This is a genomic window from Nevskia ramosa DSM 11499 (genome assembly GCF_000420645.1).
GTDB classification, from domain to species: Bacteria; Pseudomonadota; Gammaproteobacteria; order Nevskiales; family Nevskiaceae; genus Nevskia; species Nevskia ramosa.
This window is the reverse complement of sequence record NZ_ATVI01000008.1, coordinates 287,682-345,352: the sequence shown is the minus strand read 5'-3', so window position 1 is coordinate 345,352 and position 57,671 is coordinate 287,682. Positions and strand designations below refer to the sequence as shown.

51 protein-coding genes (2 of these 51 cut by a window edge) are annotated in these 57,671 nt (G+C 65.4%); 26 read left to right on the top strand and 25 right to left on the bottom strand.

Translation table 11 applies throughout. The features are described 5' to 3' along the window. A protein-coding gene (locus G513_RS0115125) for a lipoprotein-releasing ABC transporter permease subunit (RefSeq protein ID WP_022977697.1) crosses the window boundary here: on the bottom strand, positions 1-704 show its 5' portion. Its footprint begins 556 nt before the window's first position; 704 of the gene's 1,260 nt are visible here — the first part of the coding sequence; its start codon is at positions 702-704; its stop codon lies beyond the left edge, outside the window. 131 nt (positions 705-835) lie between these two features. Between G513_RS0115125 and G513_RS23330 the strand changes: the two genes are divergently transcribed. Beyond that, on the top strand, positions 836-2,341 hold the full coding sequence (locus G513_RS23330; RefSeq protein WP_022977696.1) for a glycosyltransferase family 39 protein: 1,506 nt from the start codon (positions 836-838) through the stop codon (positions 2,339-2,341). Positions 2,342-2,344: 3 nt separating this feature from the next. Here G513_RS23330 and G513_RS0115115 read toward each other — a convergent pair whose 3' ends face one another. Beyond that, complete coding sequence (locus G513_RS0115115; protein WP_022977695.1) at positions 2,345-3,658, bottom strand: ABC transporter ATP-binding protein; 1,314 nt, start codon at positions 3,656-3,658, stop codon at positions 2,345-2,347. A gap of 9 nt (positions 3,659-3,667) precedes the next feature. Then, positions 3,668-5,398, bottom strand: coding sequence for an ABC transporter permease (locus tag G513_RS0115110; protein WP_028475600.1), 1,731 nt, complete (start codon positions 5,396-5,398; stop codon positions 3,668-3,670). Between the two features lie 275 nt (positions 5,399-5,673). Here G513_RS0115110 and pdhA point away from each other — a divergent pair, with 275 nt between their 5' ends. From pdhA to G513_RS23325, 5 genes are all read left to right on the top strand, one after another. Further along, on the top strand, positions 5,674-6,786 hold the full coding sequence (pdhA, locus tag G513_RS0115105) for a pyruvate dehydrogenase (acetyl-transferring) E1 component subunit alpha (protein ID WP_022977693.1): 1,113 nt from the start codon (positions 5,674-5,676) through the stop codon (positions 6,784-6,786). Then, entirely contained in the window at positions 6,786-7,772 is a 987-nt protein-coding gene (locus G513_RS0115100; RefSeq protein WP_022977692.1) for an alpha-ketoacid dehydrogenase subunit beta, read from the top strand. The genes pdhA and G513_RS0115100 overlap by 1 nt, the downstream gene beginning before the upstream one ends. A 22-nt stretch (positions 7,773-7,794) precedes the next feature. Beyond that, positions 7,795-8,982: a dihydrolipoamide acetyltransferase family protein gene (locus G513_RS0115095; RefSeq protein WP_022977691.1), complete on the top strand. Its 1,188-nt coding sequence runs from the start codon at positions 7,795-7,797 to the stop codon at positions 8,980-8,982. Between the two features lie 110 nt (positions 8,983-9,092). After that, positions 9,093-9,662, top strand: coding sequence for an ANTAR domain-containing response regulator (locus G513_RS0115090; protein WP_022977690.1), 570 nt, complete (start codon positions 9,093-9,095; stop codon positions 9,660-9,662). After that, positions 9,659-10,714, top strand: a complete 1,056-nt coding sequence (locus G513_RS23325) for a CmpA/NrtA family ABC transporter substrate-binding protein (RefSeq protein WP_022977689.1) — start codon at positions 9,659-9,661, stop codon at positions 10,712-10,714. The genes G513_RS0115090 and G513_RS23325 overlap by 4 nt, the downstream gene beginning before the upstream one ends. Positions 10,715-10,733: 19 nt before the next feature. Here G513_RS23325 and G513_RS0115080 read toward each other — a convergent pair whose 3' ends face one another. The 16 genes from G513_RS0115080 to G513_RS0115010 form a co-directional block, all read right to left on the bottom strand. Next, positions 10,734-11,780, bottom strand: a complete 1,047-nt coding sequence (locus G513_RS0115080; RefSeq protein WP_084711567.1) for an FAD:protein FMN transferase — start codon at positions 11,778-11,780, stop codon at positions 10,734-10,736. Positions 11,781-11,784: 4 nt separating this feature from the next. Continuing rightward, positions 11,785-12,669: a PepSY-associated TM helix domain-containing protein gene (locus tag G513_RS0115075; RefSeq protein ID WP_022977687.1), complete on the bottom strand. Its 885-nt coding sequence runs from the start codon at positions 12,667-12,669 to the stop codon at positions 11,785-11,787. A 4-nt stretch (positions 12,670-12,673) separates the two neighbouring features. After that, positions 12,674-13,162, bottom strand: coding sequence for an FMN-binding protein (locus G513_RS23320; RefSeq protein ID WP_245563130.1), 489 nt, complete (start codon positions 13,160-13,162; stop codon positions 12,674-12,676). A gap of 294 nt (positions 13,163-13,456) precedes the next feature. Next, on the bottom strand, positions 13,457-13,936 hold the full coding sequence (locus G513_RS0115065; RefSeq protein WP_022977685.1) for a group I truncated hemoglobin: 480 nt from the start codon (positions 13,934-13,936) through the stop codon (positions 13,457-13,459). A 59-nt stretch (positions 13,937-13,995) separates the two neighbouring features. Next, positions 13,996-15,066 (bottom strand): DUF3034 family protein, encoded by a 1,071-nt coding sequence (locus G513_RS0115060; protein WP_051144446.1) that lies wholly within the window; start codon positions 15,064-15,066, stop codon positions 13,996-13,998. Between the two features lie 314 nt (positions 15,067-15,380). Continuing rightward, positions 15,381-16,631: a CmpA/NrtA family ABC transporter substrate-binding protein gene (locus G513_RS23315; protein ID WP_022977683.1), complete on the bottom strand. Its 1,251-nt coding sequence runs from the start codon at positions 16,629-16,631 to the stop codon at positions 15,381-15,383. Positions 16,632-16,648: 17 nt separating this feature from the next. Further along, positions 16,649-17,326 (bottom strand): ANTAR domain-containing response regulator, encoded by a 678-nt coding sequence (locus tag G513_RS0115050; protein WP_022977682.1) that lies wholly within the window; start codon positions 17,324-17,326, stop codon positions 16,649-16,651. 127 nt (positions 17,327-17,453) lie between these two features. After that, positions 17,454-18,797, bottom strand: coding sequence for an OmpA family protein (locus tag G513_RS25060; protein WP_245563129.1), 1,344 nt, complete (start codon positions 18,795-18,797; stop codon positions 17,454-17,456). 234 nt (positions 18,798-19,031) lie between these two features. After that, entirely contained in the window at positions 19,032-20,000 is a 969-nt protein-coding gene (locus G513_RS0115040) for a hypothetical protein (RefSeq protein ID WP_022977680.1), read from the bottom strand. Next, positions 19,997-20,482, bottom strand: a complete 486-nt coding sequence (locus tag G513_RS23305; RefSeq protein WP_022977679.1) for an ExbD/TolR family protein — start codon at positions 20,480-20,482, stop codon at positions 19,997-19,999. The genes G513_RS0115040 and G513_RS23305 overlap by 4 nt, the downstream gene beginning before the upstream one ends. Then, entirely contained in the window at positions 20,479-21,045 is a 567-nt protein-coding gene (locus tag G513_RS0115030) for an ExbD/TolR family protein (RefSeq protein ID WP_022977678.1), read from the bottom strand. Before G513_RS0115030 ends, G513_RS23305 begins: the two co-directional genes overlap by 4 nt. 11 nt (positions 21,046-21,056) lie before the next feature. Further along, a complete protein-coding gene (locus G513_RS23300) occupies positions 21,057-21,713 on the bottom strand; it encodes a MotA/TolQ/ExbB proton channel family protein (protein WP_022977677.1) in 657 nt (218 codons plus the stop codon). 50 nt (positions 21,714-21,763) lie between these two features. Then, positions 21,764-22,060, bottom strand: coding sequence for a hypothetical protein (locus tag G513_RS23295; protein ID WP_022977676.1), 297 nt, complete (start codon positions 22,058-22,060; stop codon positions 21,764-21,766). Continuing rightward, a complete protein-coding gene (locus tag G513_RS23290) occupies positions 22,057-22,707 on the bottom strand; it encodes a tetratricopeptide repeat protein (RefSeq protein ID WP_022977675.1) in 651 nt (216 codons plus the stop codon). The genes G513_RS23295 and G513_RS23290 overlap by 4 nt, the downstream gene beginning before the upstream one ends. Then, positions 22,691-25,564 (bottom strand): tetratricopeptide repeat protein, encoded by a 2,874-nt coding sequence (locus tag G513_RS23285; RefSeq protein ID WP_022977674.1) that lies wholly within the window; start codon positions 25,562-25,564, stop codon positions 22,691-22,693. The genes G513_RS23290 and G513_RS23285 overlap by 17 nt, the downstream gene beginning before the upstream one ends. Beyond that, positions 25,561-27,300, bottom strand: coding sequence for a hypothetical protein (locus G513_RS0115010; protein WP_022977673.1), 1,740 nt, complete (start codon positions 27,298-27,300; stop codon positions 25,561-25,563). The genes G513_RS23285 and G513_RS0115010 overlap by 4 nt, the downstream gene beginning before the upstream one ends. Before the next feature lie 808 nt (positions 27,301-28,108). On the opposite strand from G513_RS0115010, the gene G513_RS23280 reads away from it, so the two are divergent. The 12 genes from G513_RS23280 to G513_RS0114945 all read left to right on the top strand — a co-directional run bounded on the left by G513_RS23280 (position 28,109) and on the right by G513_RS0114945 (position 42,963). Continuing rightward, positions 28,109-29,407 carry an alginate export family protein gene (locus tag G513_RS23280; RefSeq protein WP_084711553.1) on the top strand — a complete coding sequence of 433 codons (1,299 nt, stop codon included), beginning with the start codon at positions 28,109-28,111 and terminating at the stop codon, positions 29,405-29,407. A gap of 257 nt (positions 29,408-29,664) precedes the next feature. Further along, positions 29,665-31,035, top strand: coding sequence for an MFS transporter (locus G513_RS0114995; RefSeq protein ID WP_022977670.1), 1,371 nt, complete (start codon positions 29,665-29,667; stop codon positions 31,033-31,035). A 68-nt stretch (positions 31,036-31,103) separates the two neighbouring features. After that, positions 31,104-33,638 carry a nitrite reductase large subunit NirB gene (nirB, locus tag G513_RS0114990; RefSeq protein WP_022977669.1) on the top strand — a complete coding sequence of 845 codons (2,535 nt, stop codon included), beginning with the start codon at positions 31,104-31,106 and terminating at the stop codon, positions 33,636-33,638. Beyond that, the gene (gene nirD, locus G513_RS0114985; protein ID WP_022977668.1) at positions 33,635-34,000 is read left to right on the top strand and encodes a nitrite reductase small subunit NirD; all 366 of its coding nucleotides are present in this window, start codon (positions 33,635-33,637) and stop codon (positions 33,998-34,000) included. The genes nirB and nirD overlap by 4 nt, the downstream gene beginning before the upstream one ends. 56 nt (positions 34,001-34,056) lie before the next feature. Continuing rightward, positions 34,057-35,244: an NAD(P)/FAD-dependent oxidoreductase gene (locus G513_RS23275; RefSeq protein WP_156891714.1), complete on the top strand. Its 1,188-nt coding sequence runs from the start codon at positions 34,057-34,059 to the stop codon at positions 35,242-35,244. A 136-nt stretch (positions 35,245-35,380) separates the two neighbouring features. Then, positions 35,381-38,089 carry a nitrate reductase gene (locus G513_RS0114975; RefSeq protein ID WP_156891700.1) on the top strand — a complete coding sequence of 903 codons (2,709 nt, stop codon included), beginning with the start codon at positions 35,381-35,383 and terminating at the stop codon, positions 38,087-38,089. A gap of 297 nt (positions 38,090-38,386) precedes the next feature. Continuing rightward, positions 38,387-38,722 carry a hypothetical protein gene (locus tag G513_RS0114970; RefSeq protein WP_022977665.1) on the top strand — a complete coding sequence of 112 codons (336 nt, stop codon included), beginning with the start codon at positions 38,387-38,389 and terminating at the stop codon, positions 38,720-38,722. Positions 38,723-38,786: 64 nt separating this feature from the next. After that, complete coding sequence (locus tag G513_RS0114965) at positions 38,787-39,821, top strand: agmatine deiminase family protein (protein ID WP_022977664.1); 1,035 nt, start codon at positions 38,787-38,789, stop codon at positions 39,819-39,821. A 4-nt stretch (positions 39,822-39,825) separates the two neighbouring features. Next, a complete protein-coding gene (locus G513_RS0114960) occupies positions 39,826-40,716 on the top strand; it encodes a carbon-nitrogen hydrolase (protein WP_022977663.1) in 891 nt (296 codons plus the stop codon). A 109-nt stretch (positions 40,717-40,825) separates the two neighbouring features. Continuing rightward, on the top strand, positions 40,826-41,071 hold the full coding sequence (locus tag G513_RS0114955) for a hypothetical protein (RefSeq protein ID WP_022977662.1): 246 nt from the start codon (positions 40,826-40,828) through the stop codon (positions 41,069-41,071). Positions 41,072-41,077: 6 nt separating this feature from the next. Beyond that, positions 41,078-42,325, top strand: a complete 1,248-nt coding sequence (locus G513_RS0114950) for a sensor histidine kinase (RefSeq protein ID WP_051144443.1) — start codon at positions 41,078-41,080, stop codon at positions 42,323-42,325. Then, on the top strand, positions 42,322-42,963 hold the full coding sequence (locus G513_RS0114945; protein ID WP_022977660.1) for a response regulator transcription factor: 642 nt from the start codon (positions 42,322-42,324) through the stop codon (positions 42,961-42,963). Before G513_RS0114950 ends, G513_RS0114945 begins: the two co-directional genes overlap by 4 nt. A gap of 12 nt (positions 42,964-42,975) precedes the next feature. Here the strand turns inward: G513_RS0114945 and G513_RS23270 are convergent, their stop codons facing one another. The 4 genes from G513_RS23270 to waaF form a co-directional block, all read right to left on the bottom strand. After that, positions 42,976-43,926, bottom strand: a complete 951-nt coding sequence (locus G513_RS23270; RefSeq protein ID WP_022977659.1) for a CE1 family esterase — start codon at positions 43,924-43,926, stop codon at positions 42,976-42,978. 29 nt (positions 43,927-43,955) lie between these two features. Continuing rightward, a complete protein-coding gene (hldE, locus tag G513_RS0114935) occupies positions 43,956-45,404 on the bottom strand; it encodes a bifunctional D-glycero-beta-D-manno-heptose-7-phosphate kinase/D-glycero-beta-D-manno-heptose 1-phosphate adenylyltransferase HldE (protein WP_245563127.1) in 1,449 nt (482 codons plus the stop codon). A gap of 5 nt (positions 45,405-45,409) precedes the next feature. Next, on the bottom strand, positions 45,410-46,357 hold the full coding sequence (locus G513_RS0114930; protein WP_022977657.1) for a branched-chain amino acid transaminase: 948 nt from the start codon (positions 46,355-46,357) through the stop codon (positions 45,410-45,412). 82 nt (positions 46,358-46,439) lie between these two features. Beyond that, on the bottom strand, positions 46,440-47,465 hold the full coding sequence (waaF, locus tag G513_RS0114925) for a lipopolysaccharide heptosyltransferase II (RefSeq protein ID WP_022977656.1): 1,026 nt from the start codon (positions 47,463-47,465) through the stop codon (positions 46,440-46,442). 133 nt (positions 47,466-47,598) lie between these two features. Here waaF and G513_RS0114920 point away from each other — a divergent pair, with 133 nt between their 5' ends. Both G513_RS0114920 and G513_RS0114915 read left to right on the top strand, forming a co-directional pair. Further along, positions 47,599-48,498 carry a DMT family transporter gene (locus G513_RS0114920; protein WP_051144442.1) on the top strand — a complete coding sequence of 300 codons (900 nt, stop codon included), beginning with the start codon at positions 47,599-47,601 and terminating at the stop codon, positions 48,496-48,498. 422 nt (positions 48,499-48,920) lie between these two features. Then, on the top strand, positions 48,921-50,900 hold the full coding sequence (locus G513_RS0114915; RefSeq protein WP_169560665.1) for a DUF1302 family protein: 1,980 nt from the start codon (positions 48,921-48,923) through the stop codon (positions 50,898-50,900). A gap of 57 nt (positions 50,901-50,957) precedes the next feature. On the opposite strand, the gene G513_RS0114910 is transcribed toward G513_RS0114915, so the two are convergent. Beyond that, the gene (locus tag G513_RS0114910; protein WP_022977653.1) at positions 50,958-51,557 is read right to left on the bottom strand and encodes a peptidylprolyl isomerase; all 600 of its coding nucleotides are present in this window, start codon (positions 51,555-51,557) and stop codon (positions 50,958-50,960) included. Between the two features lie 147 nt (positions 51,558-51,704). On the opposite strand from G513_RS0114910, the gene djlA reads away from it, so the two are divergent. The 6 genes from djlA to G513_RS0114875 all read left to right on the top strand — a co-directional run bounded on the left by djlA (position 51,705) and on the right by G513_RS0114875 (position 56,995). Then, the gene (gene djlA / locus G513_RS0114905) at positions 51,705-52,517 is read left to right on the top strand and encodes a co-chaperone DjlA (protein WP_022977652.1); all 813 of its coding nucleotides are present in this window, start codon (positions 51,705-51,707) and stop codon (positions 52,515-52,517) included. A 36-nt stretch (positions 52,518-52,553) separates the two neighbouring features. Continuing rightward, the gene (locus G513_RS23265; protein ID WP_022977651.1) at positions 52,554-53,540 is read left to right on the top strand and encodes an alpha/beta fold hydrolase; all 987 of its coding nucleotides are present in this window, start codon (positions 52,554-52,556) and stop codon (positions 53,538-53,540) included. A gap of 39 nt (positions 53,541-53,579) precedes the next feature. After that, positions 53,580-54,983 carry a WS/DGAT/MGAT family O-acyltransferase gene (locus G513_RS0114890; RefSeq protein ID WP_022977650.1) on the top strand — a complete coding sequence of 468 codons (1,404 nt, stop codon included), beginning with the start codon at positions 53,580-53,582 and terminating at the stop codon, positions 54,981-54,983. Positions 54,984-55,045: 62 nt separating this feature from the next. Continuing rightward, complete coding sequence (locus G513_RS0114885) at positions 55,046-55,456, top strand: MAPEG family protein (RefSeq protein WP_022977649.1); 411 nt, start codon at positions 55,046-55,048, stop codon at positions 55,454-55,456. 5 nt (positions 55,457-55,461) lie between these two features. Continuing rightward, positions 55,462-55,662, top strand: a complete 201-nt coding sequence (locus G513_RS0114880; RefSeq protein ID WP_022977648.1) for a DUF4169 family protein — start codon at positions 55,462-55,464, stop codon at positions 55,660-55,662. 10 nt (positions 55,663-55,672) lie between these two features. Further along, on the top strand, positions 55,673-56,995 hold the full coding sequence (locus G513_RS0114875) for a glycosyltransferase family 39 protein (RefSeq protein ID WP_022977647.1): 1,323 nt from the start codon (positions 55,673-55,675) through the stop codon (positions 56,993-56,995). Here G513_RS0114875 and G513_RS23260 read toward each other — a convergent pair whose 3' ends face one another. Further along, positions 56,996-57,671: the 3' portion of a DUF3014 domain-containing protein gene (locus G513_RS23260; RefSeq protein ID WP_084711551.1), read on the bottom strand. It continues 128 nt past the right edge of the window; the window shows 676 of its 804 coding nt (coding positions 129-804); its start codon lies beyond the right edge, outside the window — the gene reads right to left on this strand; it ends in the stop codon at positions 56,996-56,998. It lies immediately after the preceding gene.

Genomic DNA, 57,671 nt, shown 5'->3' with positions numbered 1-57,671 from the left:
TCGTTCAGCTTCAGGCGCACGCCGGTGACGTTGCTGCCCATCCGGTAGAGCGCGGCGGCATCGTCGAGATGGACCAGCACCAGGCCGCGATCGAACTCGTACATGCCTATGCGGAACACGCCGACGACATTGAAGCGCCGGAAGCGCGGCAGCACGCCGGCCGGAGTGACGCTGAGCTGCGGAATCATCAGGTCGACCTTGTCGCCGACCGCCACATTGAGCTGCTGCGCCAGTTCGTAGCCGAGCACGATGTTGTAGTCGCCGCCCTTCAGATCGTCGAGCGCGCCGCTGGCCATGTGCTTGCCGATCTCGGAGACCTTGGCTTCCTCACCGGGCAGCACGCCGCGGATCACCGTGCCGGAGATTTCGCTGCCGACCTTCACCAGCGCCTCGCCTTCGATGTATGGCGCGGTGGCCGCGACATCCGGGTTCTGCGAGGCCATCGCGGCCACACCACTCCAGTCCGGCAGGCCTTCACTGTTACCGGAAATCGTCGCGTGCGAAGCCATGCCGAGAATGCGGCTGCGCAGCTCGCTCTCGAAGCCGTTCATCACCGACAGCACCACGATCAGCGTCGCCACGCCGAGGCCGATGCCGAGCATCGAGGCCAGCGAGATGAAGGAGATGAAGTGGTTGCGGCGCTTGGCGCGGGTGTAGCGCAGGCCAAGCAGCAGTTCGTAGCGGTCACCGATCACGATGGCCATCCAGCGTTGATGGCGGGTACGGCAGACGTGGCGGCCTTTGGCTGCCAAACAAGGTCAATCAGGGTCATGGCGCGAATTAGACCACAGCGCCTCGCTAGAATGCCCCGCACTTCATCTGAGCCGAACCCGCCTTGGCCGCTTCCCCGATCCCGCTGCCCGCCCGTCCCGACGACCGCAGCGGCCTGCTGCCCTTGTTCGCGATCATCGCCCTGCTGACCGCCTGGCGCGCGCTGGCGATCGCCGCCAGCGGCCTCGATCTGTATGTCGATGAAGCGCAGTACTGGACCTGGTCGCAGGCGCTGGCCTGGGGTTATTTCTCGAAGCCGCCGATGATCGCGGCGGTGATCGCGGCGACCACGTCGGTCTGCGGTGACGGCGAACTCTGCGTGAAGTCCGGCGCGCTGCTGCTGTACCCATTCACCACCGTGCTGATCTGGGCGATCACCCGGCGGCTGTTCGATGCCCGTACCGCGTTCTGGGCGGCAATCGTCTTCATCACCCTGCCCGGCGTGGCGCTGTCGAGCGTCATCATCTCCACCGACGTGCCGCTGTTCCTGTGCTGGGCGGCAGCACTCATGGCCTATCTGAAAGCGCTCGACAGCGATGCCTGGGGCTGGTGGCTGGTCGCCGGCATCGCCAGCGGCCTCGGTCTGCTGACCAAGTACACGATGGCGATCTTCGCCATCTCAGTGCTGCTGCATCTGGCGATCACGCCAGGGCTGCGCCGGTATTTCCGCAGCCCCAAGCTCTACGTCACCGCAGCGCTCGCCGCGCTGGTATTCGCGCCGAACCTGATCTGGAACGCGCAGAACGGCTGGCCGACCTTGGGGCACACGGCGCAGATTTCCGGCCTCGAAGGCGGCGGGCAGCACGGCCTGAACTGGAAATCCTTCGGCGACTTCATCGCCGGCCAGCTCGGCATTCTCGGCCCGGTGCTGTTCATCGCCTGGCTGGTGCAGCTCGCGGCGGTGCGCGGCTGGATACGGGACGAGCGCTATCGCCTGCTCGCCTGCTTCGCGTTGCCGTTTCTCGGCGCGATCACCGCGCAATCGCTGATCGGCCGCGCCAATGCCAACTGGGCGGCGATGGCCTATGTCGGTGGCACCATCTTCGTCGTTGCCAGGCTGGTCGAGACGCAGCGGATGAAGCTGCTGATCGCGGCACTGGCGCTGAACCTGATCGTCACCGTCATCGCTTATCACTTCGATGCGCTGGCGCAGGTCGCCGGCATCGAACTGAATCGGAAGAACGACGTGCTGAACAAGCGCGTCCGTGGGTGGCGCGAGTACGGCGAAGCGCTGGCCGCACGGCAGGCGGCAGTTCCGGGCAGCATCCTGCTCGGCGATGCTCGCGATCTGATTGCCGAAGCGCGCTACTACGCCGGCCCGGCAGGCGCCGCGGTGCTCAAGTGGAACCCGGCGCACAAGGCCGACGACTACTACGCGATGTCGACAACGATGACCGGGCTCGAAGGCCGCGACTTCGTCTTCGTGTCACGCGAAGCGGCACTGCCCGACAACACCGCCGGCCGCTTCGAAGAGATCACCGAGATCGAGCCGATCCACATCCAGATTCATAGCGACTACGCGCTCGATTTTCACGTCTGGCGGCTGCGCGGCTGGCGCGGCGAAAAGTGACCGCTAGGTCGTCACCGACTCCAGCGCAAACATCTCGGTCTGCTCGTCGTAGTCGAAGAGGTTGGCGTAGCGCGCCCAGCCGATGACCGCTTTCAGGGTGGTATCGGCAAACTTGGCCGACATGTAGTCCTGCAGCTCTTCCTGAAAGCGCAGCGCCGGCGCGACATGGCTGGGCCGATCGTCGAGCACGCGATGGATATGTGCGGCCAGCGCGACGTAGCTGATCAGATGCTCCCTGAACAACTGCTGCCGCACCTGCGGATCGCCGACCGCGAAGCGCTGGCCGCGCTCGCTGAGCGCGATGTCGCCTTCGGCCAGCTCGGCGAAGCGCAGCAGTTGCAGGGTTTCGGCAATCGGCAGCAATTCATCGGAGGGCATCTGCAGCGCTTCGGCGAGCGCCGGCAGATCCGCACGACCGCTGTACGGCGCCGCCGCCAGTGCCTCGATGAAGCCTGACAGCAGGTTGGTGGAAATCTGCGGCAGCACGGTGCCGATGCCGGTGCCCGGGAACAGTTCGCTGCGGGTGTTGCTGCGGGCATCGCTGCGCGCGGTCATCCGCGTGTAGATGTCGTCGACCAGGCGACGGAAGCTCGGGTCCTGGCGGCTGCGCGGCTGCGGCAGCGACACGGTGATCTCGCCGATGACCCGGCCGGGGTTGGACGAGAAGATCAGGATGCGATCGCACATCAGCACCGCTTCCTCGATGTTGTGGGTGACCATCAGGATCGACTTGATCGGCAGCTGGCCCTCGCCCCAGAGATCGAGCAGATCGGTGCGCAGGGTTTCGGCGGTCAGCACGTCGAGTGCCGAGAACGGCTCGTCCATCAGCAGGATCTGCGGATGGACGACCAGCGCCCGGGCAAAGCCGACCCGCTGGCGCATGCCGCCGGACAGTTCGCGCGGATAGGCCGATTCGAAGCCGCGCAAGCCGATCAGCTGAATCGCCGCGAGGCTGCGCTTGTGGCGCGCGGCCGGATCGATGCCCAGCGCTTCCAGCCCCAGCTCGACGTTCTCGAGCACGGTGAGCCACGGAAACAGCGCGAAGCTCTGGAACACCATCGCAACTTCGCTGACCGGCCCGGTGATCGGCCGGCCATTGCATTGCACGCGGCCGCTGCTCGGACGGATCAGGCCCGCCGCGATCCGCAGCAGGGTCGATTTGCCGGAGCCGGAACGGCCGAGCAAGCCGACGATCTCGCCGCGCCGCAGGCGCAGATCGACCTTGTCGAGCACCACCAGCGCGGTGTCGCGGCCCTTCTCGTAGTGCTGGCAGACGTCGCTCAGGTCGAGCAGGATTGAGTCGGCAGACAGGTTCATGAGTCGGTCCTAATCGATCCGCAGACGCTGTTCGGCGTAGCGGTACAGCGGGCGCCAGAGCAGGCGATTGCAGAGAATCACGAACATCGACATGGTGGTGACGCCGAGCACGATGCGCGGAAAATCACCGGCTTCGGTGGCCTTGGCGATGTAGGCGCCCAGGCCATGGGCGGTCAGTTGGGTATTCCCCCAGCTGACGTACTCGGCAACGATGCTGGCGTTCCACGAACCGCCGGTGGCAGTCACCGCACCGGTGAGATAGGCCGGGAAGATCGCCGGCAGGATGAACTTGCGCCACCACAGCCAGCGGCTCAGGCGCAGATTGGCCGCGGCTTCGAGCAGATCGTTGGGAATGGCGCGCGCGCCGGCAATGACGTTGAACAGGATGTACCACTGGGTGCCGAGCACCATCAGCGGGCTGAGCCAGATATCCGGATGGGCATTGAAGTGGACGATGCCGACCACCGCCACCGGAAACATCAGATTGGCCGGGAACGCCGCCAGGAACTGGGCCACCGGTTGCACACGATCGGCCCAGCGCGGATGCAGGCCGATCCACACACCGATCGGTACCCAGACCAGGCTGGTCAGCGCCACCAGCAGCAGCACTCTCGCGAAGGTGATGAAGCCGAACCCGAGTGCGGTGAAGGCATCGCCCAGCGCCAGGGTCATCGAGGCATAGGCGACGATCGCCCACAGCGAATACAGCGCCCCGGCGATCACCGCGGCCAGCCACAGCCGGTCGATCCAGCGGTTGGTCTTCACGGAGATAGTCGGCAGCGGCAACCGCTCGCTGCGAACATCGAGCCGCCGCGTCCGCAGCCAGAGCCAGCCCCTGCGCAGCGGGCTCAGCAGGCTGGCGACGGCGCGGGTGCGGCGCATCCATTCCAGCAGCCAGCTGCGCGGGCTGTGCTGGCCGGCGGTCTGGTCGAGGCGGAACTTGTCCGCCCAGGCGACGATCGGCCGGAACAGCAGCTGGTCATAGGCGACGATCACCAGCAGCATCGCCAGCAGTGCCCAGGCGATCGCGCTCAGGTCTTTCTGGACGATGGCGGCCGCCACGTAGGAGCCGATGCCGGGCAAGGTCAGCGTCTGGTTGCCGACGGTGATCGCTTCGGCCGCCACCACGAAGAACCAGCCGCCGGACATCGACATCATCATGTTCCAGACCAGGCTCGGCGTGGCATACGGCACTTCCAGCCGCCAGAAGCGCTGCCAGGCCGACAGCTGGAAACCCTTCGACACTTCGATCAGATCGCGCGGCACGCCGCGCAGCGACTGATAGAAGCTGAAAGTCATGTTCCAGGCCTGGCTGGTGAAGATCGCGAAGATCGCCGCGCATTCCGCACCTAGTGCACTGCCCGGAAACAGCGCCAGAAAGCCGGCCACCGTGAACGACAGGAAGCCGAGGATCGGCACCGACTGCAGGATGTCCAGCGTCGGCACCAGCAGCAGCTCGGCGCGCCGGCTCTTGGCGGCGAGCGTGCCGTAGATCAAGGTGAACAGCAGCGACAGCGCCAGCGCGATCAGCATCCGCAAGGTGGTGCGCAGCGCGTACTCGGGCAGCTGCCAGGGATCGAGAGACAGCGGCGCCTGCTCCAGTTGCGCCAGCGATTCGTGAATGGCCTCGCGAGCGCCATCGGCCAGCGCCACCAGCACGCCGACGGCGATCAGCAGCACCAGCAAGTCCCAGATGTTGGGAAGCAGGCGGCGATGGATCGATGCGGTGGGCTGGTTCATGCCATCGACTCGGGACATCAGACGAAAATCCGCACCATGCGGCGGGATGGGTGACGCCTAGACAGCCGGCTGTAACAGGCGTTCCGTATCCGGCATCAATCCGGAATCTGTTCGTGCCGGGCCGTCCGTTCACCAAAAAAAAGCGCAGCCTGTATCCGTCAGGATTGCTGCGCTGCGCGAATTCAAGTCGCCAAATTCGCGTGCTACCGTCGGGCATCGTTGAGTCGCGGTCCTGTCTTCAGGGCCGCGCTCGCACCCCCAACGCGGTGAAGCCCTTGAACCAAGACAGCAAGGCGACAACCCGGATCGCCACCTACGAGATTTTCCGAACCCAATACCTGAACCCCGATGGCAGCCTGATCGCCGATCCACCCGCTTTCGCCAAGGATCGCGAGCAGGCGCGGGCGATGTACGCGCTGATGCTACGCACCCGATTGTTCGACAAGAAGGCCGTGGCGCTGCAGCGCACCGGCCAGCTCGGCACCTATGCGGCCGTGCTCGGCCAGGAAGCGATCGGTGTCGCGATCGGCCATACCCTGGCCGACGACGATGTCTTCATCCCCGGCTACCGCGAGTACGCCGCGCAGTTCGCGCGCGGCGTGCCGATGCGCAGCATCCTGCAGTACTGGGGTGGCGACGAACGCGGCATGGATTATCCGGCCGGCACGCCGGCCCATCACGACTTTCCGCTGTCGGTACCGATCGCCACCCAGGTGCCGCATGCGATCGGTGTCGCCTACGCAATGAAGCTGCGCGGCGAGAAGCGCGTGGTGCTCGCCTCCTGCGGCGACGGCGCCACTTCCAAGGGCGATTTCTACGAGGCGGTCAGCTCGGCGAAAGTCTGGAATCTGCCGATCGTGTTTCTGATCAGCAACAACGGCTGGGCGATCTCGATGCCCAGCCACCGCCAGACCGGCGCCCAGACCTTCGCCCAGAAGGGCCTGGCCGGCGGCATCAACGGCGAACAGGTCGACGGCAACGATGTGATCGCGACGCGCGCGGTGCTGTCCGCCGCGATCGAACGGGCCCGCAACGGCGAAGGGCCAAGCCTGGTCGAGGCGCTGACCTATCGCCTGCACGATCACACCACCGCCGATGACGCCCGCCGCTATCGCCCCGAAGCCGAGGTCACAGCGGCCTGGGAACGCTGCCCGGTGAAGCGCTTCAAGGCCTACATCGAGGCCCAGGGTTTCTGGAATCAGGCGGATGAAGACGCCCTGGTCGCCGAAGGCACCGCGGCTGCGGAAGCGGCGTCACAGGAATTCCTGAAGCTGAAGCCGGCGGCGCCGGAATCGATGTTCGATCATCTGTACGCGAGCTTGCCCAAGGCCTTGGAGTGGCAGCGGGATGAGGTGGCTGCGCGTGGTCCCGTGCACGGAGCCCACTAATGCCTAACATCACTTTGATTGAAGCCGTGAATCTCGCAATGGCCAGCGAGATGCGTCGGGACCCGGATGTGGTCGTGCTGGGCGAGGACATCGGCCGCAACGGCGGCGTGTTTCGCGCCACTCTGGGCCTGCTCGACGAATTCGGCGAAGGTCGGGTCATCGACACGCCGCTGGCCGAAACCCTGGTCGCGGCGATGGCGATCGGCCTGAGCACGCAGGGCATCAAGGCAGTGGCCGAAATCCAGTTCTCCGGCTTCCTCTATCCCTGCGTCGACCAGGTAGTGAACCACGCGGCGCGCTACCGAAATCGCACCCGCGGCCGGCTGTCCTGCCCGCTGGTGATCCGCGCGCCGAACAGCGGCGGCATCCATGCGCCGGAGCATCATTCGGAATCGCTGGAAACCACCTTCGCGCAGATGCCCGGCCTGAGAGTGGTCTGCCCGTCGAGCCCGGCCCGTGCCTACGGCCTGCTGCTGGCGGCGATCCGCGATCCGGACCCGGTGATCTTTCTCGAACCGACGCGGCTCTATCGGCTGTTCAAGCAGCCGGTCGAGGACGATGGCGAAGCGCTGCCGCTGGACAGCTGCTTCATCGACCGCGAAGGCAGCGATCTGACCCTGGTCAGCTGGGGCGCGATGATGCACGACACCCGGCTGGTCGCCGATCAGCTCGCCGAGGAAGGCATCAGCGCCGAAGTGATCGACATCGCCACGCTGAAGCCGCTCGATATCGACACCATCCTCGACAGTGTCGCCAAGACCGGCCGCTGCGTGATCGTGTCGGAGTCGCCACGGGCCGGCGGCTGGGCTTCGGAAGTGGCGGCGAATCTCGCCGAGCACGGTCTGCTGAGCCTGTTTGCGCCGGTGATGCGGGTGGCCGGCTACGACACCGTGATGCCGCTGGCGCAGCTGGAGCGCAGCTACATCCCCGATACCGATCGCATCCTGCGCGAAGTGCGCAAGTTGTTCGAGATGGCGCCCAAGTAGGCGCCCAAAGGAGTTCCAATCAATGAGTATTTTCAAGCTGCCCGACCTCGGCGAAGGCCTGCAGGAAGCGGATATCCGCGAGTGGCACGTCAAGGTGGGCGACAAGGTGGCGGTCGATCAGCCGCTGGTTGCGGTCGAAACCGCCAAGGCGGTGGTCGAGGTGCCGAGCCCGCAGACCGGTGTGATCAAGAAGCTGTACGGCGCGGTCGGCGACACGATGGATGTCGGCAAGCCGCTGGTCGAGTTCGAGGGCGGCGAAACCCCGGCCACCCAGACCGCGCCAGCCACCGACACGCCGGTGGCGACACCAGCCCCCGACACCGGCGGCGCCCGCAGCGGCGCGATCACCGATACCGGCACCGTGGTCGGTGCGATGCGCAGCAGCAATGACGTGGTCGCCGAGAAAGCGACGACGGTCGGCACTGCCGCCGGCCTCAAGGTGACGCCGGCGGTGCGTGCCCTCGCCCATCGCCTGAATGTCGATCTGACCATCATCACACCGACCGGCCCGGACGGCATGGTCACCGCGGCGGACGTGCAGCGGGTGCACAAGATCCTGACCGAGGTCGGGCCGATGGAGAAGCTGCGCGGCGCCCGCAAGGCGATGGCGCAGAGCATGGCCCAGAGCCGCGACGAAGTGATGCCGGCAACGGTCACCGATGACGCGGTGCTGCACGCCTGGCCGGCTGCCACCAAGCAGGACCTGACCATTCGCCTGATCCGCGCCATCGTCGCCGGCGTCAAGGCCGAGCCGGCGCTGAACGCCTGGTACGACCAGGCCGAGATCGGCCGGCGCCTGCTCGCGAAGATCCATGTCGGCGTTGCCGTCGATACGCCGGACGGCCTGTTCGTGGCGGTGCTGCAGGACGTTGCCTCGCGCTCCGAAGAATCCCTGCGCAGCGGCCTGCAGAAGATGAAGGAAGCCACCCGCAACCGCAGCCTGCCGCCCGAGGAACTGCGCGGCTACACGATCACGCTGTCGAACTTCGGCCGCTTCGGCGGCAAGTACGCGACCCCTGTGATCGTGCCGCCGACGGTGGCGATCGTCGCCGCCGGTTCGCTGCGCGATGCCGTGGTGCCGGTCAACGGCCGGATCGTGATCGCCAAGATCCTGCCGCTGTCGATCAGCTTCGATCACCGCTGTGTCACCGGCGGCGAAGCGACCCGTTTCCTGGCCGGCCTGATCGCCGATCTGGAACTGGCGGAGTAAACGACCAGCCGGCAAACCTCAGCGAAAACGTCCAGAATCCGCGCCCGCACCGCTCACGGCGCGGATTTTGCTCACAGCCCTTTTACTGACGGTCATGCGGGTTTTCTGACGTGCGAGTGGTTCTGGTCGACGATGATGGCGGGCGTCTCGCCCTGCTGGACGAGGCCATGCGTGCGGCTGGACATCAGGTGGTGGGCCGGCTGGCGGCAGATGGTGACCTGGTTGCCGCGGTCGACCTGCTGCAGCCGGACATCGTGCTGATCGACGTCGACAGCCCCAGCCGCGACACCCTCGAATCACTCGGCCAGATCAGCCGCGACCGGCCCCGCCCGATCGTGCTTTTCGCCCAGCATTCCGATGCCGAAACCATCCGCCGGGCGATGAAGGCCGGCGTCTCCGCGTATGTCGTCGATGGCCTAAGCGCCGCACGGCTGGCGCCGGTGATCGAAGTGGCGATCGCCCGCTTCCAGGAATACCAGACGCTGCGCGAGGAGCTGAGCTCGACCAAGCTCAAGCTCGCCGATCGCCGCGATGTCGAAAAAGCCAAGGGCCTGCTGATGAAGCGCAAGGGAATCGACGAGAACGCCGCCTACGAAGCGCTGCGGCGCATGGCGATGGATCGCAATCTGCGGCTTGGCGACATCGCCCGCTCGCTGATCGCGGCGGCAGAGTTGCTGTGAGCTGCCCGACCCCCATCAAGCTGGGTCTGCTGCCGCTGGCCGATGCGGCGCCGCTGTTCGTGGCCCGCGAATGTGGCTATTTCGCCGGCCAGGGACTGGACGTCAGCTTGAGCGTCGAAGCCTCCTGGGCCGGCCTGCGCGACAAGCTCGCCGCCGGCATGCTCGATGCCGCCCAGTTGCTGGCGCCGATGCCGCTGGCTGCCCAACTGGGTGTCGACCGCCTCGGCGTGCCGTTCGAAACCGCGCTGACCCTGAGCCGCAACGGCAACGCGATCACTGTGTCGAACGCGCTGCATCGCCGGCTCGACGGCCCGGCGCCGGAACCGATCGCCACCGGTGCGGCGCTGAAGCGGGTGATCGACGAGGATCGCGCCGCTGGCCGGCCGCTGCGCAGCTTCGCCCACGTGTTCCCGTTCTCCAGTCACCACTATCTCTTGCGCGACTGGCTGGCCGACTCCGGCATTGATCCGGATCGCGACGTGAAGCTGGTCGTGGTGCCGCCGCCGCTGGTGCTGAACGCGCTGCGCGATGGCCGCATCGACGGCTACTGCGTCGGCGCGCCCTGGGGCTATGCGGCCGAAGTCGAAGGTATCGGTCAGCGCCTGCTGGCCACCCATACCATCCGCCCCGGCTGCGCCGAGAAAGTGCTTGGCGTCACCGGCGACTGGGCGAAACGTCAGCCGGACGCGCATCTGGCGCTGGTCGCGGCGCTGATCGAAGCCGGACGTTGGCTGGAGCAACCAGGCAATCGCGCCGCGGCGGCGCAGATGCTGATCGATGCGAAGCTGGTCGGTGCACCGGACGAGTGCCTGCGCTACGCGCTGCGCGACGATCACGACGATCTGCTCAGCCCGCAGTTCATCTTTGGTGCAGGCGAAATGCTGTCGCCGCACCACGACGATGCGCGCTGGTTCCTGCGCCAGATGCAGCGCTGGGGCCAGACCGGCGATGCCGTCGATATCGAAGGCACGGTGCTGGCCAGCTATCGCCTGCAGCTGCACGATCAGGCCAGCAGCCGCGCGACCTCGGTCGCGACGCCGCTGCTTCAGTAGGCTCTTGCGGTCGCCTGCTTCAGCCGACGACGCGAATCTTCATTTCCCGCTTCCAGGACAGCTCCGCGGCGAGCATCGGCGTCAGCTGCGCCTCGCCATCGCTGGTCAGTGCCAGCACCCGGTCCAGACCGAGCTGATGGGCCAGCGCCGGCCAGTGCTGCGGGCCGGCCACGAACAGGGCGGCACCGGCCGCATCGGCCATCGCGCCATCGGCATGGATCACGGTCAGCGAGCGCAGCCCTTCCGCCGGCCAGCCGCTCAGCGGATCGAGCAGATGCGAGTAGCGGCGGCCTTGGTGCTCGAAGGCGCGCTGCTCATCGCCATGGGTGACCACCGAGCGTTCGCCCGGCTGCACGCTGGCCAGCACGTACTCCTGCTCGCCGCCGTCGAAAGGATCGCGGATGCCGACCCGCCACGGCCGGCCATCCCGGTAGCCGCGCGCGCCGACATGGCCGCCGGCATCGATGGTGGCGTCCGGAAAGCCGGCGCGCGCCAGCAGGTCGAGCATCTGGTCGACGATGAAGCCCTTGCCGATGGCGCCGAAATCCCAGGCCACGTTCGGCGCCGGGCCGTAACTGGCGCCACCGTCGTACTCGGGTGCGGCGTGCAGGGCTTCGATCAAGGTTTCGATATCGTCCGCCTGGGGCGGCACGCTGCGCAGCCGCGCCGGATCGTCGAAACCCCAGAGCCGCACCAGGGCGGCGACTCTCGGCTCGAACCGGCCGCGACAGGCTTCGCGGATCGCCCAGGCCTTGGCGAACAAGTCCTTCAGCACAGGCGGCACGGCAGCAGTGCGCCCGGCCAGCAATTTCTGGTTGAACGCCGACAAGGCACCGGGCCCCCAGGCCCAGGCATCGCGACCGAAGGCGATCATGTCCTGCTGCACCTCGGCCATCACCCGGTCGACTTCGCGGCGCGAGCGGCGGTTCGACACCACGGTCACCGTGATCGTCGTGCCCATCGCCAGATAGCGATGGCGATAGGTGGTCTGACGGGCCAGGAAATGACTGACCGCATTGGCGCCGGGCTGAGTGTCCCGCGCATGCCGCAGCTGCGGTCGGACCATGATGTCAGCCACCGTTGGCCGCCTTGCGCCGGCTCTGGCGGATGCGCCACCAGGTCCAGACGCCACTGATCGACAGCATCAGCGCCAGCACCCCGATGAGGGTGATGATCCAGGCACCGACGACGCCGAACAGGCGGCCGCTGTGAAGATCGATCAGCACCTGTTCGACGAGGATCGACGGCCGGGCGAACTGTTCGATGTTGCTGCGCTGCTCGGCCGGCAAGGGCTTCGGCTCCGACCAGGTCACCGACTGCGGCAGCACCGGCGTCCAGGTATTGCCGCCGTCGCTGCTTTCGTAGGCATCGAAATCCTGCACCACGATCGCCCCGGCAGCGGTGACGCCGATGCGGCGCACAGCGCCGATCGGCAGCACCGGCGGCCGCAGTTCGTCGATCCGCTCACCGGCCATCGTGGTGATCACCAGGCTTTCCGGCGTGCCGATATACAACTGCGTGCCGGTGGGCCCGGCGAGTGACACGAAGCCGACCGGCGCCGGCAACCTCGGCGATACCTCCTTGGCATCGAGCAAGGTGTTTTCCTTGGTCGCCGCCATCCAGTGACCCGCGGCCTCGAAGCCCATGCGCGGCGCTTCGGCGCGCAGGCCGTACATCGCCGTCAGCCAATCCCAGCGCAGCCTTGCGGTATCGAAGCCCAGTTCGTTGCTGCGCGTCAGCAAGGTGCCGCTGACGCCGAGCCAGAGCACGAAGAACGCCGCGGTGAGGCCGATGCGCTGGTGCCACTGGCGCAGCACCGCAGTCAGGCTGCGTTTCACCTTCGGCCGCGCCACAACGCCCTTCGCCGAGGTCGGCGCAGCGACTCTGCGCAGACGACGCACGAGACGCCGGGCCAGATGCACCGGGCGTGACTTGCTGGCGGATTCGGCGGCCATGGCCTCAGGCCGCTGCCATGCTGTCGAGCACCAGCGCCGTTGCCGCCATGCGCTCCATCATCTTCACCGACAGGGTGGCGCCGGAAATGTTATCGACGGTCTTGTCGAGCTTGGCGCCGGCCAGCTTGGCGCCGGTGATCTTCTTCAGCCACGAGGCTTCGGCAATCTGCTCGCCGCGTGATTCGCGGTAGATCAGCACGCGGGCGGAATCGATGCTGCCGTCCTTGACGACGAAGCCGGAGGTGGTCAGCTGATAGCCGACCTTGCCGATGTCGTCGAGAATCCAGGCGCTGCGACCATCGGCTTTCCAGTAGCGCAGCTGCGCCTGCGGATAAGCCCGGCCAAACGCGGCAGTGAGTTTGGCCTGCGCGGCGGCATCGAGCATCAGCACCTTGGGTGGCGGCGGCGTGCTGCCGAAGACTTCGGTCAGGAACGCGGTCGGCGTCTGGAAGGTGGTCCACAAATCAGTGGCTCTGCCGAGCGAGGGGAGCATCAGGCCTGCGAAGAGGCCACCGACAGTCCGCAGCAGCGAACGGCGGGATACCGGTTCCTGACCCGAGACCAGGTCCGGAACGGATGTTTGGATGTCTCTGTTTCTATCGTTTGTCATGATCTCTGGGTCTTTATTTTTAGTGGTGTCCACAGACAAGTGGATCGTTTGATTCCATTCGATGCTCGCCAGGCTCTACTGACAGAAATCCCGCGCTGCAAAAGGCCCGGACGCTGCCGAAAACGGCAGAGTCCGGGCAAACGGGTTTCAGCAACGCCTGAGAGCTGGCCAGAGCCTTCAGCGGGTAACGATGGAACGCTTGAACGGTGCCAGTGCAGCAATCAACTGGTTGCAGGTGTGATACGGGGTACGCACGTCTTCGCAGGCGAGATAGGCGTCTTCCACCACCGCGTTGAACTGCGTCAGCGTGATGCCCATTTCGCCGTGTGCAGCACTCATGCTGGCGCCCTGGTACTCGACACCGGGACCACCGAGCATCACGCCGACCAGTTGCTTGTTGAGCGCAATCTGGCGTTCGACCTTGCCATGGGCGGCGAAGATATGGTTGATCCGGTTGTCGGCCATGATGTATTTGAACAAGGCTTCGGTCCAACGGGCGACACCATATTCGCCACCGAACTTCTCATAGGCATCCGACGAGATCTGCGGATAGGTCGACTGAGGCTTGCCTTCCGGTGTTTCCGAACCGGCGGCGAAGGCCGATAGTGACGACAGGCTCAGCGCCGTCGCGAGTACCAATTTGTTGAACGACTTCATGATGACTTCTCCTTGAAAGGACAGCACTTAGATTGGGCGATTGGATTCGGATGGGCGCCTTAGAAGCTCGCCTGCACCGAGAAATACGCACCGGTCTGCTTAGGGGTCAGAGTGATGTTTCCGAGGTTGGCGTAGGCAGCGACGAACGACAGGTTCTTGTTCGGGAAGTAGGCGAAGAACACGTCGAACCAATCGCTTTCACGCTGGGTCAGCGTGTCATTGGCGTTGTTGACGATCTGCCCGACCGGACCGGCAACACCGATGTTGTTCAGCGCGCCGGTGATGTTGCCGAGCACCGTGGTATCGATACCGCCGACGTTCACACCGCGACCATCGGTGTTCTTGCCGTGGGCTGCGTACTCGGCACCGATCGCCACGTTCTTGGCGAGCAGGTAGGCAAACGACACTTCAGGACGGAACTCGCGGCTGTTCTTGTTCGGGCCACCGAAGCCGGTCAGACCGGTCTGGTTCGCAGCTGTGTAACGCACGGTGAGGTTGACCAGAAGATCGAGCGGGAAAAAGATCTTGGTGACTGCGACATAAGCTTCGAAATCCTTGCGCTTGTTGGCCAGCAAGGTATGCAGCAGCTCGTCGTTGTGATTGATCTTGTAGAAGCCGCCGATGGCGACCTGCGGAATCAGCGTATCCGAGTCATAGATCGATTCACCGAGCACGCGCAGCTTGGCGCCGAAGATATCCATGCGGATCGAGGTATTGAACGGATCGATGCCGGTATCGTTCGGGCCACCACCGGTCAGCGTATTGGTCAGCAGGCCGACGGTGTTGAACGTGCTGCCGGTCGGCAACAGATCGTAGGCGTACGAGAGTTCCAGACGATCGTAGAAACCGACCGCGACGCCGAGCGAATTCAGGCTGTAGTTCGGCAGGTTCGCATAGGTGTAGTGGATGCTGCCGTTGATGCCCTGGTTGGTTTCGTAACCGGCAATGACTGCCCATGGCGTGACACCGCCGCCGGCTGCGCCGTCAGTGATGTTGACGCCGCTGGTAGCGAGCACCTTGCCGGCATCATAGATACCGGCCTGCGCTGCACCGGAGATGGCGAAACCAAGCGTTGTGCACGCGAAGGCAATCGCCGCTTTTTTCCCGCATCCCCTGCTGTAACCGTTCATGCTGACTCCTTTGATATTTTGGATGTAACGATCGATGTAGCGACAAAGACAACCCTGGCGAATCGAAGCCAAAAAAAAATCCACGGACAGGCTGCATTGCCTGTGCGTGGACTTCGGTGTCCCGGGAACCAGTCAGCATTGGCTGGTTCCAGATGTTCGTTGTCATCTTTATTGATGACTGTAGTAACTAAGCAAGCCGTATGCCACAAAACAATAAAAGCTTTGAAAAGCAGTAAATTTCCTGCCACTACTCCATTTCTTCTGACAAACGGTTCAGAGAAGCGCCACCCTCAACCAGAAACAATCAGAAATAATCAGGGAGCGACATTCGCCAGCAGCAAGGAAGCCTGCCCAACTGCCGGCAGCCCCAGCTTCTGTCGATTCAGCCAGCCGATCGGATCGACCGGATCGAATATCGAACCATCGAGCATTCCATCCGCACCAATACGGATCGAGCGACCATCGGCAGAGGGCATGACCGAACCATCACGGCCATCTCCTTCCGTCTTGTAGTCACCGCGCGGGCAAGGCTCGCCAATGCTGGCGGCGACTTCGCGATACAGCTCGCAGCGATAGACCTCGGCAGCGACATCGCTGAAGTTCGGCGCCATCCAGCATTGGCGCCAGCGCAGCATCTGCAACATGAACCACACCGCATGGGAGCGCCACGGAAAGGTGGCTGCGCCACGATGGAACACGATGCCGCCAGTGCGCATTTCCAGTGCTGCTTTCAGGGCCGATGCCGGTGCGTCGATCACGCTGTCGGCAATCATCTGTTCGGCAGCGATGCTGCGGTTCTCCGGCTGATCGAGCCAGCGTGCGGTCTCGATCAAGGCAGCCACCATCGCGCGATGCGTGTTCGGATGGGCATATGCCCAGTCACGGGTCACGCCGAGCACCTTTTCGGGGCTGTTGTTCCAGATTTCGTGCTTGGTGGCCACCGTCATGCCGATGCCGCGCTGACGCGCCACTTCGTTCCAGGGCTCGCCGACGCAATAGCCATCGACCCGCCCCGCTTCCAGTTCCTGAACCATCTGCGACGGCGGTACCACGCAGAGCTGCACGTCGTTGTCAGGATCGATGTTGGCGCTGACCAGCCACATGCGCAGTTCATAGTGGTGCGCCGAGAACGGAAACACGTGCGCGAACACCAGACGGCGCGCGCCCTGGGCCTGATCGGCCGCAATCAGTCTGGCCAGCGCCGCAGCCGAGTTGCCGGCATCGACCGGCCCTTCGACCAGTTCCGCGATCCGTTCGTGCAGCGAGCGGGAGACGATGATCGCGTTGCCATTCAGGCTCAGGTTCATCGCCGTAACCATCGGCACCGCCACACCATCCAGACCGAGCGTTGCCGCGATCGGCATCGGCGCCAGCATCTGACCGCCATCGAGCACGCCGGCGGCAACCTTGTCACGCAAGGCGGCCCAGGCGCGTTCGACGCTCAACTCCACATCGAGCCCATGGCGCGCAAAGAAGCCGTGCGATTTGGCGATTACCAGCGGTGCGGCATCGGCGAGCGGCAACAGGCCCAGCCGCAGCGAAGTCTTTTCAAGTGAGCTGTGCACGAGACGCCCGCTGCCGTTCAAAGCACGTCGGAGGCCGCAAGCAGCAGCCTCGCGTAATCACCGATCCGCTGCTTGCGGTCCATGGCCATCTTGCGAAGCATTGCGTACGCCTCGCCTTCGTCGAGCTTGCGCCGCTTCATCAGCAATCCCTTGGCGCGTTCGATATCCCGCTGATCGGCGAGCCGGGCATTGGCCGCCGTGAGTTCCTGGCTCAGTGCCTGGTGCACTTCGAAACGGGCGATCGCAACATCGAGCAAGGCGCTGAGCCGGGTCGGATGCAGACCGTCGACGACATAGGCACTGACGCCTGCGTGAACCGCACGGTGCGCGGTTTCGGCATCGCTGCGCGCTGCGAACAAGACGATCGGCCGGGGCCGTTCGCGATGAATCTGACCGAGCGATTCCAGCGTGTCACGGCTCGGGGCATCGACATCGATGAAGATCACGTCGGGCTGGTGCACGGTGACGCCAGCCAGCAGATCGGCCTGGGTATCGAGCCGCACGACGATCACGTGCCCTTCGGCGACCAATGCCTGTTCGAGCATCAGCAGCCGAGAGGCATCGTCATCGACCAGCATCACCCGCAGGCCGCGATGCGCCATCTTGCTCGACGGCGCCTTGTCACTGTGGCTGCTGCTTCGCTGAGGCTTCGGCGAAGCGGGTGGCTGCGATGCTTCCAATTTATAGACCTTCATGTGCTGAGGGATCCGCGCAGTCATCAATGCCAATCAGCCTGCTGCCGCCCTTGCGGGCGACAGCATCCGAACGCTGCAACTGCTGGATACCCGCCTGGGTATCCATCACTCCATTCCGCCATCAGGTTCAGGGAGCAACCGCTACAACCGTGCCGAACATCGTCGGGTGGATGCCGCACTTGTAGGCGAAGGTGCCGGCAGCCGGATAAGCCTTGGTATACGACTCACCCTGCTTGATCTTGATGTCCTCGCCTTCGAAGGTAACCGTGTGGGTGACGCGATCATTGTTGGTCCAGGTGACCGTGCCGCCCGCGACGACGTTGACCGTCTTCGGGCTGTACTCGTAGTCGATGATCGATACCGTGGCCTTGGCCGATGCCGCGGCGACCGGCGCTGCAGAAGCTGCGATCGCTGCTGCGGGTACCGCAGCGGCAGGTACCGCAGCGGCAGGTACCGATTCAGCGCCCGGCGTGATCTCCGGCGGCGCACCCGGCTGCAGTGATTCGACGGCGCCGGCGGCAGGATCGGAATCGGTCACCGTCAGCTCGACACGACGATTCAGCGCGCGGCCCTCATCGGTATCGTTGCTGGCGATCGCGACGATCTTGCCGTAGCCGACCGAGGTCATGCGCTCGGCGGTGACGCCCTTCTGCATCAGGTAAGTGCGCACCGACGCTGCACGCGCATCGGACAGCTTCTTGTTGTACTTCACCGTGCCCTTGGCATCGGTATGGCCACCGATCTCGACCTTGATATCCGGACGCCGTGCCAGTGCCACTGCAACCTGATCGAGAAGGACCGTGGCATTGAGTGTCAGCACCGCCTTGTCGAACTCGAAGTTGACGCCGCGCAGCACGATGTTGTCGCCCTTCTTGCAACCGTCCAGCGAGATCGGCTGGCCTGCTTCCGGCGGCGTGCACGGTGGTGGTGGTGGCGGCGGAGCCGGTGCCTCGACTGCAACCACTTCGACAGGCGGTGGCGGCGGTGGCGGAGCCGGCAGCGCCTGCTTCGGCGGATTGCTGCCGAACGGAATGCGCAGGCCGATGTTGACCTGCGGCTCGTGATGTTCGAACTGCTGATTGCGGATCAGGCCTTCGGCGCGAATGCCGAAGTACTTGCCAACCATCAGGTCGTAGCCGAGGCCGTAGTGGTAATAGGTCTTGCTGCTGCCGAGCACATCGCCATGGATGAACAGGCCGCTGCCGGCATCGGTGCGAAACAGATAGATGTTGGCGCCAACGCCACCCGCGCCCTGGCTCATGCTGCTCTGCTGATCCTTGGAACCGAACTTGATGTAGCTGCCCAGCAGTTCGAGATCGAAATTGCGACCCAGATGCGCACCGAGCGCCACGGTGCCGCCGATGCCGTCCTTGGTGCCTCGGCCATCATCGGAGAACACGTAGGAACCCATGGGTGCGAAGTAGAACGGCAACACTTCATCGGCGGCGTGAACAACACTCGGGGCGATCATCGTGGTCGCGATCACAGCGGGTATCAGGCGACGGCAAAGATGTTTCATAAGGCTCCAATGGACTCGATCTGTAGGGCAAAAAAAAAGTCCATGTGCTCCGATTGCCGCTCGGAGCACATGGACTTCGTTGTCTGTTGGATCAGGCGTCGTTGGCCGATCGAAACTGGTTTCTTCGAAACCTGAAGTTAAACGAGCAAACGCCGTGCCATGTTTCCACTTCGACCGCGATCGATCTCAGGTCGGCAGGAAATCGATTGGATAGTTCGGGTAGCTGAACATCGGCACATCCTTGGCACCGAAGTTCATCTGGCGGATGCGCGCCAGCAGCTTCTGCTCCAGCGCCGGATTGGCGAAACTGCTTGAAACCAGCTCGCAGCGGCTCACCGAGCCATCCGGCGCAATGCTCAGGGAGACGATGATGCGGCCGGCGCCCATGCCCACCGTCTCTCGCGCGGCGCGACTGAAGATGGCGTTCAAACTGGACTTGCTGCGATCGAAACCGAGCTGGATATCTTCCAGCCCGCGGCCACCGCGACCGGTCGCGCCAAGACCGCTGGTGCCCGATCCGGCAGCACTGCCCCTGCCTGTCGGGCCGGACTGCACTTGCCCGGTGCGGCGCGCACCAAGATCACCGGCCGTGCCCTGCCCCGCAACGCCGCGCGCAGCCGTACCGCCTGCACCGCTGCTGCTGGCGGCGGCAGTCAGCACCGGACTGCTGCCGCTGCTGGTCTTCGCGCCGGTGATCAACGCCTGCCGACTATCGACGGCCACCAGGCTGCGATCGTTGAGCGCCGCGAGTTGCTCGCGCATCTGCATCAGGCCGGCAGCAGCGGCCTGCTGACGCGCATCCGGCTTCGGTGCAGCGGCACTGCTCGCAGCCGCTGCGGCAGCGGCTTTCGGCAGCGGCTTCTGCTGCTCGGCTCGGGGACGAGGCGGTTCGGGTTTCGGCTCGATCTGCGGCAGCTTGATCACCGGCTCCGGCAACAGCTCGACTCTGCGCGGCGTCGGCTCCGGAAGCTTCAGCTCCGGCGCCGGCAATTCGAAATGCAGCCAGGGCACGGCGATCGCGAACAGCAGCATCGGCAGGCCGAAGCGCAGCAGCAGCTTGCGGAAACGTCGATCGGCATCGCCGATCAAGCCATAGCGATCTTCGGCGAGCAGCAGGCCGACATCGGCCATCGACGATCCAGACACGATACTCACGCGCCGTCGCCCTCCGACTTCTCGACCTTCTCGACCACCGCCAGCGACACGTGCGCGTACTGCTCATCGGCACAGGCGTTCATCACCTGCTTGAGCACCCGGAACGGCAGACGCTTGTCGGCGATGATGCTGATCTCCTTCTTCGCGGGTTGGCCGGCCTCATGCAGCGCCGCACGCAGGGCGCGGATCGTCTCCACGCTGCCGACCAGGCCGTCGCCGGTGCTGGCGACCAGCCGGCCATCGATGCGGATCTCGTGCTCGCTGATCGCGATGCTGATGGTCGGTTGCGGTGCCAGCCGCGCTTCCGATTCCGCCAGCTTCAGTGCCGCCGGCACCGGCAGCACTTCCGGGTTCAGGGCATTGACCAGCAGATAGAACACCAGGATCGCGAACACATCGATCAGCGACACGATGTTGAGCACCGCCGTACCACCGCTACGCAGCGTGCGTTGAGCGCGGCGTAGGCTGCGTTTCGAACTCATGGTGCCGAACCTGCAGCGTCACCGATGGCCATGCGCGGGAACAGCTCGCCCGGATAACCGGCGCGCACGGCGGCCGGCGTTGCCGTGCGCATGGCATCGATCACCGCGACGACATCGGCATAGGTGACTTCCGGGCCGACCAGCAGATCGATCGCTTCCTGTTTCGGCTCACGGCGTTTCGCAGCGAGCAGCCGCTCAGGCAGCAGCGCCAGCGCCTTGCCGTCGGCACTGCGGACGTAGCGCTGCGGCCGGCCATCGCCGATATCGACGAGCAGCGCGCCATCGAGCACGGTGATGCTCGGCAGCGGCAGCGGCTTGCTGACCGCCATCGCCTTGCCCGGCAGATCGAGCGCCAGCACGTTCAAGCGCGCAGCGGTGATCGACGCGGTGACCAGCAGGAAGAACACCAGCACCGCGAAAACATCGATCATCGACACGATGTTCAGCTCGCCTTCGCGGCCCAGCCGCAGCTGGCGCTTGATGCGGCGCTCGCGGCGCGCGGTCCGACGCTTCGCAGCCTCGGCGTCTTCGTCATCGATCAGCAGCAGCGGCACGGCGCTCATCGCGAATTCGCTCAAGCCACCACGGCAGCAAGCGGCGCCGGCCGGCCGCAGACGGCGCTGACGAAACGCGAGCAGACCGATTCCAGACTGTCGATCAACTGCGTGGTACGGCTCTGCATATGCGCGTGGATGAACAGCGACGGAATCGCCACCATCAGGCCGAAGGCGGTGCAGTTCATCGCCTCGGAAACGCCGGACGACAGCAGATCGGCCTTCTGCGCCGGATCGGCGGCGCCGAGTGCACCGAACGCGCCGATCAGACCCAGCACGGTGCCGAGCAGGCCGAGCAGGGTCGACATGTTCGAGAACGTGGCCAGGTAATGGGTACGGCTTTCGATCGCCGGCATGACGTCCATCAAGCCCTGTTCGGTGGCGATCTCCAGCTCGCTGCGCCGGGGATCGACTCGCGCCTGCGCCGAGGCCGTTGCCAGCACCTTGGCGATCGCCGCGGGCGATTGATGCAGCAGCGTGTCGATCGCCGGCAGATCGCCGCGCTGCATCAGCGGCGCCAGTTCGGCGAGCAGCTTGCGGTTCTGGTGCTCGGTGCGCAGCAGGAAGACCAGTCGTTCGACCGACACGGCGACGACCATCAGCAGCACCAGCGCGATCGGATACATGAACGCGCCGCCCTGCTGGAAGAACCGGATGACGAGGGTTGTGATGGCCATAATTTCGACTCGAATCGAAGAAAGGAATGCAGCGGTTCGGTAACTGAGCGTCAGTAACTGAGAGATTGGCGACGCATGCGCTCGTAGCTCTCGATGTTTTCCAGTGCGGCGTTGCGGTTGCGGTCTTCGGTAATGTCGGCCGGCGTCTGCGCTTGCGTGTAACGCGAGGGGCTGCGCGCCGCCGGCCGCTGGTCCTCGTCCTTCCACGGCATCAGATAGAGACCAAGCGCTGCTTCGTCTTCACCGACAACGGTGGTGCCGGCCTTGGTCGCTGGCGCCGGAACTGGCGGCGCAGCGATAACGTTGACCGCGAAGCCGGCCAGCAGCAACAGAGAACGGCACTTCATCGGGCGGCTCCGCTGCCGCTATCGGCCACCACCGGGCCACGGCTTTCGAGATCACGCACCCAGGCGCTGACGATCAGATCCTTGTTGTCCGACAACTCCTGATAGCGGCGATACAGCGGCAGTGCGTCCTGCGGCCGGCGCATCGACACGTCGTAGAGGATCGCCAGATTGAGCACGGCGGCCGCGTAGTCCGGGCGCAGTTCGATCGCCTTCTGCCAGCGCTGCTCGGCGCGCTTGTAGTCGCCGGCTTCGCGATACTGGGCACCGCACCAGTTCAGCGCCACGGTGTTCGAGGGATTGGCGGCGATCGCCCGCTCGAAGCTTTTCAGCGCCTGATCGCGCTGCTTGGCACGCGCCTGGATGATCCCTGCATCGGTCCAGACGCCGGACAGATCCGGGTAGTCCTTGAGCAGGCTCTGCAGCGCTATCTGCGCGTCCTGCGGGCGCTGGTCCTGCATCAGCGCCAGCGCGTTCTGAAAGCGCAGCTCCGGCGCCGGACGGCCGGGCACGGCGACCAAGGTCTTCGTCGACGAGGCCGCGGGCGTGACCGGCGAAGGCTTGGTCGGCGGACTGCTGCGCCGGACGGGCGTGCTGCAGGCGCTGATCAGCAGCGCCGTGATCAGCACCGTACTAGTGCATCGATTCATAACGGTCCTCCAGGCGGACGTTCTTGCCGTAGCGCGCAGGTGCCAGCTCGCTCAGCGCGACGCTGCTCTTGCGCACCCAGTCGTTCCAGACGCCCTGGCGCAGATGCGCGAGGTTGGCTTCGTAGGCCTTCATGGCCTTCTCGTCGAAACCGTTGGCTTGTTCCTCGAGCATCAGGCTGTACTGCTCCAGCGCTTCACCGCTCAGCGACGCCGGCCGGTCGGAGTCGACGATCGCCCTGCCCAGCTCGCGGTAAACGGTGGCCAGCTCATGGGTCGCGGCCGTGGTCACATCGGCGTAGCCGTAAGCGGCAGCACGATCCAGCAAGGCGACCGCGCTTTCGATCGCCGCACGACGCTGGGCCAGGCTGGCCTGCAGCGGCAGGCTCAGGCGCAGCAGGCGCGCCTTGGCGGCACCGGCCTGGCCGAGTTCGAGATTGGCTTCCGCTGCGAGCAGGCGCGCCGGCGATGCGGCATCGCCATTGCCGCTGCCATCGGCCTTGACGATCTCCTGCAGCCAGTACAGGTAGCGGGCCTGATCGCGGTTCGAAGTCCTGGCGATATCGGCGAGCTGATGGCGCGCCTGCTGGGCGCGATCGAGCGGCTGCGGCCAAGTGCTTGCGTACAGCTCGTAGGCCTTGCTGGCAGCCGCGGCATCAGCGGCGCGGCGATAGCCTTCCGCCGACAGCCACTGAGCATCGCGCCGGGTATCCACCGGCAGGCTGTCGCGCTGCGCGATCTGTCCGTAGACACCGGCAGCACGGCCCGGCTTGTTGTCCTTGTCGTAGGCGCTGGCGAGTTTCTTCTCGGCATCGGCGACCAGGGCATGCGTCGGGTAGCGATTGCGAAAGCCTTCCAGTGCGGCTTCGGCATTGGCCCAGTCGCGCAACTCGAAATACGCCGACGCGGCATCGAAATCGGCGGCCGGGCGGATCGCGGCATCCGGCACCACGCTGCCGACTCTCTGGAACGCCCGCGCCGCAGTCTTCAGATCACCGGCCGTGCGCGCCACCACAGCTTGTTCATAGACGCTGCGCGCCAGACGCTCGCTGGCCGGCGCACGTTGTGCGGCATCGCCCGGCAGCAGCTTGATCAGCTCGGCGTACGCGGTTTCGGCAGCGGCATAGTTCTGCTGGCTGTAGCGGGCATCGGCGACCACACCGAGCATCTCGCGACGCAGCTCGGGTGCCGCCGGCGGATTCGCAGCAAGCACGCGGGTGGCGACGCCGAACGCGGCTTCCGGATCGTTCAGGCTCAGCAGATCGCCGGCGGCGCGGGTCAGGGTCAACGCCCATTGCGGATGGGCCGGGAACTGCTCGGCGAGCTTCAAGCTCGCGCGCACCGATTCCTTCAAGGCAGCCGGCCGAGCTTCGACCGCGCCTTCATGCGCCAGCCGCTGCCAGGCCTGCACGGCGGCGTAGGCGGTGGTCGGCGCCGTGGCGGGCACCTTGCCGCCGCTGCGGTAGTCATAGGCCGCGTGCTCGTACCGGCGGGCAGCGGCTTCGTAGCTGCCCCCGTCGTACAGGGCATCCGCCTGCAGCAGCGCCAGCTCGGCCGCGCCCGGGTCCTGCGGGAACAGTTGCAGGCTGCGCGCGTACCAGTCCGCCGCCTTGAGGAAATCGGCCTGGCGGGCCGCTACTTCGCTTTCCGGCCGCGCCTGCGCTACCGCATGGTAATGACGGCCCAGTGCTGCGAGATTGCCCTTCAGCGCCGCCATCACTTCCGGCGTCGGCGCCACGCCCTGCCAGTAACTGGCGCCCGGCAGGTAATGCTCGACATAGCGCGCCTTGCCGGCGACCAGCAGCTCGTTGAAACCGCCCTGCTCCCAGGCCGCCATCGCCCGAGTTTCGAAACCCGGTGCCAGCGGATGACGCGGATGCCGTTCGACAAACGCGAGGCTGGCATCGGCGGCATCGGTATAGCGCTGCTGGGCAAGCAGCTGATCGGCCAGCGACACGTAGAGCAAGGTCGCGAAGCGCGGCTCGGCCCCCGCGCGATCGAAGCTGGCAGCGAGGCTGCGGCCACCGCCGAGCGCGGCCAGTGACAGGCCGGTGACTCTCAGCACTTCGGTGGCCATGTCGAGCTTGCCCGGCTTGACCGCAGCGAGCGCGGCCTTGGGATCGGCCAGTTCGCCGGGTGGCAGTTCGCGATCGAGGATCGCGTAGAACACGGTCAGCGCTTCGTCGTGCTTGGCCTGCCGGAACAGGGTCCAGCCGTACTTGAACTGCGCCGGCTCGAAATAGATGTTGCCCGGGCCCGCGGCGAGCACCTGCTTGTAGGCGCCTTCCGCCTCGCCAAAACGCTTGCGCTGGAACAGCAGCTCGGCGGCGCGGAACAGACCATCCGGCGCACGAAACGATGAGGGATAACGGCTGCCGATCTGCAGCAGATTGGCGATCGCCAGATCGACATTGCCGGTCGCCTGCTGCGCTCGCGCCAGCTGGTAGAGCACGCGATCGTTCAACGGATAGTCCGGCTGCTCGGCGAGCAGGGTCTGGTACTGGCTGATCGCCTTCTTCAGCACCGGCAGATTGACCAGGCCATCGACATCGGCCAGCTGCACCCGCAGATCGGCACCGCGGCGCAGCGCTTCGGCGCGGGTCGCGGGATCGGCAGGCAGCGTGAGCAGACGGTCGTACTGGGCCAGCGCAGCGCCGACGTTCGGCGGCAGCTTCCGCTCGCCATCCACTCTCAGGATGCTCGGCGTGCGGACCACGAATCGGCCGTTGCGCTCCAGGCCGTTGGTTTCGGTGGTCGAGCCGACGGTCGACGGCTTGTCGTCGGTCAGCACCGCCGCGGTTGCCGGATGGCTGAAGCCGAGCGCCAGCAACACGGCGACGTGAAAACGGGTGATGGTCATTTGCTGGCCACCTCGGCGGCACGGTCGTAGAGCTGCGCCAGGCCGTAGCGCGCCTCGACCAGCGAATGCAGCGCCTGATCGCGGATCGCGGCGATCTTCGTCTGCGCCAGTACATCGAGCGCCTGGCTGGTGCTGGTGATCGTCGCGGCAATGCCGGGCTGCAGCGCATCGATGCTCGCCACCAGACCGGGTGCCTGCGCATCGCCGCTGACCGACAAGCGCTGGCGCTGTGCGCTCAGGGCCGCCTGCACTTCATGGGCTTCGCGCAGTTGCCGCAGCTGGGCATCGAACGAGGCCTGCTGCAGCAGCGGGATCAGATAGAAGGATTCACCGTCCTTGGTCGCCGGCAACACCCACCAGCGCGGGTCCGGCAGACGATCAGCCAGCGACCAGTGCCAGGCTTCGCTCGGTGCCTTGCCGACGATGCCGATCGCCAGCGTTTGCGCAGCGAGTTCGGTCCTGGCCTTGTCGCAGCGCTGCACCAGCCCTTCAAGCTGGGCGATGACGCGGTTGTAGTAGTCCTGCGCCTGCACTTCGGAACCGAGTTCGTTCATCGCCCAGGCGATGGCGATCTGCGCTTCCTGCACGGCGGGATCGGTGGGATCGCGGCCGATCAGCTCGATCCACGGCACCAGCGCCGCTCGCATCGCGCCGCCAAGTTCCTTGTCCTTCATCGCACGTGGTTCGTGCAAAGGCTTGCGGCCGTAGGCCACCGGCGTCGCTTCGGCCTTGTCGGCTTCCGCTCCAGTGGACGGCGCCAGCAGCGCCCAGCCCAGCCCGAGCATCGCGGCACTGGCCAGCGGGCCCGGCGCCCGCACACGACGGAACACATCGGCGGCCTTGATGCCCTCGTGCTGCGCGAGCCAGGCGTAGCCCAGTTCGGTGTTGACGTGATCGCAGAGCAGGGTCGGCCTGGTCGAACAGGGTTCGCCGGCACCGAGGCGATCGACCGCAGCGAGGTCGGCATTGCCGGCGAGCAGCGCCTGGTAGGCGGTGTACATCGCGGGCGTACCGGGCGACGGGCCGTCCGGCACCGGCGTTTCATTCGGCGCGGCACCGGGTGCTTCGGCCTGCAACTGGCGCAGCAGGCGTTGTGATTGATAGTGGCGGCCCGTGGCTTCGAGGAAAGCCACGGCGCGCAGGCGCGGGTCGATCGGATCGCCGACGCGATAGCGGCTTTGTGAGTCGGCAGGCACAACGCTGTCGGTACTGCGCTGCCAGTTGATGAGCTTCAAGGTCGAGCCCTTGACCATGCCGCCCGGTGCCCAGCTCAACTCCAGTTCCGCCGGTGCCGCGCCCTTGTCGATGTTCACATCGACAGCGGCCCGGCGACGGGCCTCGCTGGCATGAGCACCCACTTCGGCAACGGCGGCCTGAGCGCGAATGCGATGCGGCCCGGGGCTCAGGCGGCTGCTGAGCAAGCCATGCAGGCCGCTGGCGCGCAGCGCTTCGGCTTCACGCTGCGAGTACTGGTAGTGCTGGATCGGATCACCGTCGATCTGCAGCCAGACCTCGCGCAGCCAGACTTCCTGAGCGCGCACGCCGACATAGACGTTCAGCGTCTCGCTCTGGGTATCGCTGCCGATGCGGCTGGCGGCCAGGTCAAGCTCCAGCGCCTGGCTGCGCAGCGCATCGAAGTCGCCCGCGGCCGCATTGCTGGCCGTCAGAAGCAACGCGATGACCAGCAGCCAAGAACGGCAGCCCGCAGCCAGCAATGGCGTGTCAGTGCGATCCATGTGGAGTGCTCGCGTGGTCCGGGGCACGGTCCGGCCTAGACGAGGTCATGCATCCACATCACGGTGACGGCAATCTGCGCCAGCGCAGCCGCCACGATGGCTAGCAGTTCGAGGGTATTGAGGGGGCGTAGCGAAACGTCGGACATGGCTGGCATCCAGGACAGTGGTGGAGGTTCGCTGGCAGTGATGCCAGCGGACATGGACCTCGCTGTCCGGAAAGATCGGGCTTCTTCGGCCGACCCATGAGCCTGTTGCTAGCGCTCGCCGGAAGATGAGCAATAAGTTTGCCAAGCCAATCGGCAGCAGCGTTGCACGGCCTCTTGCCGATGCCACGCGCCACGGATGCCGGCCTTGCTCGCACCGGGATGGTCAACGCGCTCAGCAACGGTGCAATGCACGCATCTGGCCCGGACCATCCTCGCGCTCGCGCACCACGAAGACGCGTCGGGAGTTCTCGAACGCCGCCATCCTGCTCGTTGGAGTCGCTGTAGAACTCCATTTTCTTCGATTGTGAAAACATAGTGAAATATCGCTGCAGCAAGCGTTTCAGCGCGGTCCAGCCGTTGCCGACAACGATAGAGGGTCAGCCCTTGGCATGTTGATTGCTTTTATGTAACCGCAGCACAACAGCCTCGCGTAGTCCGGAAGCCGCTTTCCGGAGCGGCCAAAGACGGTCGGATCGCGTGGGGTTGAACAACGGACAATGGGTAAAGGCGCCCATCACTGTCGATCGAATTCGGTCGGCAGTGATGGGCGCCTTTTTTGTTGCCCGCACCAATAACAACAATTTCACGAACGGGTGTTTTCCATGTTTGCAACCAAGGGGCTGCAGGGGGTTCTGCGCGCCACGATTTCTCCAACAGGCGCCGCACTGATGCTGTTGAGTGGTGCTGCACAGGCCACTGATTCACTCGCCGATCTGCCAGCGAAGCTGGCCGCCGGCAAGACCAATCTCGATGTTCGTCTGCGCTACGAGGCGCTCAATCTGTCCGATCCACTGGCGGCACCGATCACCGAAAACACCGCGCAAGCGACGACCATCCGCGTCCGCCTCGGCTACACGACGGCGGCCTGGAACGAGCTTGACGGCCAGCTCGAATACGAGGGCGTCGATACGCTCGGCGACGATCGCTACAACTCGCTGCGCAACGGCCGCAGCACGTATCCGGTGATCGCCGATGCCCAGGTGCACGAGGTCAACCAGGCCTGGCTGCGCTATACCGGCCTGCCGAAAACGCAGATCAAGTACGGCCGCCAGCGGATCAATTTCGACAACCAGCGCTTTGTCGGCGGCGTTGCCTGGCGGCAGGACGAGCAGACCTTCGATGCCGCGCTGCTGACCACCACCCTGATCCCGAAGACCACGGTCACCTATGCGCATCTCGACCGAGTCAACTCGTTCCGCAACTTCGCGATCGAAGGCCGCAATGTCGATCGTCTCGACATCGACGGCCATCTGATCAACGTGTCGACGCAGGTCATCGACAAGACCTTGAAGCTGACCGGCTACGGCTACTTCCTGGACTTCGGCACGGTGCCCGGCGGTGCTGTCGGACGCTTGCTGAACAACAACCAGACCTATGGCCTGCGTGCCACCGGCACGGTGCCGGTGCAAGCCTTCACGCTCGGCTACTCGCTGGAATACGCGATCCAGCAAGGCTGGCGCGGCTCGCCGGATCACGACATGCGCTACGGCCTTGCCGAAGCCGCGGTCGGCTGGAAGATGCTCAAGGCAACGGCGGGTTATGAAGCCCTGGGCGGCAACGGCATCTCCAGCTTCCAGACGCCATTGGCGACGACGCATGCCTTCGACGGCTGGGCCGATCAGTTCCTGATCACGCCGGTGGGTGGCCTGCATCGTCTCTATGCCTCGGCCTGCGCGACGGTAGCCAAGACCAGCCTGACCGCCGTCTATCACGACTTCTCGGCGGATACCGGCGGCGCGCATTACGGCAATGAAGTCGATCTGCTGGCCAGCTATCCGGTGCTCGCCAACCTCACCGTGTTCGCCAAGTTCGCGGCCTATTTCGCTGATGAATTTCCGGTGGTTGCCGGCCAGGCCAGCAACGTCAAGCGCGGCTGGCTGTACGCCGAATACAAGTTCTGAGCGCCCGATGAGCACGACCCAAAACGGCTCGTCCGTTCCGGTGCAAGACGATCAAGCCGCACCGGACTGCGCACCGTTGTTGGGCGCCGTGCGCTGCGAAAAACCGCGAATCCGCTTGCAAGCCCCTGATTGAACAGGCCGTAAAGAAACGGCACAGCCTTTGCTACCGACAGACTCACGTGGTTAACGGCGATCACGTGAGCATCTCTTGGCGGCCAATGGCGACCGCAGAACTCACGTTATCCATTGGAGCAACCATGTCCGTTCCCACGTCTCCCGCCTATCTCGCCAAGGCAACCAAAGTCGCACTCAGCGACTTCTCCTCCCCCGCCATGCGCGCCTTCCATCTGACCTGGATGGCGTTCTTCGTCTGCTTCTTCGCCTGGTTTGCCTGCGCCCCGTTGATGCCGATCATCAAGGGCGAGTTCGGGCTGACCAAGGACCAGATCGCCAACATCAACATCGCGGCCGTCGCGGTCACCATCCTGGTGCGCCTGGTCATCGGCCCGCTCTGCGATCGCTACGGCCCGCGCAAGGCCTACACCGGCCTGCTGCTGTTCGGTGCCATCCCGGTGTTCGGCGTGGCTTCCGCGCAGAGCTATGAAAGCTTCCTGTTCTTCCGCCTGGCGATCGGTGCGATCGGCGCCAGCTTCGTGATCACGCAGTACCACACCAGCGTGATGTTCGCGCCGAACGTGGTCGGCACCGCGAACGCGGCCGCCGCTGGCTGGGGCAACTCCGGTGGCGGTGCGACGCAGACGCTGATGCCGCTGATCGTCGTGGCGCTGGCGCTGTTCGGTGTCGAGCAGGCCGGTGGCTGGCGCATCGCCCTGCTGGTGCCGGGCGTGCTGATGCTGGTGATGGCCTGGGCCTACTGGACGTTCACCCAGGATTGCCCGGCCGGCAATTACGACACCCTGCGCGCCACCGGCCTGATGCCGGACACCGGCAAGAAGGTTGGCATGACCAGCTTCAAGCGCGCCTGCGGCAACTATCGCGTCTGGCTGCTGTTCGTCACCTACGGCGCCTGCTTCGGCGTCGAGATCTTCATCCACAACGTGGCGGCGCTGTACTACGTCGAGCGCTTCGGCCTCAGCTTGAAAGCCGCGGGTTTCGCGGCCGGCACCTTCGGCCTGCTGGCGCTGTTCGCGCGTGCGCTGGGCGGCATCGCCAGCGATCGCATCGCCAGGGTCAAGGGCCTCGATGGCCGCACCCTGCTGCTGTTCGTGCTGATGGTCGGTGAGGGTCTGGGCCTGCTGTGGTGGGCGCAGATGGATCACGTCGCCATCGCTATCGTCGCGATGCTGACCTTCGGCCTGTTCACCCATATGGCCTGCGGCGCGACCTACGCGCTGGTGCCGTTCATCGATCGCAACGCGCTCGGCGGTGTCGCTGGAATCATCGGCGCCGGCGGCAATGTCGGCGCGGTGGCAGCGGGCTTCCTGATGAAGGCTTCGCCGAACACCCAGAGCTGCCTGCTGATCCTCGGCGGCCTGGTCACGGTGTCTGCGGTCTGCGCCATCGCGGTGCGCTTCACCGCCGAACACAAGACCCGCGAGCAGCAGCTGTTCGAGCAGGCGGTGGCCGAGCGTCAGGCGGTGGCAGAGCAGCAGGCGCTGGCGGCTTGAGAAACAAGGCTCCTTCCTCCGCTGCGGGGAAGTAGTCGAGCAACACGACCAATAACAAGAGACTCACCATGAAACTCGTCGTCATCGGCAACGGCATGGTTGGCCACAAGCTGCTTGAAGAGCTGGCCGACGTTCCGCATCTATCGATCACCGTGCTCTGCGAAGAACCGCGCCCGGCCTACGATCGCGTGCACCTGTCGGAATTCTTCAGCGGCAAGACCGCAGACGATCTGTCGCTGGTCGCGCCGGGCTTCTTCGATCGCGCCAACATCACGCTCAAGCTCAACGCCAAGGCGGTGGGCATCGACCGCGCTGCCAAGCTGGTGCAGCTCGAAGATGGCGAAACCGTGCCCTACGACCAGCTGGTGCTGGCCACCGGCTCCTATCCGTTCGTGCCGCCGGTCACCGGCCGTGATCGCAACGGCTGCCTGGTCTATCGCACGATCGAAGATCTGGAAGCGATGACCGAGTGGGGCAAGAAGTCCAAGGTCGGCGTCGTCGTCGGCGGTGGCCTGCTGGGCCTGGAATGCGCGAAGGCGCTGAAGGACATGGGCCTGCAGACGCACGTCGTCGAGTTCGCACCGCGCCTGATGACCGTGCAGGTCGATGACATGGGCGGGCGCCTGCTGCGGCGCAAGATCGAAGCGATGGGCGTGCAGGTGCACACCGGCAAGAACACGCTGGAAATCACCGATGGTGCCGGCCTCGGCGTCGGTGGCCGCCATGCGATGAAGTTCGCCGATGGCAGCCAGTTGCAGACCGACATGATCGTCTTCTCGGCCGGCATCCGGCCGCGCGATGAACTGGCCAGAGTCGCCGGCCTGATCCGCGGCGAGCGCGGCGGCATCCTGATCGACAACCAGTGCAAGACCTCCGATCCAAGCATCTACGCGATCGGCGAATGCGCGCTGTGGAACGGCAAGATCTTTGGTCTGGTCGCACCCGGTTACGACATGGCGCGCATCGTCGCCAAGCAGATCATTGCCGGTGACGAGGCAGCGGCTGCGCCGCAGTTCAACGGCGCCGACATGAGCACCAAGCTGAAGCTGCTCGGTGTCGATGTCGCCTCGATCGGCGATGCCCAGGGCACGACGCCGGGCAGCCTCACCTATCTGTTCAACGACGATGTCGCCGGTCACTACAAGAAGCTGGTGGTGACCGCCGACGGCAAGCTGCTGATCGGCGCGGTGCTGGTCGGTGAAGCCAACGACTACGGCACCCTGCTGCAGATGGCCCTGAACGGCATTCCGCTGCCGGCGCAGCCGGAATCGCTGATCCTGCCGAGTGTCGAAGGCGGCGCCAAAGGCATCGGCATCGACATGCTGCCGGCGACGGCGTCGATCTGTTCCTGCAACAACGTGTCGAAAGGCGATCTCTGTTCCGCGATCGAAGGCGGCGCCACCAGCCTTGGAGCGCTGAAGAAATGCACCAAGGCGGCGACCAGTTGCGGCGGCTGTCTGCCGCTGGTCAAGCAGGTGCTCGATGCCGAACTGAAGAAGAGCGGCGTGCTGGTGCTGAACCATCTCTGCGAACACTTCGCGCACTCGCGCCAGGAGCTGTTCCATCTGGTCAAGGTCGGCGGTCAGAAGACCTTCGATGAAACCATCCTCGCTCACGGCAAGGGCCGCGGCTGCGATGTCTGCAAGCCGACCGTGGCCTCGATTCTCGCCAGCTGCTGGAACGAGCACGTGCTGAAGCCCAAGCATGCCTCGGTGCAGGACACCAACGACTACTACCTCGCCAACATCCAGAAGGACGGCACTTACTCGGTGGTGCCGCGCATTCCGGGCGGCGAGATCACGCCGGACAAGCTGATCGTCATCGGCCAGGTGGCCAAGGACTACGGCCTGTACACCAAGATCACCGGCGGCCAGCGCATCGATCTGTTCGGCGCGCGGGTCGAGCAGTTGCCGGAGATCTGGGGCGCGCTGGTCGCCGCCGGTTTCGAGTCCGGCCACGCCTATGGCAAGAGCCTGCGCACGGTGAAGTCCTGCGTCGGCAGCACCTGGTGCCGCTATGGCGTGCAGGACTCGGTGACCATGGCGATCAGGATCGAAGAGCGTTACCGCGGCCTGCGTTCGCCGCACAAGATCAAGATGGCAGTGTCCGGCTGCACTCGTGAATGCGCCGAAGCGCAGAGCAAGGACGTCGGCGTGATCGCCACCGAGAAGGGATGGAATCTGTACGTTGCCGGCAACGGCGGCATGAAGCCGCGTCATGCCGAACTGCTGGCCAGCGATGTCGATGACGAAACGCTGATCAAGCTGATCGATCGCTTCCTGATGCTCTACATCCGCACCGGCGATCGCCTGCAGCGCACGGCGACCTGGATCGAGAATCTCGAAGGCGGTTTGTCGTATGTGAAGAAGGTGGTGATCGACGATTCGCTGGGCCTTTGTGCCGAGCTGGAAGCCGATATGGCGCGCCAGGTCGAAACCTATGAATGCGAGTGGAAGAAGGCGATCACCACGCCGGAAACGCTGAAGCGCTTCAGCCATTTCGTGAACTCGAAGGAAGCCGACAGCAACATCCAGTTCGTCGACGAGCGCGGCCAGATCCGGCCGAAGTCGGCGCTCGAGAAAAAGCTGGAGGTAGCGCCATGACCGACGCTGCCAGCTGGACCTTTGTCTGCCATCGCGATGACATCGTGCCGAACACCGGCGTCTGCGCGAAGGTCGGTGAGGCGCAGGTCGCGGTGTTTCGGGTCGTGGCACCCAACGGCGATGAGGACGGCGTCTTCGCGATCGATAACTTCGATGTGCGTTCGCAGGCCAACGTGCTCAGCCGCGGCCTGATCGGCGAGCTGAGCACCGAAACCGGGCCAGCGCTGGTCGTCGCCTCGCCGGTCTACAAGAATCATCTGTGCTTGCGGACCGGCCGCTGCCTGGAAGACGAGGCCTGGTCGGTGAAGGCCTGGGCGGTTACCTGCGGCGACGACGGCGCGATCATGGTGCGGGCGTCGTGAGCGAGCTGGCGGCCGATGGCAAGAAGCGGCCGAAGCTGGTCGTCATCGGTAACGGCATGTCCGGCATCCGCACGGTCGAGGAGTTGCTGAAGCTCGAACCGGACGCCTTCGACATCACCGTGTTCGGTGCCGAGTCGCATGGCAATTACAACCGCATCCTGCTGTCGCCAGTACTGGCGGGCGAGAAGGTGTTCGAGGACATCGTCACTCACGATCGTGCCTGGTACGCCCGCAACGACATCACGCTGCACACCGGCGACATGGTCACGGCGATCGATCGCCGGCGCCGGGTCGTGGTCGCTGCCAGCGGCCTCGCAGTGCCTTATGACCGCCTGCTGATCGCCACCGGCTCGCGGCCATTCGTGATTCCGGTGCCCGGCCACACGCTGCCCGGCGTCATCGCCTTCCGCGATATCCATGATGTGGAATCGATGCTGACGGCAGCCCGCGATCATCGCCATGCCGTGGTGATCGGCGGCGGTCTGCTCGGGCTCGAAGCGGCGAATGGCCTGCTGCGCCAAGGCATGAATGTCAGCGTCGTCCACGTCATGGACAGCCTGATGGAACGCCAGCTCGACAAGCCGGCGGCGAAGCTGCTGAAGACAGCTCTCGAAAAGCGCGGCATGCGCTTTCTGCTCGAAGCCAACACGGCCGAGATCGTCGGCAGCGAAAGAGTCACGTCGATCAAGTTCAAGGATGGCAGCGAGATCGCTGCCGACCTGGTGGTGATGGCGGTCGGCATCCGGCCGAATGTCGAGCTGGCAAAAGCCGCCGGCCTGCATGTCGAGCGGGCGATCGTCGTCGACGACAGCCTGCAGAGCCTCAGCGATCCGCGCATCTACGCCGTCGGCGAATGCGTGCAGCACCGCAAGAACGTCTACGGCCTGGTCGCGCCGTTGTGGGAACAGGCCAAGGTCTGCGCCGCGCATCTCGCCGGCCTCGGCCATCGTCGTTACTCGGGTTCGGTGACCGCGACGCGCCTGAAGGTCACCGGTATCGATCTGTACTCGGCCGGCGATTTCATCGGCGACAAGGACAGCGAAGATCTGGTGCTGCGCGACCCCGGCCGCGGCGTCTACAAGCGTCTGGTGCTGAAGGGCGGCTGCATCGTCGGCGTGGTGCTGTACGGCGAAGTCAGCGATGGCCCCTGGTATTTCGAGCTGATGCAGAAGCGCGTCGATATCACCGCGCTGCGTCAGCGCCTGCTGTTTGGACGCGGTTACTGCGAGCCCCAGGCAGCATGATGGCTGGAACGGCGCGCGCTTTCGAAAGTGCCTTGAATGGCACTTTCGAGCGTCGATCCAGCGGGCGGCCGCCCACGGGAGCAGCGCCGACGGCGGCAGGGGCTTGCCGCACTATTGAACAGACGAACCTGAATTGATGATGGATGGAAGCACGCCCGTAGCACGTGAAGTCCTGACCACCTGCCCTTACTGCGGCACAGGTTGCGGCGTTGCCGTGACGGTGAAAGCGGACAAGGTCGAAGTGGCCGGCGATGCCTTGCATCCAACCAATTACGGCCGTCTCTGCGTCAAGGGCGCTGCACTCGGCGAAACCATGCTGCCGAAGGGGCGGCTGCTGTATCCGGCACAGCGCGAAGGTGATGGCTTCAAGCGCGTGAGCTGGGACAACGCGCTCGATCAGGTCGCCGGCGGCTTCCAGCGGATCATCGATCAGCACGGCCCGGGCAGCGTCGCCTGGTATGTCTCCGGCCAGTTGCTGACCGAGGACTATTACGTCGCCAACAAGCTGGTCAAGGGCTTCGTCGGCACCGCCAACATCGATACCAATTCGCGGCTGTGCATGTCCTCGGCCGTGGCCGGCCACAAGCGCGCGTTCGGCGAGGACATCGTGCCGGTGTCCTACGAGGATCTGGAGCTGGCCGATCTCGTGGTGCTGGTCGGCTCGAACACGGCGTGGTGCCATCCGATCCTGTTCCAGCGTCTGGTCAAGGCACGCGAGCGGCGGCCGGAGATGAAGCTGGTGGTCATTGATCCGCGCCGCACCGCGACCAGCGAGATGGCCGATCTCCATCTGCCGATCCGCCCGGGCACCGATGTCTGGCTGTTCAACGGCCTGATGAGCTTCCTGCACCAGTATGGCGTGGTCGATACCGCCTTCGTCGATGGTCACACCTCGGGCCTCGCGCGGGCGATGGCAATTGCCGACAACACCGCCGGTGATCTGCGTTCGGTGGCCGCGCAATGCAAGTTGCAGGAATCGGTGCTCGCCGAGTTCTATCGGCTGTTCGCGCGCACCGCCAAGGTGGTTACCGCGTTCTCGATGGGCGTCAACCAGTCGTCGAGCGGCACCGACAAGGTCAACGCGATCATCAACTGCCATCTGCTGACCGGCCGCATCGGTAAGCCGGGTGCGGGGCCGTTCTCGATCACCGGCCAGCCGAATGCGATGGGCGGCCGCGAAGTCGGTGGCCTGTCGAACATGCTGGCCGCGCATCTCGATCTCGAATCACCTGCGCACCGCGAGTTGGTGCAGGGCTTCTGGCAGTCGCCTTCCATCGCCGATCAGCCGGGTCTGAAGGCGGTCGATCTGTTCGATGCGATCGACTCGGGCCAGGTCAAGGCGGTGTGGATCATGGCGACCAATCCGGTGGTCAGCCTGCCCGATGCCGACAAGGTCAAGCGCGCGCTCAGCCGTTGCGAGCTGGTGGTGGTCTCCGACGTGATGGCCAACACCGACACCACCGCCTACGCCCACGTGCTGCTGCCTGCGCAGGGCTGGGGCGAGAAGGACGGCACGGTGACCAACAGCGAGCGCTGCATCTCGCGCCAGCGCGCCTTTCTGCCGGCGGCTGGTGAAGCGCGTCCGGACTGGTGGGCGCTGTCCGAAGTCGCGCGGCGCTGGGGCTATGGCGCGCAATTCCCGTATCGATCGGCGGACGAGATCTTCGACGAACACGCACGGCTGACGGCGTGCGGCAACGACGATGCTGGATCGCCGCGCTATCTGAACCTGTCCGGCCTGGTTGGGCTGGGCAAAGGCGCATACGACGCTTTACAGCCGATCCGCTGGCCGGTCGCCGCAGCCTCGGCGACTGTCTTCGCCGATGGCCGCTACTACACGCCGGACCGCCGCGCCCGCTTCGTGCCGACCACGCCGCAGATGCCGGGCCGGCGGCTCGATGACGACTATCCGCTGGTGCTGAACACCGGCCGGGTGCGCGATCACTGGCACACGATGACTCGCACCGGTCTGGCGCCACGGCTGGCGACTCATGTCTCCGAACCCTTCGTCGATCTGCATCCGCAGGACGCGCTGCTTTGCGGCGTGCGCGAGCACGAGCTGGCGAGAGTCAGTTCAGCGCACGGGCATTGCGTGGTCCGGGTGCGGCTATCCGGCGAGATGCCGCGCAAGAGCGTGTTCGTGCCGATTCACTGGAACGCGCAGTTCGCCTCGGATGCGCGCGTCGGCGCGCTGGTCAATCCGGTGGTCGATCCGGTGTCCGGCGAACCGGAGTTCAAGCACACGCCGGTGCGGGTCGAACCGTTCCTGGTTGCCTGGCATGGCTTTGTCTTGAGTCGCGACGGCGATCTGAAATCGCTGACCGCCGATGCCGCGTGGTGGACGAAGATCACTGGCGATGGCTACACGCGCCACGAGCTCGCCGGCCGGCGCAGCGATGCCAGCTGGGCTGCAAGGGCGCGGACGATGCTCAGCGCCGGCGAAGACGCCGATTGGCTCGAGTACGAGGACAGCACTGCCAATGTCTATCGCGCAGCGTTGATCGCCGATGGCCGCATCGAAGCCTGCCTGTTCATCTCGCCGCGTCCGGATCTGCCGTCGCGCGCCTGGCTGTCCGGCCTGTTCGCCAAAGATCAGCTCGAAGTAGCGGACCGCGTCGGCCTGCTGGTCGGCGAGCCGCTGGCCCGTGGCGACGACGCTGGCGCCACGGTCTGCTCCTGCTATGGCGTCGGCCGCAAGACCATCGAGGCGGCGGTCCGCGGCGGTTGCGCAACGCCGGCCGAGCTGGGCGCGAAGCTGAAGTGCGGCACCAACTGCGGCTCCTGCGTGCCGGAGCTGAAAGGCATCATCTCGGAGCTGCGCGCGCAGGCGCTGGCCAAAGCCTGAGCCACAAAAACGGAGCATAAAAAAACCGGCCCCGCTTGCGCGAAACCGGTCAAGTTCCAACCCCTGGGTGAACCACAGGACTCGGCAAACGCTCATGCCGAAGCCCGGGTAAATCATCGGGACCCAGCACCGCGGCCAATATGGCCGCGCGTCCCTCATTCATGACCATGTGTACGGACGAAGGGTGATGAGCGGATGCAGGCCGGCGATGAACGCACCGCGCCGCGAGTTTCCTGTCCGCGACCCGGTGCTATCCTTTTTGCCGATCCCGCCCTCCCGGTTCAGGCCCGTACTCCCATGCACAAGACGATCGCTGCCTGCGGATTCGGTCTGCTCATCGCCGTGCTGCCGGTGACGGCCGACGTGCTGACCGTACCGGCGAATCCGTCCGCTGACACCGGCGTCGACCTGCCTGCACGCGGCGAAGTGCAGTCGAAAGTGCTGAAGCACTACGGCGAACCGAAGCTTCGCCATGCTGCCGTCGGTGGCAGTTCGCCGGCTCAGCCACGGATCACCCGCTGGGATTACCCGAGCTTCTCGGTGTTCTTCGAGAACGATCACGTCGTCGATGCCGTGGTCCCGGATCGGCCGGCGCCGCTGTTCAATACCAACGAGTTATCTGCAGGCAGCTGAGCTTCCGCGGAGCGTCATGCGGACCTGAGATAATCAGGCTTCGCCTACGCCCCCAGATTTCCGCATGAGCCACCGCCAGACCCTGCCGCCCGAGTGGGCGCCCCAAGCCGCCGTGATGCTGACCTGGCCGCGCCGTGACGGTGATTTCGCCCGTCACTTCGACGCCGTCGAGCGCAACTTCATCGCCATTGCCGTCGCCATCGGCCGCTATCAGGGCGTGCACATCAACGTTGCCGACGGTGCCGATGCGCTGCAGGCGCGGCTGATCGAGGCCGGCGTGCCGCGCGAGCGCTTGATCGTCCATGAAGTGGCGAACGATGACGTCTGGGCTCGCGACCATGGGCCGATCACGGTGCTGCGCGGCTCGGGTTTCGTCCATCTCGATTTCACCTTCAATGGCTGGGGCAACAAGTTTTCCGCGACGCGCGACAACGCCCTGACCCGGAAGCTCGATCAGTACGGTGCCTGGTCGGCGTCGGTGGAAACGCTCGATTTCGTGCTCGAAGGCGGCGCGCTGGAAGTCGACGGTCACGGCACCCTGCTGACCACCGAGCGCTGCCTGCTCGCCGATACCCGCAACCCGCACTTGAACCGCGAGCAGATCGAAACGCTGCTCAAGGATCAGCTCGGTCTCGATCGTGTGCTGTGGCTGAAACACGGCGACCTGATCGGCGACGATACTGACGGCCACATCGACACCATTGCCCGCTATTGCGATGCCACGACGATCGCCTATCAGGCCTGCGAAGACGAGGCTGACGAGCACTACGCCGATCTCGCCGCGATGGCCGGAGAACTGCGGGCGCTGCGCGACTGGCAGGGCAAGCCGTACAAGCTGGTCGGCCTGCCGCTGCCGAAGCCGATCTTCGATGCCGACGATGGCCGCCGCCTGCCGGCCGGCTACGCGAATTTCCTGATCCTCAACGGCGCGGTGCTGGTGCCGGTCTACGGCCAGGCGCTGGACGAGGAAGCGCTGTCACGCCTGCGCCCGCTGTTCCCGGATCGCGAAGTGATCGGCATCGACTGCAATGCGCTGATCCAGCAGTACGGCGGCCTGCATTGCGTGACCATGCAGCTGCCGGCCAAGCAGGGAAACTGAAACCATGACCACCAAGAACCTGCGTGTCGGCCTGGTCCAGCAAGCCTGTTCCAGCGACCGGGCGATCAGCATCGCCGCCAGCGAAGCCGGCGTCCGCGTAGCGGCCGCACAAGGCGCGCAACTGGTGATGCTGCAGGAACTGCACACCGGCCTGTACTTCTGCCAGCACGAATCGACCGATCTGTTCGATCTCGCCGAAAGCATTCCCGGGCCGTCGACCGAATGGCTTGGTGGGCTCGCGAAGGAGCTGGGCATCGTGCTGGTCGGCTCGCTGTTCGAGCGGCGCGCGCCGGGGCTTTATCACAACACCGCGGTGGTGATGGAGCGCGACGGCACCCTGGCCGGCAAGTACCGGAAGATGCACATCCCCGACGATCCGGGCTACTACGAGAAGTTCTACTTCACGCCGGGTGACCTCGGCTTCGAGCCGATCCAGACCAGCGTCGGCAAGCTCGGCCTGCTGGTCTGCTGGGATCAGTGGTACCCGGAAGCGGCACGCCTGATGGCGCTGGCCGGTGCCGATCTGCTGCTCTACCCGACCGCGATCGGCGCCAATCCGGCGGATCCGTTCGAAGAGCGCGAGCGGCAACGCGAAGCCTGGGTGACGATCCAGCGCTCGCATGCGGTGGCCAACGGCCTGCCGGTGCTGGTGGCCAATCGCATCGGCTACGAACCGGACCCGAGCGCGCTGACCGAAGGCGCGAAGTTCTGGGGCACCAGCTTCGTCGCCGGACCGCAGGGCGAGTTCCTGGCCCGGGCCGGGACCGAAGACGCCGAGGTGCTGGTCGTCGACATCGACCTGGCGCGTTCCGAGAACGTGCGCCGCTGGTGGCCGTTCCTGCGCGATCGCCGCATCGAGGCCTATGGCGATCTGCTCAAGCGCTACCGCGATTAGCGTTCATGGTGACGGGGCATGACAGTTGTCATGGTGCTTCGCTGACGCACTGAACTGCTCAGGGCTCCACGCAGGTTCTAGTCTTTCCGCAACAACGGAGGGATACCCGATGAACCTGTCGAACTCGAAGCGGTGGATGCTGCAAGACCTGATCCGGAAGCTGCTCGCGGCTGCCTGGATCGTCGGCAGCCTGGTGGTGCTGGGGCTGCCGCATACCGAAGCCTGGCGGCGAATCTCCACATCGTCCGCGCCGCCCAAAGGGACGACGGCCGCGGCAACGGTCACGACCAAGTCGGTGGAGACGGAGGGTGCCAGCCGCAGCCGCATCATCATCACCAACGGCTGGTGGGTGTAAGCCGCCATGAACGACGTCAGCGCAGCGCTTGCCTCGCCCTCGCGCGGGCCTCAGCATCGAGTGGACACCGGCCGCCATCGCTCGATGCTCGAAACCCTGCTCAAGCCGCATCCCCAGTGCATCGCGATCCGGATCGGACGCGGTGGCCGGCTGACCGGTGGCAGCTGGTTTCCGCTGCTGCATCTGATCTGGCTGTTCTGGGTTTTCGCCGCGCCCTGGATGCGCACCGACAGCAGCCCGCTGATCATCGCCGGCACCTACGCCACGGTGCCGCTGTTCCTGTGGCTGTACCTGAAAGCCTGGTATGGCGACGGCGCGCGAGTCGTCCACTACACCGTGGCGATCGCGATACTCGGCCTGGTGACCTTGCCGACGACCAAGACCTGGTCCTACGCCATCTACGCCTGCGCGCTGTTCCCGTTCTGCACCACGCCGAAGCGCGCGCTGCTGTGGCTGGCCAGCTTCATGGCGCTGTTCTCGGTGGTCGCCCTGCTCGACAGGCTGCCGCTGCCGGTGACCATCGGCGCGGTCGCCACCTGCACGATCATCGGCCTGCTCAATCTGTTCTTCAGCATCAATGCCCGCCATGACAGCGAACTGCGGCTGTCGCAGCAGGAAGTGCGGCGGCTCGCCGCGAGCGCCGAGCGCGAACGCATCGGCCGCGATCTGCACGATCTGCTCGGCCACACGCTGTCGCTGATCGCGATCAAGAGTGAGCTGGCCGATCGCCTGTTCGAGCGCGATCCGCAGACGGCGCGGGAGCATGTTCGCGAACTGCATCAGGTTGCGCGCGAATCGCTGACCCAGGTTCGTGCTGCGGTCACCGGCATTCGCGCCACCGGCCTTGCCGCGGAACGGGGCTCCGCCCGGCTGCTGCTGGAATCCTCCGGCGTGGCCTTGAGCGGTGCGGAGCGGCTGCCGGAACTGTCGCTGAGCGTCGATGCCGCGCTGGCGCTGTGCCTGCGTGAAGCGGTGACCAACGTCCATCGCCACGCTGGCGCCAGGAACGTGCTGCTGAGCCTGCAACAGGATGGCGCAACGATCGAGCTGAGCATTGCCGACGATGGCCGCGGCGGTGTCGACGACGGCCGGTTCGGCAATGGCTTGCAGGGCATGCGCCAGCGCCTGGAAGCGATCGGCGGAAGCTTGCGCATCGAATCGCCACCCGGCCGCGGCACTCGTCTGAGCTTGCGGGTACCAATCCCTACCGAAGCGGCTGCGATCGCTTCCGTCGTGCCGGCCTCGCTGGCATGAGCGGCGAAGCCATCGACAACGGCAAGGCACTGGGCGCGATCCGCGTGCTGCTGGCCGAGGATCAGGCGATGGTGCGCGGCGCTTTATCCGCGCTGCTCGATCTGGAAGCCGATATCGACGTCGTCGGCGCCTGTGCCGATGGTGAAGCGGCCTGGCTGGCGGTGCAGCAGCTGAAGCCCGATCTGCTGGTCTCCGATATCGAGATGCCGAAGCTCAGCGGCCTGGAACTGGCAGCGCGGATTGCCGAACGCGGCCTGCGCTGCAAGGTGGTGATCGTCACCACCTTCGCTCGCGCCGGTTACCTGCGCCGCGCGCTCGATGCCGGCGTGGTCGGCTATCTGCTCAAGGATGCGCCGGCCGAACAACTCGCCGAAGCGCTGCGCAAGGTGCAGCACGGCGGGCGGGTGATCGACCCGCAGCTGGCGCTGGAAGCCTGGGGCGAGCCGGACCCGCTGAACGAACGCGAGCGCCGCGTGCTGCGGCTGGCCGGCGAAGGCCTGGCGTCCGCAGAGATCGCAGCCCAGCTGCACCTGTCGCACGGCACGGTGCGCAACTATCTGTCGGAAGCGATCGGCAAGCTCGGTGCGGCGAACCGCATCGAGGCCTATCGGCTGGCGCGGCAGAAAGGCTGGCTTTAGAGGCTGCCCTGCTCAGCGCGCGTAGTTGCGGACGAAATCCCAGATCACCCGCGTGGCGTCGATGTCCTGCGTCGTACGGCCCGCGAAACCGAGCTGATAGTCGTTACCCGGCCAGGTGTGGCCGCCATCGGTAATCGTGTAGAAGCGCACCGGCGACGCCGAGGCGCAGCTGTTGTAGGCGTCGAGCTGCACGGTGGTGCGATCGTTGGCGATGTTCGGCAGATTGCTGCGCACCGGCGGCGTCAGGCAGCGGTTGAGGTTGGCGAAAAACAGCGCCGTTTCCGGCGCCGACGACAGGCCGACTTTCTTCTTGTAAGCCACCTTGGGATCGCGCGTGCCGTGCATGCCGATGATCGGCATCGGCAGCGACGGCGTGCAGACCCTGCGCAGGCTGTCGAGCAAGGTCGAAGACACATAGGCCGCCGCGGCGATGCGCTCCGGGTGCTCGCAGACGTAACGCTGGGTCATGAAGCCGCCGGACGAGAAGCCGGTCAGGTAGACCCGCCGCGCGTCGATCGGATAGGCCGAAACGGCGTTGTCGATGACCTTGGTGATCAGGCCGACATCGTCCGGGCCATTGCGGTCACGAACCGGATCGAACGACCAGTTGCGGCCGCGCGAATTCGGCAGGATCGCCCAGACGCCGGTGTCGCGCACCAGCTGGCCGATCTCGATCAGGTTGGCCATTTCCTCGGGATCGCCGCCGGCGTAGTGCAGCACGACGATCGCCGGCGCCAGGCCGCTCGGGTTCGCGATCGGGCGCACGTACAACACGCGGCGAGCACGTCCGTCGACCGTGAACTCGGCCTCGAAAGTGGTCACGCCGGCCACCGGCTGGAAGCGTGCAGCCTGGGCAGCGGACGGCGCCAACCAGGCCTGTACGACCAGTGCCAGCGCAGCAACGCCGAGCACGCGCGCGGCGGACAGAAACTTCGGCTTGATGCGCATGACGGCTTCCTTCATGTGAGATTCGGAGTGTTGCGGGTGCCGCTTCAGCCGCGCGCGCGCTCGATGATCCGGGTCGTCGAATAGCCGGGATGGAAATCGAGAATCACCACCTGGCCGCCGTTGGCGCTGACCACGTCGTGACCGGCGACCTGCTCCGGCCGGTAATCGCCGCCCTTGACCAGCAGGTCTGGCAGCACCGCGGTGATCAGGCGCAACGGCGTGTCTTCTGAGAACGGCACCACCCAGTCGACGCACTTCAGCGAGGCCAGCATGCGCATGCGGTCATCGGTGTTGTTCAGCGGCCGGGTCGGGCCTTTCAGGCGTTTGACCGAATCATCGGTGTTGACCGCGACGATCAGCACATCGCCAAGCCGGCGCGCGGCTTCCAGATAGCGGACATGGCCGACGTGCAGCAGATCGAAACAGCCATTGGTCATGACGATGACCTGGCCCTGCGCCTGCGCCGCGCGCACTCGTTCGAGCAGCTCGTCTTCGGCGAGCACCGCGCTGTCGTCCTCATGCTGGCGGCGGATCGCGCGCAGCAGTTCGCTCTGGGTGACGGTCGCGGTGCCGAGCTTGCCGACGACAATGCCGGCAGCCAGATTGGCGATGCGTGCCGCGTGGCCGAAATCATGGCCGGCCGCCAGTGCTGCGCCGAAAGTGGCGATCACGGTATCGCCAGCGCCGGTTACATCGAACACTTCGCGGGCGACGGTCGGCAGATGCAGCGGCGGCTGGTTCGGTGCCAGCAGGGTCATGCCGTTTTCCGAACGGGTGACCAGCAGCGCGTCGATGCCGAGTTCGTCGCGCAGCTTGGTGCCCTTGGCAACGATCGTCGCATCGTCCGGACAAGGGCCGACCACCGCTTCGAGTTCGGACAGGTTCGGCGTGATCAGGGTCGCGCCGCGATATGGGCGCCAGTCGCTACCCTTCGGATCGACCAGCACCGGCCGGTTCGCGGCACGCGCGGCAGCGATCATCAGCGCGGCATCGGCCAGCGTGCCCTTGCCGTAGTCGGACAGGATCACCACCGAGCAATCGGCAAGCGCCGTCTTGAAGCTGGCCAGATAGTCTTCGCGATTGAAGGCACCGGCGACCGCCAGCGATTCCTCGAAATCGAGCCGGATCAACTGCTGGTTGCGCGACAGTACGCGCAGCTTGGTGATCGTCGGGCAGGACGCGGTTTCGGTGAACGTCGGCAGCACGTGCTTGGCGATCAGCGCTTCGCGCAGCTTGCCCGCCGCTTCGTCGCGACCGACGACGCCGAGCAATTGCACGACGCCGCCGAGTGACGCGATATTCAGCGCCACGTTGGCCGCGCCGCCCGGACGGGTTTCGTCCTTCTGGATGCGCACCACCGGCACCGGCGCTTCCGGCGAGATGCGGCCGGTGGGCCCGACCCAATACCGGTCGAGCATCACATCGCCGGCCACCAGCACGCGGGCGCGCTGGAAGGCCGGGATCGCCGCGATCACCTCGTCACGGTCACTCACACCACTCAGGCGGCCTTGGCGGCGGTCGAGCTGGTGTGCGACAGCCACTCCGGATATTCGCTGCGCTCGCCCTTGACCGAGGCCACGTAGAGCTTCTGCAGCTTTTCGGTGATCGGGCCGCGCTTGCCGGCGCCAACGGCGCGGTTGTCGATCTCGCGGATCGGCATCACTTCGGCGGCGGTGCCAGTGAAGAAGGCTTCGTCGCAGATGTACATCTCGTCGCGGGTGATGCGGCGCTCGTACACCGGGATACCTTCATCGGCCGCCAGCTGCATGATCGTCTTGCGAGTGATGCCGTCGAGGCAGGAGTTCAGATCCGGCGTATGCAGCGCGCCGTCCTTGACCAGGAAGATGTTCTCGGCGCTGCCTTCGGCGATGTGGCCGGACATGTCGAGCATGATCGCTTCGTCGTAGCCGTCCTTCAGCACTTCGTTCAGCGCCAGCATCGAATTGATGTAGTTGCCGTTGGCCTTGGCGCGGCAGAGCATCGAATTGACGTGGTGACGGGTGTAGCTCGAGGTGCGCACGCGAATGCCGCGCTCGACGTTGTCGGCACCCAGATACGCGCCCCAGGTCCAGGCAGCGACCATCACGTGGGTCTTCAGGTTGTCGGCGCGCAGGCCCATGCCTTCGGCGCCGTAGAACACCATCGGCCGCAGGTAGGCTTCCTTCAGCTTGTTGGCGCGCAGCACTTCGAGTTGGGCTTCGTTGATCACTTCCTGCGAGAACGGCATCTTCATGCCGAGGATCTTCGCGGAGTTGAACAGGCGCTTGGTGTGGTCGCCGAGCCGGAAGATCGCCGTGCCCTTCGGCGTGTGATACGCACGGACACCTTCGAAGCAGCCGACGCCGTAGTGCAGCGTATAGGTCAGGACATGGGTCTGGGCTTCACGCCACGGCACCATTTCGCCGTCGAGCCAGATCAAGCCATCGCGGTCGGCCATCGTCGTCATTTGCTTCGTTCCTCGAAATTTGATCGGCCGGGCAGTGAAAGGGAACCGTGCGTCGACCCGGCGTGTAGTCGAACGGCGCGCATTATAAGTCTGCAAGCCGCGTCAGGCTCGATAAAACCTCGTCCGGATGGATGCCGGTCAGGCAGGCCATCGGTTCCGCGGGTGGCTTCAGCGGACAGTTCCGCTCGAAGCAGGGGCTGCAGGACAGGCGCCGGTAGTGGATCGCGGCATGCGTGGTCATCGGCGGCGTGTGATCCGGCGTCGACGAACCATAGATCGCGACCACCTTCGCGCCCGCCGCCGCCGCGATGTGCATCGGCCCCGAATCATTGCAGACCACGGCGCGGGCGACGCTGACCAGATCGATGACGTCGACCAGACTGGTGCGGCCGCAGAGGTTGATCGCAGCACCGTTCGAGGCGGCGACGATCTCCGCACCGAGCAGCAGTTCCTTCTTCGAGCCGATGATCCAGCTGCGGATGCCTTGCCGGCCGAGATCCGCCGCCAGTTGCGCGTAATAGGCCGCCGGCCATTGCTTCGCCGGGCCGTATTCGGCGCCCGGCATCAGCGCGACGCCAGGGCCATCACCGAGCGCCAGATCGGCTCTCAGTTGCGCGGCACGTTCGGCATCGGCGCGGAAGCGCGGCGCCGGCACGGCGGGCGCAGCGCGCGCAGGGCCATCGTCAGCGAGTGCCACGAAGCGCTGCGGCGTCGTCTTCAGCAGCGCCTTGTTCAGCGGTCGCAGATCGTTCAGCAGGCCGTAGCGGAATTCCCGGGCATAGCCGCTGCGGCGCGGGATGTCGGCAAAGAACGGCACCACGGCGGACTTCCAGGAATTCGGCAGCACGATCGCCTGCGCATAGCCGCGATCACGCAGCGACAGGCCCAGTCGTCGCCGGCCGCCGAAATTGAACTCGCCATGCGCGAACGGCAGTTCGATGCCGGCGCGAATCTCCGGCATGCGGCCGATGATCGGCAGCGACCAGCCGGGTGCAAGCACATCGATCGCGGCGTCTGGATAACGCTCGTGCAGGCGGATGAACAGCGACTGCGCCATCACCATGTCGCCGACCCAGGCCGGGCCGACGATCAGCAGGTCAGCTGTCATCGCGACTTCCGGGAACGCACACGACTGGATCGATGGCGGCAGGCGGACGCGCTGAAAATCGGGAATCGGACATGTCCGCAGTTTATCCTTCGCCGCCCCGCCCGCTCCTGGCCGCCGCCGAGTTCCTGTGTCGATGAACGCTGTCCCCAACACGCCGTCACGTGCCCGCTGGCTGGGCCCTGTCATGGGCCTGAGCTTCGTGCTGATCTGGTGCACCGGCTATCCCACCGCAAAGATCGTGGTCGGCCATAGCGGTCCGTTCACGGCGCTGTGCCTGCGCTTCGCCTGTGCGGCCGTGATCTTTGGCGTGCTGGCAGTGATGGCGAAGGTGCGCTGGCCGGGACATCGCGCTGCGGCGCACAGCGCGGTCGTCGGCCTGCTGCAACTGGCGCTGCAGTTCGGCGGCGTCTATGGCGCGATGCGGCTTGGCGCCAGTGCCAGCCTGGCGGCGCTGGTGATCGGCGCGATGCCGCTGGCGGTATCGGCGTTCTCGCTGCTGCTCGGCGAGCGCATCGGCAAGCAGCAGTGGCTGGGCTTGCTGGTCGGCTTCACCGGCGTCTGGCTGGTGATCGGCGAGAGCCTGGTCGGCGCCCGTGCCGATATCTGGTCGATCGGCGCACTGCTGCTCGGCCTGCTCGGCATTTCCTGCGGCACGCTGTACCAGAAGCGCCATGGCTCGGCGATCGATCTGCGCGCCGGGCTGGCGATTCAGAACACGGCCGCCAGCCTCGCCCTGCTGCCGCTTGCCTGGGGTCTCGAAGGCCTGCATGCCGACGGCAGTCAGGCGTTCTGGCTGTCGACCGCCTGGATCGTGCTGGTCAATTCGGTCGGCGGCTTCGCGCTGCTGTTCCTGCTGATCCGCAACGGCGCGGCAACCCAGGTGGCGGCGCTGTTCTATCTGGTGCCGGCGGTCGGCGCGATCATGGGTCACTTCGTGCTCGGCGAAGTACTGACCCGACTCGAGATCCTCGGCTTCTTCGTCGCCGCGTTCGGCGTCTACCTCGGCACGCGAACGCCGTCGCCAGCCCGCTGAAACGGCTCTACCGTTCGCGGGTCCTGCTGCACCGTTCATCCACTGCCCGCAGTGGCCGGCGGCGCATGCTGCGCCTTGCAAAGCCAGCCGCCGATAACGCTGGAACCCTTGTCAGCAAAGGCTTGCAGCCGCGCGGGTCAACGCCGTCGATGCAAGCTGCAGCATTTCTTGCCGCAGTGCGGCCTACACGATCGGGTATTACCGCGCCGCCAGCCATTTCCTAAGTTCCTCCCGTAGCTGCTGCAGTTTGCAAATCGACGGCATCGATCCGGTGTTACAGAGCAAATGTGCAGCGCCCCACCGGGCTCGAGGCCGTGCAAGCCAGAACGAGGTATCCGTTTCGGATAACCCGTCAGAAAACCGGGAGGGATGATCAAGTGCGTTCGAGAAAACCTGTGGTGTGGTGTGCAGGGTCGTTGCTGTTGCTGTCCGTCAATGTCCTGGCTGCGGAGGGCGACGCGGCCGCCACGCCGCCCGAGACGCCAACGCCATATGCCGACGAAGCGTCTCCGCCGACCAGCGAGAGTCCCGGCGATTCCGCGGCTGCCGGCACCACCAGCAGCAGCGATGCCGACACCCAGGGCATTCTCGGCACGCCCGGGTTCAGCTTCTCGTTCGGTGGCTTCATCCGTCAGGAAACCGCGATCAGCACCAGCGGCGACGACAACCCCTACAACCAGCAGGGCTGGCTCTACAACGGCCGGACAACCCCGCGCTTCTATGTGCTGACCGATGCCAACGGCGGCCAGATTCCGATCAACGACACCACCACCCGCGCCGGCCCGCAGCAAGATGGCAGCGTCAATCTGGCGATCCTGCGCACCCGGCTCGAAGCCGAATTCAAGTTCACCAGCAATCTGTCCCTGCAGGCGAAGATGTCCGGCATCTTCGATCCGGCGCTGTACAACGAGTACGACCCCCACGAGTTCAACTCGATGGCAGTCGGCAAGCTGTACGGCAAGCCGAATTACTTCCGCTTCGAGGCCGAAGGCAAGAATCATCCGAACCCGCTGGAATGGAGCGGCCGCCAGTATCTGATCACCTTCCCGGCGCTGTTCCTCGACTACAACCGCGGCCCGCTCGACGTTCGCATCGGCAACCAGCAGATCGCCTGGGGGCAGGCCATCTTCTTCCGGGTGCTCGATGTGCCGGATGGCCTCGATCTGCGCCGTCATTCGGTGCTCGATTTCGCCGCCGAAGAGTTCTCCGACAAGCGCGTGCCGGCACTCGCGGTACGCGCCTCCTACCAGTTCGCCGACAACTGGCTGGCCGACGCCTATGTGCAGAAATTCCAGCCCACGGTCTACGGCAATCCGAATACCAGCTACAACGTCATTCCCTCGGCGTTCACGGTGCACGACCGCTACGGCGATTTCGACAACAAGATCAGCTACGGCCTGCGCCTGAAGGGCGATATCGGCGATATCGGCGTGCAGGCAATTGCGGTGCGTCGCTACAACCCGGATGGCGTGTTCCGCTGGACCAAGTCCGGCGTCAATCGCGATCTGCCGGGCCTGGTCGGTTCCGGTCAGGTGCTGCAGGACACGGCGTTCGAAGTCGACCCCACCGGCATCTGGTCCGCCGAGGAATGGTTCACCTACGCCGGCATGGCGCGCCTGAACGGCGTCACCGGCCTCAATGCGGCGATCAACGAGTTTCCGGCGGCGGCCTTGCTCGGCGCCGTTCCGGTCGCGACCCCGGACGGACCGCAGTCCGGCTTCGCCGCAGCGAGTGCCACGCTCGACACCTTTTTCGCACTGGCCGGTGGTGCCGCCGTGGGTGAGAACAACGCCGGCCTGCGTGGCCACATCGCTCGGGAATACCGCGCCGAGAACAACTTCGGCGGCGGCCTGAGCTATGTCATCAACTCCACGCCGGGCTCGCTGCTCGATCAGCTGATCGTCAACTTCGAAGCGCTGTACACGCCGAACCGGGTGTTCACCAATCCCAGCCTCAGCCGTGATTTCCTGACCGAATCGGAACTGACCACGGCCCTGGTGATGGAAAAATACCAGCGCTTCTCGACCGAGATACCGGCGACGTACATGGTCGCCCAGTGGCTGCACAAGACCGCCAGCGACCTGTTCGGCCGTTCATTGAAAGGCCAGGGCGGTACGGCGACGACAGCCGCGCCGGGGGTCAAGGGTGGTTATGACGCCGTGGTGTTCGCCCTGCAGCAACCGTTTGCCCAACTGGTCTGGCGCGCCGATCTCTCGGTGCTCTACGACACCCAGGGCGGCATCCTGGTGCAGCCTGCCGTGCGCTGGAAGCCCAGCGGTTCCTGGACGGTCGACATGTTCTACAACTACATCAACGGCCACTTGTCGAGCCCGAACGAAAACAGCCTGTCGACCTTCGACTTCGCCGATGAACTGAGCCTGCGGGTCGGCTACCAGTTCTGAGAACGGCTGCGGTACCTGCGCCGCTCTCAGGTGAGAGCGGCGCAGTTCGTTGCGCGGTTACTTCTTCTTTTCGGCGTCCGCCGCGACCTGCATCTTGATGATCTTGGTCGGGCCGGTGACGGTGCCGTTGTTGCGCGGGTCGCCCTTCTTGACGGCGTCGATGAACTCCATGCCGCTGACCACCTGACCCCAGATGGTGTACTTGCCGTCGAGGAAATCGCCGTCGTTCAGCATGATGAAGAACTGGCTGTCGGCCGAGTTCGGATCGGCCGCACGGGCCATCGAGGCGACACCGCGACCGTGGTGCGCCGACGAGAATTCGGCATCCAGATTCTTTCCGGAACCGCCTGTGCCATCGCCGAGCGGATCACCGGTCTGGGCCATGAAGCCTTCGATGACGCGGTGGAACTTCAGGCCATCGTAGAAGCCCTTGCGGCACAGTTCCTTGATCCGCGCGACGTGCTTCGGCGCCAGATCCGGGCGCAGCGCGATGACCACGCGGCCGGCCGGCACATCGAGATAGATGGTGTTTTCCAGATCCACCGGCTTGACCACCGGTGGCGCGGCCGGTGCATCGGCGGCGTAGGCCTGGGCGGCGAACAGGGTGGTGGTGGCCAGCAGCAGCCGGGCAAGGATTCGGGTCATCGGTACGGTCATGGAAGGGGCTCGTGTTCTGGCGAGGGATGCGAGGGCGGAGCATAGCCGTGCTCGCCGATCGCTTGCACAGCCTTTGTTCCAGGCCCGACTCGTGCCTGTCATACCCGGCGCCAAGACTGATCGGCACAACTTCAATAAACTGCAGCCATGCAATTCTTCATCATTGTCGGCGGCCTGATTGGCCTGGCCGTAAACGGTTGGCGCGGCGCGGCTTTCGGAGCACTGCTGGTCTGGGCGCTGTTGCCACTGGTGGGGCGACTGCTGCTGAAGACCGCGGTGCGCAAGATCGGCCAGGTCCAGACCCAGTTCCTCGATTCCACCTTCGCGGTCATGGGCGCGGTCTGCAAGGCCGATGGCCAGGTCAGCAGCGAGGAAATCCGCGTTGCCGAAGCGCTGTTCGACCAACTGCGCCTGAACCCGGAAGCACGCGAAGCGGCGAAGCGCGCGTTCAATCGCGGCAAGGAACCGGACTTCGATCTCGATGCCGAAGTCGCCCGCTTCGCCACCGCCAGCGCCCGCGCGCCGGTGTTCCGCCAGCTGTTCCTGCAGGTGCAGGTCTCGGCGATCGCCGCCGATGGCCAGACTCACCCGGCCGAGCACGCGATGCTGCTGCGCATCGCCCGTGGCCTCGGCATGTCCGCCCACGATGTCGCGATGTTCGAAGCGATGATGCGCGGCGGCGGCCCCGGCAATGGTGGCGGCGGCGGCGGTGGTTTTGGCCGCGATCGCGAAAGCCCTTCGGCGCTCGACGACGCCTATCAGGTACTCGGCGTGCCGGCGACGGCGAACGATGCCGACGTCAAGCGTGCCTATCGCAAGCTGATGAGCGAAAACCATCCGGACAAGCTGGCCGCCAAGGGTCTGCCGGAGAGCATGCGAGCGCTGGCCGAGGAAAAGACCCGCCGGATCACCGCCGCCTACGAGCGCATCGAACGCGCGCGCGGCGGCGTCAAGAGCTGAGCAACGCTGCCGCCCACCCATGAACGAGAGCCCGCGATGCGCAAGCTGTTCCTGCTGGCTGGCGCCGGCCTGCTGCTCGGCATCAGCGCCTGCACGAGTGGCGCCGTGAAGCCGGTGCCGGCCTTGCCGCAACCGGTGTCGGGCGAGCGCCTCGAACTGGTCTCCCCCGAAGCGGGCGTGCTCAGCTACTACGTCGCCGGCCCGGACAATGGCGCCGCCGATGCTCGGCCGCTGCTGCTGATCCACAGCGTCAACGCCGCCGGCAGCGCCTACGAGATGCTGCCTATCCACGAACACTTCCGCGCCACGCGGCCGGTGTATTCGCTGGATCTACCCGGCTTCGGTCTGTCCGAACGCAGTGATCGCGTCTACACGCCGCGACTGATGACCGACGCCGTGCTTGCCGTGACCCAGGCGATCCGCGCTCGCCACGGCGGCGTCGCGATCGATGCGCTGGCGCTGTCCTTGTCGGCCGAGTTCCTGGCCCGCGCAGCCAGTGAACAGCCTGAAGCCTACGCCAGCCTGGCGCTGGTCAGCCCCACCGGCTTCAGCGGCCGCAAGCCGCGTCATGGCGAACCGGGTTCAGTCGTCGGCCAATCCTGGCTGTATCGAACCCTGAGCTGGTCGGCCTGGGACGATGGTCTCTACGGCCTGCTGACCCGGCCCGGCACCATCCGCTATTTCCTCGAACGGACCTGGGGCAGCAAGGCGATCGACGAAGGCCTGTGGGCCTATGACCAGCTCACCACCCAGGCTGCCGGCGCCAAGCACGCGCCGCTGTATTTCGTCTCGGCGATGCTGTTCTCGAAAGACATCAACACGCTGTACGACCGCCTGCGCCAGCCGGTCTGGATGTCGCACGGCATCCGCGGCGATTTCGTCGATTACCGCGGCACGGCCTGGTACGCCGATCGCCCGAACTGGCAGTTCACGGAATTCCCGACCGGCGCCTTGCCGCAGTTCGAAGTGCCGGAGCAGTTTCTTGCTGCGTACGCGCGCTTTCTGTCTGGTGAACAACCGTAAACTGGTTCATGCTCCTCCTCGCAAGGAGAGAGATCGAACATGAGCGCAAAGCGCCTGAATCCGCTGGACTGGACGTTCCTCGCCGGGGAGTCCGGCGACACCATGATGCAGGTCGGGGCGCTGATGCCGTTCTCGCCACCGGACGATGCCGACCCGTCGCTGCTGCGCAAGCTGATGGACGAGGTACGCGCAAGCGCCATCGCGCAGCCGCCGTGGAATCTGAAGCTCAAGTATCCGAACCGCCTTGCCAATCCGCTGCAGGGCTGGGTCGAGGACGACAATTTCGACGTCGAGTACCACATCCGCCGCTCGGCGCTGCCCTCGCCCGGCGACGAGCGCGAGCTCGGCATCCTGGTGTCGAGGCTGCACAGCCATCGGCTCGATTTCCATCGGCCACCCTGGGAAGTGCACTTCATCGAAGGCCTGGAAGGCGGGCGCTTCGCGATCTACTTCAAGGTGCATCACGCGTTGGTTGACGGCTATACCGGCATCCGGCTGCTGTCGAGCAGCCTGTCGTCGAGCGGCGTCGACGTCGACACGCCGATGTTCTTTTCGGTCATCCCCAAGGTCCGCGCCGCCAAGGCGGCAGCGAGCCCGAAGGTGCCGACGATGGAAGCGCTGATGACGCTTGCGCGCGCACAATTCGATACTTCGAAGACCATCACCCGGGTCTTGAAGGACACCATCTTCGGCGCGCTCAAGCCGGAGAAGGCGCGCGATCCGGCGCTGGTCGCGCCGATGCAGGCGCCGAAGTCGATCCTCAACCAGAAGATCGGCCGCAACCGCCGATTCGCGACCCAGCAGTTCTCGCTTGAGCGGCTGAAGCGCGTCGCCAAGGCCCACGGCGGCACCCTGAACGATCTGGTGCTGGCGATCTGCGCGACGGCCCTGCACCGACTGTTGAGCGAGCTGGATGCCCTGCCCGCGCAACCCTTGACCGCGATGCTGCCGGTCAACGTCCGGCCGAAGGACGATCCGGGCGGTGGCAACGCCATCGGCGCGATCATCGCCTCGCTGGCCACCGACATCGCTGATCCATACGAACGTCTGCAGGCGATCATTGCGTCGACCAGTGCCGCCAAGGCGCAGCTGCAGGGCATGACCCGCAACGGCATCATGCAGTACAGCGCGCTGCTGATGGCACCGCTGCTGCTGGCGCGGATTCCGGGCACGGTCGGCCGCATCCGCCCGGCCTTCAACCTCGTAATCTCGAACGTGCCGGGGCCTACCAAGCCCCTGTATTTCCGCGGCTTCAAGCTGGATGCCTATTACCCGCTGTCGATCCCGATGCACGGCTACGGTCTCAACATCACCGTGGTTTCGTATGTCGACCAGCTAAACTTCGGTTTCATAGGTTGTCGCGATGGCCTGCCGCATCTGCAGCGCCTCGCCGTCTACAGCAAGGCCGCACTCGATGAACTCGACGACGAAGTCGGCAGTTGACCGACGCGGTCAAGCGGCTTCGTCGACAACCATGAAACTGCTTGATAACTCAGGGAACTCAGATGACCGGTTTGGCCGCAGTGCTGCTGTACATCGCCGTGATGATCGTGCTGGTACTGAGCTACGCGCTGCCCCGCGTGCCGCAGGTACTGACCGGAAAGAACCGGCCTGATGCCTGGGGCCGCGACCAGCCGTCGATCGATCCGCCGCTGCTGGTTCGCGCGCAGCACGCACATGCCAACGCGGTCGAGAATTTCCCGCTGTTTCTCGGCGTGGTGGTGATCGGAGCGTTGATGGGCAAGAGCGCGACGGTGATCGATCCGCTGGCCTGCTTCGTTGTCTACCTGCGCATCGCCCAGGCCGTCACGCACCTCATCGGTACCTCGTTCTGGCTGGTGATGACGCGGGCCACTTTCTTCCTGAGCCAGATAGCGCTGATCGGCACGATGGCCTGGAAGCTCTGCCAGAGCTGAAGCCGATGGCCGAGCTGATCAATCTGAACAAGGCGCGCAAACAGAAAGCGCGCGCCGCAGCCGAGTCGCTGGCGGTGGCCAATCGCATCAAGTTCGGAAGGACCAAGGCCGAGAAACAACGCGATGCGTCGGCGGAAGCCGAAGCGGCGCGTCGACTCGATGGCCTGCGTCGGGAACTGCCGCCTGCCGATTCCTCCGACGATTGAAGTCAGCCTGATGCAGCCCCTCCTGCCGCTGAGCCGCGCGCAACGCGCCATCGTCTGGGTCTGCTGGCTGGGCGGTGGCCTGCTGCGCCTGATCTATGTGCTGGTCCTCCATCCGCCGACCCGGCACGTCTACAGCGACATGCAGGGCTATGTGCAGCGAGCGCTGAACCGGGTGGCGGGCGGGCCCGAGAACATCGGCGATTCGCTGTATCCACCCGGCACCTCGATGTTGTTCGCCAAGCTGCACCAGCTCGACCCGACGTCCGGGCTGACCGTGATCGCGCAATGGCTGCTGTCGCTCGGCACCATGGCCGGCATCTGGGTCATCGCCCGCGCGCTGTACGGCAACCGGGTAGCGGTGCTGGCACTGATCGCGACGACGTTGTATCTGCCGCTGTTCCATTACGCCGGCCTGTTCCTGGCCGAGAATCCGTTCACTTTCTGCCTGGTCGCGGCCTACGCCTGTCTGATCAAGGCGATCACGGCCTCGCGGCCGGTCGGCACCGCCATGTGGGCACTGGCGGCGGGCCTGCTCGCGGGGGTGGCGGCGTCGTTGAAAGCGACGATCCTGCTGCCGGTAGCCGTGACCGGCATCGTGGTCATCGTCTGGCTGATCCGCAATCGCCGCCGCGGCGCGGTCACGCTGGCGGCCGGTGTGTTGATCGGCATGAGCACGCTGCTACTGCCGCTCGCCGAGCGCTGCACGCGGCTGGCCGAAGGGCACTTCTGCCTGGTCAGCACCAACACCGGCATGAACGCGCTGATGGGCCATGCCGGTGAGTACGCGGAGTTCGTCTGGGTTGATCCGGTGCGCAACAGCACCTACTCGTTCACCAGCCCGAGCGCGCCGATGCGTGGCTACACCGCGCCGGTGCGCCTGAACTTCGGTGCCTACGACGTGCCGGCCAATGTCGCCGAACTGAACACGCGCATCGCAGCAGATCCGGCCGCGGCCCTGCGCTGGAGCCTGCGCAATGTCACCGACCTGTTCATCGGCCGGGACTTCTGGCCGGGTGCGGTCTACCAGCAGCGCAACTGGAGTCGCGCCTACCAGTGGATCCTTCAATGGCTGCTGCTGCCGCTGGCGCTGGCCTGGCTGATCTACCGCGCGCCGCGGCTGATCCGGCTGCGCGATGACAGCCTCGCCGAATGGCTGCTGTTGACGCCGCTGCTTGGCCTGATGCTGACCGCGTTCATTTCGCTCGGCGAACTGCGCTTCCGCATTCCTTTCGATGGCTTCGTGATCATCCTCGCGGCCCAGGCCGTGCTGGCCGTGTTCAACCGCGAACAGCGCAGGGTCAATCGGGACAACGCGCCGCCAGTGCTGCCCTGATCAAGGCGTAGCGGCCGGAGCCGGCGCAGCAACTCCGGCGACGATCCTCGCCCGCAGACTTTTCAGCTTGGCGATCGTGATCAGGCGATGTTCGCGGCCGATGCGCCACAGCAGCTTGCGGCCGGCAGAAGCGTCTTCCTGCGCCGGCTCGGCGAATTCGTAATGCACCTTCGGCCTCAGCAGCGCCACCGGCTCGCTGATGTCCGGCGTGGCGATCAGATGATCGAGCACTTCGACGACCCGGTTGTTGAACCGGCCTTGCGGATAACCCAGGTCGCGATAAGCCTGCTGGAACAGCGGATACCAGCGGAAATACAGCGCCACCAGCGCGTCATCGCTGATCGCCAGGAACAGGCTGACCACCGAGTTGTAGCGGGTCGCGTTGTCGGCACTGATCGTGTAGCCGATCTTGTTGACGTCGACCAGGAACTCGCCGGCGACCGGCTTCAGCGGCCGCAGCTTCACGGCGACTCTGTCGCGCGGCAGGTTGTCGATGGTGACGACGATGCGGCGGATCAGCATGTCCGGAATCAGCCAGGCCTCGATCGGCGCCGCGCCCGGTACCGCGATCAGGGCGTCGCGGAACGCGGTATCGCTGTCGGCGATGGCCGGCAGGGCAGGCGCTGCGGGTGCTGGTTCCGGCACCGGGTAATCCGTGGGCGGTGGTGGTGGCGCC

Bases quoted from the DNA above. Each gene is read 5' to 3' on its own strand.
- G513_RS0115115 (WP_022977695.1), bottom strand. From the start codon at position 3,658: ATGAACCTGTCTGCCGACTCAATCCTGCTCGACCTGAGCGACGTCTGC.
- G513_RS0115110 (WP_028475600.1), bottom strand. From the start codon at position 5,398: ATGAACCAGCCCACCGCATCGATCCATCGCCGCCTGCTTCCCAACATC.
- G513_RS0115100 (WP_022977692.1), top strand. From the start codon at position 6,786: ATGCCTAACATCACTTTGATTGAAGCCGTGAATCTCGCAATGGCCAGC.
- G513_RS0115095 (WP_022977691.1), top strand. From the start codon at position 7,795: ATGAGTATTTTCAAGCTGCCCGACCTCGGCGAAGGCCTGCAGGAAGCG.
- G513_RS0115080 (WP_084711567.1), bottom strand. From the start codon at position 11,780: ATGGTCCGACCGCAGCTGCGGCATGCGCGGGACACTCAGCCCGGCGCC.
- G513_RS0115075 (WP_022977687.1), bottom strand. From the start codon at position 12,669: ATGGCCGCCGAATCCGCCAGCAAGTCACGCCCGGTGCATCTGGCCCGG.
- G513_RS23320 (WP_245563130.1), bottom strand. From the start codon at position 13,162: ATGCTCCCCTCGCTCGGCAGAGCCACTGATTTGTGGACCACCTTCCAG.
- G513_RS0115065 (WP_022977685.1), bottom strand. From the start codon at position 13,936: ATGAAGTCGTTCAACAAATTGGTACTCGCGACGGCGCTGAGCCTGTCG.
- G513_RS0115060 (WP_051144446.1), bottom strand. From the start codon at position 15,066: ATGAACGGTTACAGCAGGGGATGCGGGAAAAAAGCGGCGATTGCCTTC.
- G513_RS0115050 (WP_022977682.1), bottom strand. From the start codon at position 17,326: ATGAAGGTCTATAAATTGGAAGCATCGCAGCCACCCGCTTCGCCGAAG.
- G513_RS25060 (WP_245563129.1), bottom strand. From the start codon at position 18,797: ATGATCGCCCCGAGTGTTGTTCACGCCGCCGATGAAGTGTTGCCGTTC.
- G513_RS23305 (WP_022977679.1), bottom strand. From the start codon at position 20,482: ATGAGTTCGAAACGCAGCCTACGCCGCGCTCAACGCACGCTGCGTAGC.
- G513_RS0115030 (WP_022977678.1), bottom strand. From the start codon at position 21,045: ATGAGCGCCGTGCCGCTGCTGCTGATCGATGACGAAGACGCCGAGGCT.
- G513_RS23300 (WP_022977677.1), bottom strand. From the start codon at position 21,713: ATGGCCATCACAACCCTCGTCATCCGGTTCTTCCAGCAGGGCGGCGCG.
- G513_RS23295 (WP_022977676.1), bottom strand. From the start codon at position 22,060: ATGAAGTGCCGTTCTCTGTTGCTGCTGGCCGGCTTCGCGGTCAACGTT.
- G513_RS23290 (WP_022977675.1), bottom strand. From the start codon at position 22,707: ATGAATCGATGCACTAGTACGGTGCTGATCACGGCGCTGCTGATCAGC.
- G513_RS23285 (WP_022977674.1), bottom strand. From the start codon at position 25,564: ATGACCATCACCCGTTTTCACGTCGCCGTGTTGCTGGCGCTCGGCTTC.
- G513_RS0115010 (WP_022977673.1), bottom strand. From the start codon at position 27,300: ATGGATCGCACTGACACGCCATTGCTGGCTGCGGGCTGCCGTTCTTGG.
- G513_RS23280 (WP_084711553.1), top strand. From the start codon at position 28,109: ATGTTTGCAACCAAGGGGCTGCAGGGGGTTCTGCGCGCCACGATTTCT.
- G513_RS0114995 (WP_022977670.1), top strand. From the start codon at position 29,665: ATGTCCGTTCCCACGTCTCCCGCCTATCTCGCCAAGGCAACCAAAGTC.
- nirB (WP_022977669.1), top strand. From the start codon at position 31,104: ATGAAACTCGTCGTCATCGGCAACGGCATGGTTGGCCACAAGCTGCTT.
- nirD (WP_022977668.1), top strand. From the start codon at position 33,635: ATGACCGACGCTGCCAGCTGGACCTTTGTCTGCCATCGCGATGACATC.
- G513_RS23275 (WP_156891714.1), top strand. From the start codon at position 34,057: ATGTCCGGCATCCGCACGGTCGAGGAGTTGCTGAAGCTCGAACCGGAC.
- G513_RS0114975 (WP_156891700.1), top strand. From the start codon at position 35,381: ATGATGGATGGAAGCACGCCCGTAGCACGTGAAGTCCTGACCACCTGC.
- G513_RS0114970 (WP_022977665.1), top strand. From the start codon at position 38,387: ATGCACAAGACGATCGCTGCCTGCGGATTCGGTCTGCTCATCGCCGTG.
- G513_RS0114965 (WP_022977664.1), top strand. From the start codon at position 38,787: ATGAGCCACCGCCAGACCCTGCCGCCCGAGTGGGCGCCCCAAGCCGCC.
- G513_RS0114960 (WP_022977663.1), top strand. From the start codon at position 39,826: ATGACCACCAAGAACCTGCGTGTCGGCCTGGTCCAGCAAGCCTGTTCC.
- G513_RS0114955 (WP_022977662.1), top strand. From the start codon at position 40,826: ATGAACCTGTCGAACTCGAAGCGGTGGATGCTGCAAGACCTGATCCGG.
- G513_RS0114950 (WP_051144443.1), top strand. From the start codon at position 41,078: ATGAACGACGTCAGCGCAGCGCTTGCCTCGCCCTCGCGCGGGCCTCAG.
- G513_RS0114945 (WP_022977660.1), top strand. From the start codon at position 42,322: ATGAGCGGCGAAGCCATCGACAACGGCAAGGCACTGGGCGCGATCCGC.
- G513_RS23270 (WP_022977659.1), bottom strand. From the start codon at position 43,926: ATGAAGGAAGCCGTCATGCGCATCAAGCCGAAGTTTCTGTCCGCCGCG.
- G513_RS0114930 (WP_022977657.1), bottom strand. From the start codon at position 46,357: ATGACGACGATGGCCGACCGCGATGGCTTGATCTGGCTCGACGGCGAA.
- waaF (WP_022977656.1), bottom strand. From the start codon at position 47,465: ATGACAGCTGACCTGCTGATCGTCGGCCCGGCCTGGGTCGGCGACATG.
- G513_RS0114920 (WP_051144442.1), top strand. From the start codon at position 47,599: ATGAACGCTGTCCCCAACACGCCGTCACGTGCCCGCTGGCTGGGCCCT.
- G513_RS0114910 (WP_022977653.1), bottom strand. From the start codon at position 51,557: ATGACCGTACCGATGACCCGAATCCTTGCCCGGCTGCTGCTGGCCACC.
- djlA (WP_022977652.1), top strand. From the start codon at position 51,705: ATGCAATTCTTCATCATTGTCGGCGGCCTGATTGGCCTGGCCGTAAAC.
- G513_RS23265 (WP_022977651.1), top strand. From the start codon at position 52,554: ATGCGCAAGCTGTTCCTGCTGGCTGGCGCCGGCCTGCTGCTCGGCATC.
- G513_RS0114890 (WP_022977650.1), top strand. From the start codon at position 53,580: ATGAGCGCAAAGCGCCTGAATCCGCTGGACTGGACGTTCCTCGCCGGG.
- G513_RS0114885 (WP_022977649.1), top strand. From the start codon at position 55,046: ATGACCGGTTTGGCCGCAGTGCTGCTGTACATCGCCGTGATGATCGTG.
- G513_RS0114880 (WP_022977648.1), top strand. From the start codon at position 55,462: ATGGCCGAGCTGATCAATCTGAACAAGGCGCGCAAACAGAAAGCGCGC.
- G513_RS0114875 (WP_022977647.1), top strand. From the start codon at position 55,673: ATGCAGCCCCTCCTGCCGCTGAGCCGCGCGCAACGCGCCATCGTCTGG.